68 protein-coding genes, 1 tRNA gene, 1 other RNA gene and 1 pseudogene (1 of these 71 running past the window's edge) are annotated in these 55223 nt (G+C 37.7%); 13 read left to right on the plus strand and 58 right to left on the minus strand.

Translation table 11 applies throughout. The annotated features are described in order from the left end of the window. The coding region (locus QZU77_RS01470) for a sugar phosphate isomerase/epimerase family protein (RefSeq protein WP_295598943.1) at positions 1 to 584 on the plus strand (584 nt) is incomplete at its 5' end. A 115-nt stretch (positions 585 to 699) separates the two neighbouring features. Here QZU77_RS01470 and QZU77_RS01475 read toward each other — a convergent pair. From QZU77_RS01475 to QZU77_RS01580, 22 genes and pseudogenes are all read right to left on the minus strand, one after another. Beyond that, positions 700 to 1023: pseudogene (locus QZU77_RS01475) on the minus strand (50S ribosomal protein L19e); the annotation flags it as partial. A gap of 109 nt (positions 1024 to 1132) precedes the next feature. Continuing rightward, the gene (locus tag QZU77_RS01480) at positions 1133 to 1462 is read right to left on the minus strand and encodes a 50S ribosomal protein L32e (RefSeq protein WP_295598946.1); all 330 of its coding nucleotides are present in this window, start codon (positions 1460 to 1462) and stop codon (positions 1133 to 1135) included. Between the two features lie 13 nt (positions 1463 to 1475). Beyond that, positions 1476 to 2012 (minus strand): 50S ribosomal protein L6, encoded by a 537-nt coding sequence (locus QZU77_RS01485; protein WP_295598948.1) that lies wholly within the window; start codon positions 2010 to 2012, stop codon positions 1476 to 1478. An 8-nt stretch (positions 2013 to 2020) separates the two neighbouring features. After that, complete coding sequence (locus tag QZU77_RS01490) at positions 2021 to 2413, minus strand: 30S ribosomal protein S8 (protein ID WP_116591325.1); 393 nt, start codon at positions 2411 to 2413, stop codon at positions 2021 to 2023. A gap of 11 nt (positions 2414 to 2424) precedes the next feature. Then, positions 2425 to 2577, minus strand: a complete 153-nt coding sequence (locus QZU77_RS01495; protein ID WP_295598951.1) for a 30S ribosomal protein S14 — start codon at positions 2575 to 2577, stop codon at positions 2425 to 2427. A 1-nt stretch (position 2578) separates the two neighbouring features. Further along, positions 2579 to 3091, minus strand: coding sequence for a 50S ribosomal protein L5 (locus tag QZU77_RS01500; RefSeq protein ID WP_295598955.1), 513 nt, complete (start codon positions 3089 to 3091; stop codon positions 2579 to 2581). After that, on the minus strand, positions 3088 to 3816 hold the full coding sequence (locus QZU77_RS01505) for a 30S ribosomal protein S4e (RefSeq protein WP_295598958.1): 729 nt from the start codon (positions 3814 to 3816) through the stop codon (positions 3088 to 3090). Before QZU77_RS01505 ends, QZU77_RS01500 begins: the two co-directional genes overlap by 4 nt. A gap of 1 nt (position 3817) precedes the next feature. Next, positions 3818 to 4168 (minus strand): 50S ribosomal protein L24, encoded by a 351-nt coding sequence (gene rplX / locus QZU77_RS01510; RefSeq protein WP_295598961.1) that lies wholly within the window; start codon positions 4166 to 4168, stop codon positions 3818 to 3820. Between the two features lie 9 nt (positions 4169 to 4177). After that, positions 4178 to 4576: a 50S ribosomal protein L14 gene (locus QZU77_RS01515; RefSeq protein WP_116591330.1), complete on the minus strand. Its 399-nt coding sequence runs from the start codon at positions 4574 to 4576 to the stop codon at positions 4178 to 4180. 5 nt (positions 4577 to 4581) lie between these two features. Then, positions 4582 to 4899, minus strand: coding sequence for a 30S ribosomal protein S17 (locus QZU77_RS01520; RefSeq protein WP_295598965.1), 318 nt, complete (start codon positions 4897 to 4899; stop codon positions 4582 to 4584). An 11-nt stretch (positions 4900 to 4910) separates the two neighbouring features. Beyond that, positions 4911 to 5189, minus strand: a complete 279-nt coding sequence (locus QZU77_RS01525; RefSeq protein ID WP_295598968.1) for a ribonuclease P protein subunit — start codon at positions 5187 to 5189, stop codon at positions 4911 to 4913. 85 nt (positions 5190 to 5274) lie between these two features. Beyond that, the gene (gene yciH, locus QZU77_RS01530; RefSeq protein ID WP_295598971.1) at positions 5275 to 5613 is read right to left on the minus strand and encodes a stress response translation initiation inhibitor YciH; all 339 of its coding nucleotides are present in this window, start codon (positions 5611 to 5613) and stop codon (positions 5275 to 5277) included. After that, positions 5614 to 5820 carry a 50S ribosomal protein L29 gene (rpmC, locus tag QZU77_RS01535; RefSeq protein WP_292746881.1) on the minus strand — a complete coding sequence of 69 codons (207 nt, stop codon included), beginning with the start codon at positions 5818 to 5820 and terminating at the stop codon, positions 5614 to 5616. It abuts the gene before it with no gap. Positions 5821 to 5853: 33 nt separating this feature from the next. Further along, a complete protein-coding gene (locus tag QZU77_RS01540; protein ID WP_295598974.1) occupies positions 5854 to 6612 on the minus strand; it encodes a 30S ribosomal protein S3 in 759 nt (252 codons plus the stop codon). Continuing rightward, positions 6612 to 7076, minus strand: coding sequence for a 50S ribosomal protein L22 (locus QZU77_RS01545; RefSeq protein WP_295598978.1), 465 nt, complete (start codon positions 7074 to 7076; stop codon positions 6612 to 6614). Before QZU77_RS01545 ends, QZU77_RS01540 begins: the two co-directional genes overlap by 1 nt. Before the next feature lie 12 nt (positions 7077 to 7088). Then, complete coding sequence (gene rpsS, locus QZU77_RS01550; RefSeq protein WP_295598981.1) at positions 7089 to 7499, minus strand: 30S ribosomal protein S19; 411 nt, start codon at positions 7497 to 7499, stop codon at positions 7089 to 7091. A gap of 15 nt (positions 7500 to 7514) precedes the next feature. Then, positions 7515 to 8240, minus strand: a complete 726-nt coding sequence (locus QZU77_RS01555) for a 50S ribosomal protein L2 (RefSeq protein WP_295598984.1) — start codon at positions 8238 to 8240, stop codon at positions 7515 to 7517. A 13-nt stretch (positions 8241 to 8253) separates the two neighbouring features. Then, positions 8254 to 8514: a 50S ribosomal protein L23 gene (locus QZU77_RS01560; RefSeq protein ID WP_295598987.1), complete on the minus strand. Its 261-nt coding sequence runs from the start codon at positions 8512 to 8514 to the stop codon at positions 8254 to 8256. Between the two features lie 23 nt (positions 8515 to 8537). Then, positions 8538 to 9302, minus strand: coding sequence for a 50S ribosomal protein L4 (gene rpl4p / locus QZU77_RS01565; RefSeq protein ID WP_295598990.1), 765 nt, complete (start codon positions 9300 to 9302; stop codon positions 8538 to 8540). Positions 9303 to 9304: 2 nt separating this feature from the next. Beyond that, a complete protein-coding gene (gene rpl3p, locus QZU77_RS01570) occupies positions 9305 to 10315 on the minus strand; it encodes a 50S ribosomal protein L3 (protein WP_295598993.1) in 1011 nt (336 codons plus the stop codon). Between the two features lie 331 nt (positions 10316 to 10646). Continuing rightward, positions 10647 to 11474 (minus strand): putative RNA uridine N3 methyltransferase, encoded by an 828-nt coding sequence (locus QZU77_RS01575; protein ID WP_295598996.1) that lies wholly within the window; start codon positions 11472 to 11474, stop codon positions 10647 to 10649. A gap of 229 nt (positions 11475 to 11703) precedes the next feature. Continuing rightward, entirely contained in the window at positions 11704 to 12336 is a 633-nt protein-coding gene (locus QZU77_RS01580; RefSeq protein ID WP_295598999.1) for an METTL5 family protein, read from the minus strand. Between the two features lie 247 nt (positions 12337 to 12583). On the opposite strand from QZU77_RS01580, the gene QZU77_RS01585 reads away from it, so the two are divergent. Then, positions 12584 to 14077, plus strand: coding sequence for an acetyl-CoA carboxylase biotin carboxylase subunit (locus tag QZU77_RS01585; protein WP_295599003.1), 1494 nt, complete (start codon positions 12584 to 12586; stop codon positions 14075 to 14077). An 18-nt stretch (positions 14078 to 14095) separates the two neighbouring features. Next, the gene (locus QZU77_RS01590; protein WP_295599006.1) at positions 14096 to 15013 is read left to right on the plus strand and encodes a biotin--[acetyl-CoA-carboxylase] ligase; all 918 of its coding nucleotides are present in this window, start codon (positions 14096 to 14098) and stop codon (positions 15011 to 15013) included. A gap of 107 nt (positions 15014 to 15120) precedes the next feature. Here the strand turns inward: QZU77_RS01590 and QZU77_RS01595 are convergent, their stop codons facing one another. The 3 genes from QZU77_RS01595 to QZU77_RS01605 all read right to left on the minus strand — a co-directional run bounded on the left by QZU77_RS01595 (position 15121) and on the right by QZU77_RS01605 (position 17206). Continuing rightward, positions 15121 to 16269 carry a TIGR03576 family pyridoxal phosphate-dependent enzyme gene (locus tag QZU77_RS01595; protein WP_295599009.1) on the minus strand — a complete coding sequence of 383 codons (1149 nt, stop codon included), beginning with the start codon at positions 16267 to 16269 and terminating at the stop codon, positions 15121 to 15123. Then, a complete protein-coding gene (locus tag QZU77_RS01600) occupies positions 16270 to 16599 on the minus strand; it encodes a hypothetical protein (protein WP_295599012.1) in 330 nt (109 codons plus the stop codon). 85 nt (positions 16600 to 16684) lie between these two features. Next, a complete protein-coding gene (locus QZU77_RS01605; RefSeq protein ID WP_295599015.1) occupies positions 16685 to 17206 on the minus strand; it encodes a FumA C-terminus/TtdB family hydratase beta subunit in 522 nt (173 codons plus the stop codon). Between the two features lie 111 nt (positions 17207 to 17317). On the opposite strand from QZU77_RS01605, the gene QZU77_RS01610 reads away from it, so the two are divergent. Next, positions 17318 to 19138, plus strand: coding sequence for a DUF2070 family protein (locus QZU77_RS01610; protein ID WP_295599018.1), 1821 nt, complete (start codon positions 17318 to 17320; stop codon positions 19136 to 19138). Here QZU77_RS01610 and QZU77_RS01615 read toward each other — a convergent pair. Next, a complete protein-coding gene (locus QZU77_RS01615; protein WP_295599021.1) occupies positions 19133 to 19405 on the minus strand; it encodes a hypothetical protein in 273 nt (90 codons plus the stop codon). The two genes, QZU77_RS01610 and QZU77_RS01615, sit on opposite strands and share 6 nt — an antisense overlap. 84 nt (positions 19406 to 19489) lie before the next feature. On the opposite strand from QZU77_RS01615, the gene rqcH reads away from it, so the two are divergent. After that, positions 19490 to 21487, plus strand: a complete 1998-nt coding sequence (gene rqcH / locus QZU77_RS01620) for a ribosome rescue protein RqcH (RefSeq protein WP_295599024.1) — start codon at positions 19490 to 19492, stop codon at positions 21485 to 21487. Positions 21488 to 21493: 6 nt separating this feature from the next. On the opposite strand, the gene QZU77_RS01625 is transcribed toward rqcH, so the two are convergent. Both QZU77_RS01625 and QZU77_RS01630 read right to left on the minus strand, forming a co-directional pair. After that, positions 21494 to 22213: a metal-dependent hydrolase gene (locus tag QZU77_RS01625; RefSeq protein WP_295599027.1), complete on the minus strand. Its 720-nt coding sequence runs from the start codon at positions 22211 to 22213 to the stop codon at positions 21494 to 21496. Beyond that, positions 22213 to 23382 carry a hypothetical protein gene (locus QZU77_RS01630; RefSeq protein ID WP_295599030.1) on the minus strand — a complete coding sequence of 390 codons (1170 nt, stop codon included), beginning with the start codon at positions 23380 to 23382 and terminating at the stop codon, positions 22213 to 22215. Before QZU77_RS01630 ends, QZU77_RS01625 begins: the two co-directional genes overlap by 1 nt. A gap of 183 nt (positions 23383 to 23565) precedes the next feature. On the opposite strand from QZU77_RS01630, the gene QZU77_RS01635 reads away from it, so the two are divergent. Then, positions 23566 to 23772 carry a Flp family type IVb pilin gene (locus tag QZU77_RS01635; protein ID WP_295599033.1) on the plus strand — a complete coding sequence of 69 codons (207 nt, stop codon included), beginning with the start codon at positions 23566 to 23568 and terminating at the stop codon, positions 23770 to 23772. After that, positions 23765 to 23947, plus strand: a complete 183-nt coding sequence (locus QZU77_RS01640) for a class III signal peptide-containing protein (RefSeq protein WP_295599036.1) — start codon at positions 23765 to 23767, stop codon at positions 23945 to 23947. The genes QZU77_RS01635 and QZU77_RS01640 overlap by 8 nt, the downstream gene beginning before the upstream one ends. Positions 23948 to 23966: 19 nt before the next feature. On the opposite strand, the gene fwdF is transcribed toward QZU77_RS01640, so the two are convergent. The 4 genes from fwdF to QZU77_RS01660 form a co-directional block, all read right to left on the minus strand. Next, entirely contained in the window at positions 23967 to 24977 is a 1011-nt protein-coding gene (gene fwdF / locus QZU77_RS01645) for a tungsten-dependent formylmethanofuran dehydrogenase subunit FwdF (protein WP_295599038.1), read from the minus strand. An 8-nt stretch (positions 24978 to 24985) separates the two neighbouring features. Beyond that, positions 24986 to 25177, minus strand: coding sequence for a 4Fe-4S binding protein (locus QZU77_RS01650; RefSeq protein ID WP_295599042.1), 192 nt, complete (start codon positions 25175 to 25177; stop codon positions 24986 to 24988). A 94-nt stretch (positions 25178 to 25271) separates the two neighbouring features. After that, positions 25272 to 25730, minus strand: coding sequence for a phosphopantetheine adenylyltransferase (locus tag QZU77_RS01655; RefSeq protein ID WP_295599045.1), 459 nt, complete (start codon positions 25728 to 25730; stop codon positions 25272 to 25274). 116 nt (positions 25731 to 25846) lie between these two features. Next, positions 25847 to 28780 carry an Ig-like domain repeat protein gene (locus tag QZU77_RS01660; RefSeq protein WP_295599048.1) on the minus strand — a complete coding sequence of 978 codons (2934 nt, stop codon included), beginning with the start codon at positions 28778 to 28780 and terminating at the stop codon, positions 25847 to 25849. 506 nt (positions 28781 to 29286) lie between these two features. Between QZU77_RS01660 and QZU77_RS01665 the strand changes: the two genes are divergently transcribed. The 3 genes from QZU77_RS01665 to QZU77_RS01675 all read left to right on the plus strand — a co-directional run bounded on the left by QZU77_RS01665 (position 29287) and on the right by QZU77_RS01675 (position 32921). Beyond that, complete coding sequence (locus tag QZU77_RS01665) at positions 29287 to 30837, plus strand: radical SAM protein (protein ID WP_295599051.1); 1551 nt, start codon at positions 29287 to 29289, stop codon at positions 30835 to 30837. Between the two features lie 67 nt (positions 30838 to 30904). Next, positions 30905 to 32023, plus strand: a complete 1119-nt coding sequence (locus QZU77_RS01670) for a pyridoxal phosphate-dependent aminotransferase (protein ID WP_295599054.1) — start codon at positions 30905 to 30907, stop codon at positions 32021 to 32023. After that, on the plus strand, positions 32016 to 32921 hold the full coding sequence (locus QZU77_RS01675) for a cation diffusion facilitator family transporter (RefSeq protein WP_295599057.1): 906 nt from the start codon (positions 32016 to 32018) through the stop codon (positions 32919 to 32921). Before QZU77_RS01670 ends, QZU77_RS01675 begins: the two co-directional genes overlap by 8 nt. A 9-nt stretch (positions 32922 to 32930) precedes the next feature. Here the strand turns inward: QZU77_RS01675 and QZU77_RS01680 are convergent. From QZU77_RS01680 to hdrC, 9 genes are all read right to left on the minus strand, one after another. Beyond that, positions 32931 to 33014: transfer RNA gene (locus QZU77_RS01680), tRNA-Ser, on the minus strand. Between the two features lie 62 nt (positions 33015 to 33076). Beyond that, an RNA gene (gene ffs, locus QZU77_RS01685) (signal recognition particle sRNA) lies at positions 33077 to 33391 on the minus strand. Between the two features lie 166 nt (positions 33392 to 33557). Next, positions 33558 to 33950, minus strand: coding sequence for a CBS domain-containing protein (locus QZU77_RS01690; protein ID WP_295599060.1), 393 nt, complete (start codon positions 33948 to 33950; stop codon positions 33558 to 33560). Beyond that, positions 33937 to 34839, minus strand: a complete 903-nt coding sequence (locus tag QZU77_RS01695; protein ID WP_295599063.1) for a 2-phosphoglycerate kinase — start codon at positions 34837 to 34839, stop codon at positions 33937 to 33939. The genes QZU77_RS01690 and QZU77_RS01695 overlap by 14 nt, the downstream gene beginning before the upstream one ends. 113 nt (positions 34840 to 34952) lie before the next feature. Then, positions 34953 to 35645: a metallophosphoesterase gene (locus QZU77_RS01700; RefSeq protein ID WP_295599066.1), complete on the minus strand. Its 693-nt coding sequence runs from the start codon at positions 35643 to 35645 to the stop codon at positions 34953 to 34955. 19 nt (positions 35646 to 35664) lie between these two features. Further along, positions 35665 to 36195, minus strand: coding sequence for a DUF2096 domain-containing protein (locus QZU77_RS01705; RefSeq protein ID WP_295599069.1), 531 nt, complete (start codon positions 36193 to 36195; stop codon positions 35665 to 35667). Next, complete coding sequence (locus QZU77_RS01710; protein WP_295599072.1) at positions 36192 to 36458, minus strand: DUF749 domain-containing protein; 267 nt, start codon at positions 36456 to 36458, stop codon at positions 36192 to 36194. The genes QZU77_RS01705 and QZU77_RS01710 overlap by 4 nt, the downstream gene beginning before the upstream one ends. A gap of 193 nt (positions 36459 to 36651) precedes the next feature. Then, positions 36652 to 37539, minus strand: a complete 888-nt coding sequence (gene hdrB, locus QZU77_RS01715) for a CoB--CoM heterodisulfide reductase subunit B (RefSeq protein ID WP_295599074.1) — start codon at positions 37537 to 37539, stop codon at positions 36652 to 36654. Between the two features lie 21 nt (positions 37540 to 37560). Continuing rightward, on the minus strand, positions 37561 to 38550 hold the full coding sequence (gene hdrC / locus QZU77_RS01720) for a CoB--CoM heterodisulfide reductase subunit C (RefSeq protein WP_295599077.1): 990 nt from the start codon (positions 38548 to 38550) through the stop codon (positions 37561 to 37563). 182 nt (positions 38551 to 38732) lie between these two features. Here hdrC and QZU77_RS01725 point away from each other — a divergent pair, with 182 nt between their 5' ends. Next, positions 38733 to 39476, plus strand: coding sequence for an archaeosine tRNA-ribosyltransferase (locus tag QZU77_RS01725; protein ID WP_295599080.1), 744 nt, complete (start codon positions 38733 to 38735; stop codon positions 39474 to 39476). On the opposite strand, the gene QZU77_RS01730 is transcribed toward QZU77_RS01725, so the two are convergent. The 5 genes from QZU77_RS01730 to QZU77_RS01750 all read right to left on the minus strand — a co-directional run bounded on the left by QZU77_RS01730 (position 39468) and on the right by QZU77_RS01750 (position 42215). Continuing rightward, positions 39468 to 39890 carry a hypothetical protein gene (locus QZU77_RS01730; RefSeq protein ID WP_295599083.1) on the minus strand — a complete coding sequence of 141 codons (423 nt, stop codon included), beginning with the start codon at positions 39888 to 39890 and terminating at the stop codon, positions 39468 to 39470. The two genes, QZU77_RS01725 and QZU77_RS01730, sit on opposite strands and share 9 nt — an antisense overlap. A gap of 3 nt (positions 39891 to 39893) precedes the next feature. Beyond that, a complete protein-coding gene (locus QZU77_RS01735) occupies positions 39894 to 40817 on the minus strand; it encodes a hypothetical protein (protein ID WP_295599085.1) in 924 nt (307 codons plus the stop codon). 88 nt (positions 40818 to 40905) lie between these two features. After that, complete coding sequence (locus QZU77_RS01740) at positions 40906 to 41061, minus strand: hypothetical protein (RefSeq protein ID WP_295599088.1); 156 nt, start codon at positions 41059 to 41061, stop codon at positions 40906 to 40908. Positions 41062 to 41267: 206 nt separating this feature from the next. Beyond that, the gene (locus QZU77_RS01745; RefSeq protein WP_295599091.1) at positions 41268 to 41711 is read right to left on the minus strand and encodes a GNAT family N-acetyltransferase; all 444 of its coding nucleotides are present in this window, start codon (positions 41709 to 41711) and stop codon (positions 41268 to 41270) included. Between the two features lie 12 nt (positions 41712 to 41723). Further along, positions 41724 to 42215: a hypothetical protein gene (locus QZU77_RS01750; RefSeq protein ID WP_295599094.1), complete on the minus strand. Its 492-nt coding sequence runs from the start codon at positions 42213 to 42215 to the stop codon at positions 41724 to 41726. A 110-nt stretch (positions 42216 to 42325) separates the two neighbouring features. Between QZU77_RS01750 and QZU77_RS01755 the strand changes: the two genes are divergently transcribed. After that, the gene (locus QZU77_RS01755) at positions 42326 to 43261 is read left to right on the plus strand and encodes a 3-hydroxyacyl-CoA dehydrogenase (RefSeq protein WP_295599097.1); all 936 of its coding nucleotides are present in this window, start codon (positions 42326 to 42328) and stop codon (positions 43259 to 43261) included. Positions 43262 to 43270: 9 nt separating this feature from the next. On the opposite strand, the gene QZU77_RS01760 is transcribed toward QZU77_RS01755, so the two are convergent. Both QZU77_RS01760 and dph5 read right to left on the minus strand, forming a co-directional pair. Next, on the minus strand, positions 43271 to 43726 hold the full coding sequence (locus QZU77_RS01760) for a MarR family winged helix-turn-helix transcriptional regulator (RefSeq protein ID WP_295599100.1): 456 nt from the start codon (positions 43724 to 43726) through the stop codon (positions 43271 to 43273). A 548-nt stretch (positions 43727 to 44274) separates the two neighbouring features. Then, positions 44275 to 45066 carry a diphthine synthase gene (dph5, locus tag QZU77_RS01765; RefSeq protein WP_295599103.1) on the minus strand — a complete coding sequence of 264 codons (792 nt, stop codon included), beginning with the start codon at positions 45064 to 45066 and terminating at the stop codon, positions 44275 to 44277. Between the two features lie 36 nt (positions 45067 to 45102). Between dph5 and QZU77_RS01770 the strand changes: the two genes are divergently transcribed. Next, positions 45103 to 46107, plus strand: coding sequence for a class I SAM-dependent methyltransferase family protein (locus QZU77_RS01770; protein ID WP_295599106.1), 1005 nt, complete (start codon positions 45103 to 45105; stop codon positions 46105 to 46107). Here the strand turns inward: QZU77_RS01770 and QZU77_RS01775 are convergent. The 10 genes from QZU77_RS01775 to QZU77_RS01820 form a co-directional block, all read right to left on the minus strand. Beyond that, positions 46104 to 47369, minus strand: a complete 1266-nt coding sequence (locus QZU77_RS01775; RefSeq protein WP_295599110.1) for a TIGR02710 family CRISPR-associated CARF protein — start codon at positions 47367 to 47369, stop codon at positions 46104 to 46106. The two genes, QZU77_RS01770 and QZU77_RS01775, sit on opposite strands and share 4 nt — an antisense overlap. Positions 47370 to 47522: 153 nt before the next feature. Beyond that, positions 47523 to 47849: a hypothetical protein gene (locus QZU77_RS01780; protein ID WP_295599113.1), complete on the minus strand. Its 327-nt coding sequence runs from the start codon at positions 47847 to 47849 to the stop codon at positions 47523 to 47525. 173 nt (positions 47850 to 48022) lie between these two features. Beyond that, on the minus strand, positions 48023 to 48952 hold the full coding sequence (gene mtnA / locus QZU77_RS01785) for an S-methyl-5-thioribose-1-phosphate isomerase (protein ID WP_295599115.1): 930 nt from the start codon (positions 48950 to 48952) through the stop codon (positions 48023 to 48025). 251 nt (positions 48953 to 49203) lie between these two features. Continuing rightward, complete coding sequence (locus QZU77_RS01790) at positions 49204 to 50124, minus strand: manganese-dependent inorganic pyrophosphatase (protein WP_295599118.1); 921 nt, start codon at positions 50122 to 50124, stop codon at positions 49204 to 49206. A gap of 113 nt (positions 50125 to 50237) precedes the next feature. Beyond that, positions 50238 to 51104: a radical SAM protein gene (locus QZU77_RS01795; RefSeq protein WP_295599120.1), complete on the minus strand. Its 867-nt coding sequence runs from the start codon at positions 51102 to 51104 to the stop codon at positions 50238 to 50240. 66 nt (positions 51105 to 51170) lie between these two features. Next, the gene (locus tag QZU77_RS01800) at positions 51171 to 51731 is read right to left on the minus strand and encodes a methanogenesis marker 17 protein (protein ID WP_295599123.1); all 561 of its coding nucleotides are present in this window, start codon (positions 51729 to 51731) and stop codon (positions 51171 to 51173) included. 22 nt (positions 51732 to 51753) lie between these two features. Beyond that, positions 51754 to 52995: a methanogenesis marker 15 protein gene (locus tag QZU77_RS01805; RefSeq protein ID WP_295599126.1), complete on the minus strand. Its 1242-nt coding sequence runs from the start codon at positions 52993 to 52995 to the stop codon at positions 51754 to 51756. Next, complete coding sequence (locus tag QZU77_RS01810; protein ID WP_295599129.1) at positions 52995 to 53450, minus strand: methanogenesis marker 5 protein; 456 nt, start codon at positions 53448 to 53450, stop codon at positions 52995 to 52997. Before QZU77_RS01810 ends, QZU77_RS01805 begins: the two co-directional genes overlap by 1 nt. Positions 53451 to 53458: 8 nt before the next feature. Further along, entirely contained in the window at positions 53459 to 53929 is a 471-nt protein-coding gene (locus tag QZU77_RS01815; protein ID WP_295599132.1) for a methanogenesis marker 6 protein, read from the minus strand. Beyond that, a protein-coding gene (locus QZU77_RS01820) for a methanogenesis marker 3 protein (protein ID WP_295599134.1) crosses the window boundary here: on the minus strand, positions 53901 to 55223 show its 3' portion. Its footprint extends 225 nt past the window's final position; 1323 of the gene's 1548 nt are visible here — the last part of the coding sequence; its start codon lies off the right edge, out of view; it ends in the stop codon at positions 53901 to 53903. Before QZU77_RS01820 ends, QZU77_RS01815 begins: the two co-directional genes overlap by 29 nt.

The raw sequence follows: 55223 nt of genomic DNA on the forward strand, positions 1-55223 counted from the left end.
ATCTTTTGGGTGCAAAACAAATCGGTGGTATTATTTACGCCTACTGGCCTGTGGATTACAGCCAGCCCGTAAAAAAAGAAACCGTTCGGGCCATCAGCATCCAAAGCGTCCGGGAATTGGCTGATTACGCAGAACCGAAAGGCATTCTTCTAACTCTGGAAACGGTCAACCGTTTTGAACAGTTCCTCATCAACGATGCAGCGGAAGCCACCCAGTTGGTAAAGGATATTGCCCGGGATAATGTAAAAGTCATGCTGGATTCCTTTCATATGAATATTGAAGAAGACAGCTTCTACGATGCCATCGTTTCCACCGGTTCTTATCTGGGACATTTTCATATCGGTGAAGCCAACCGCAAAGTACCTGGCAAAGGCCGTATTCCCTGGGATGAAATCGGCCGCGCCCTTCGCGATATCGGCTATGATGGAACCGTGGTTATGGAACCTTTTGTTCGTCCCGGCGGCGGTGTGGGTTCTGATATCAAGGTATGGCGTGACCTCTCCGATCAGGCCAGCCCAGAGCAGTTAGACGCCGATATTGCAGAATCCTGCCAGTTCGTAAGAAAGGTTTTCTGTGGGAAATAACAGAAAAAGAGCCTGAGTTCCACTCACGCGTGGCAGCTCAGGCTCCGTTTTTTATTCAGGCAGTCATGTTCTCCCGAAAGATCAGGATCTCAGCTCGATGCCCAGTTTCTTATTCAATTTCTTTAAGATCTTTTCTTAAAGCCCTGATGGTAGTCATCCAAGCTTTTTTCTTAGGAGTACGTGCTTTTTTAGCCCCTTTAACACTACCTCTACCTTTTCTTTTTCCTTTTGCTTTTTGTTCTTTAATTTTTTTAGACCTGTAGCTACTAATACCTTTTTGAGGTTTTGCTTTAATAGCTCCATCGTTAATTAACTGCTTTACTCCTTCTCTAGTAATCGCCATAGAAACTTCTTCTAATCTTTCTGGATCAATCCATACACGATTAAGCCCTACTTTGAGTATACTAGCAGCTAATCTTTTTTGAGTTGTAAGATTCATGTATATAATCCTCCATTTAGATAAATAATCTAAATTCCCTTTTATAATTTAACTAGCCAAATCAATTCAAATATAAAGCCCCGGAATTGATTCGACTTATAAATATGATTTATTTGTTTAAAACTTTAATTCCGAGCTCAGATGCTTTTTCTAACATCATAGCTTTTTTCCTTTTACCGATAGAAGCGCTTATTCTTGCAGCATCGCATGCTGGGTCTAAGTCTTCTAACTCTTGCATATTGTGAACAAGAACGTCATTATACCCTGAAGGGTGTAAGTCCCTTATTGCTCTAGGGGTCCTGTAACCGATAGCTGGCATGTCAGGTTTGCCTGCTTCATATCTTCTCATTTTACTGGTTTTACCTCTAGGGCGTCTCCATTTGATTCCAAGTTTTTTATAACGAGCATATTCTTGTCTTTTAAATCTTTTATTAGCCATTCAAATCACCAATTTATTCTTTGCTAGTTAAGTATATTCCGTCTTGGAATACTCTAGGATCTCTTCCTTTAATCTTAGTTGCTTGTTCTAAGTTAGCCATGGTTTGACCAACATGTTCCTTGTTAATACCGGTAATTGTTACCTCATCACCTTTAACTGCCACTTTAGCAGAGCCTACTATTTTAGCAGTCCTTGGGTGTCTTTCCCCGAGGAAGTTGTCAATTACCACTGTATCATTTTGAACTTTCACAGTCATTGGAAAGTGAGCAAATACAATTTTCATATGATATTCGAAACCGTCAGTGACACCGATTAACATATTGTTGATGTGTGCTTTTGTGGTTCCAATCATTGCTTTGTCTTTCTTTTTAGGAAATGCTGTTTCTAAAACAACAACATCATCTTCTTCTTTAATACTTACATTAGGATAAGTAAATTTTCTGGAGTCTTCTCCATTAGGTCCTTTTACAGAAACCTCATTATTTTCAATTATAACTTCAACGCCTTCAGGGATTTCAATTTCTTCCCTTATAGCTGCAGCTACTACCATTATATCACCTAATACATGTAAGCCAACAAACGTCCGCCAATTCCTCTTTCCTTAGCCTCATAGTGAGTCATAATTCCTTCAGGAGTTGTGACGATTAATATACCAAAGTTTTTTGCTGGCAAATATCTTTTTTCAAATTTCTCAAATTCATCTTTCTTAACAGCATGACGAGGTTTGATAACACCACATTTGTTAATGTTACCTTCTAATTCCACTATGAATTTACCTGCCCTGTTGTCATCAACATATTCAAAATTACCAATATAATTCTCTTTTTGCATAGTGCTTAAAACTTGTCCAATCAATTTGGAAGCAGGAGAAATAACACAAGAGTCATTCACTTGTAATTCGTTATTTCTAATGTTAGTTAAAGCATCAGCAAGAGGATCCATAAGACTCATATATATAACCTCTAATTATATTTTTTAAAACCCATTTTAGGAGCTACTTCCCTAAAACATTGTCTGCATAAGTTTATACCATATCTGCTTACCATAGCAGAGTGGTCTCCACAACGACTACATTTTTTTGCAGCTTTTCCGTATTTTCTTGGCAAAACAATCACCTTATTCAGTTACATAATTTACTTTGAAATTTTCTTCCATGAATTTCATAGTTTCTTCTTTTGAAATTCTATGTTTTTGAGGAACTTTCTTTTGTTGGATTTTTCTTTTAGCGATTCTGTAACCTGGTTTTTCAAAGGTAACGGAAACGTTCATACCGAAAATACCAATGTCAGGATTATATCTCATTCCTGGAATGTCGATATGTTCTCTAATACCGAAAGAAAGGTTTCCTTGAGCATCAAATTGAGTAGGTCTAATATTTCTATTAATACCTTCCAATACCATTTCAATAGCCTTGTCAGCTTTTTCTCCACGTAAAGTTAATTTACATGCGATTGGTTGTCTTTTCCTGATACCCCATTCTGGGTTGGTTACTTTGGAAAAGGTTTTTACTGGGGTTTGATCGAACATTTCTTCTAAAAGAGTGATTGCACGAGATAATTTTTCCCCTGCTTCTCCAACACCGATGCTGACTGTAGCTTTTTCGATACGTACTTCGTTCATTGGGTTCATTTATTAACCTCCAATAAAGATATTGCTGGCGCATCAGTACCAACTACAAATGCATAATCTTTTAAAGTTAAGAATTCATCTTTAGCACTATTTTCAATGATAATAGTGTTAGGGTTAGAAGATTTGTTTTCAATAATTTCAGATATGGTACCTAATTCACCAGTGTGTTTACCACCGGTAACAAGCACGGTAGCTCCTTCTTGTAAAGGATATACTTCAACGATTTCTTGTTCAGGTACTTTTAAACAAATAACATCTCCAACGGAGTATGCATCTTCATCAATGATAACGTTTTTACCATCGTGAAGGTTTAATTGAGTTTTACCACCTTTGATAGTGGATTTATTAACAATTTTAGATAATTTAGCACTAGAATCATCAATTAAGTCTAATTGTAATCTGCCTTTTCTATCTAAAAGAACTCTATAAGATTCGCCAGTTTTTGGAATTTCAATAACATCCATGAATCCGACTGGGAATTTATAATCTTTAACAACTCTTCCGTCAACTAAAATATTACCTGAGTTGATGATCCTTTTAGCTTCCCTTGAATTGTCAGCTAATTTCAATACGTCTCTGATAACTAAAGTTAATGGAATTGAATCGTCAATGGAATGAGAACCTGCAGAAGGTTTTACAGTCCAGGTATCTTCTTTAGGATGAATAGGCCAGGATTTTGGTGCTTTATATCTTTTAAGATGTTTTCTAGATCCCATTTTAGCCATATTAATTATCTCCTTTATTTTTAATTCTTCTATCGTCTTTTAAATCTGCTTCAATAATCATTACATTTGATGGATCGACAGGAAGGAAAGTAGCAGTTCCGTCAGGTTTGGATAATGTAACATCTTCAATAGTAATTTTGTAAGAACTGTAATCTACAGTGAGAACTTCTCCTTCATGTTCTTTGAAATCTCCACGAAGCACTTTTACTTTGTCTCCAGCTCTGATTGGTAAAGATCTTTTGCCGATTTGGTCTCTTAAATCTTTACTTAAAGAAGCACTTAAGTATTTACCACGTGCATGAGCAGGAGCAGTGTAACGAGCTTTTCTTTGTTTTCTTGGTTGAATTGACATCATATCACCTTATACTAAAATACTTGCTGCACTACCTACACTAGGCCATCTGTCAGCTGCTTCTTTAGCAACAGGACCCCTGATTTCTGATCCTTTTAAAATTCCTTCAGGAGTAATAATAACTGCAGCATTATCTTCAAATTTAACACGAAGACCATCAGCACGTCTATATTCCTTTTTTTGTCTTACTACAACTGCGTTGACAACTTCTCTTCTCATGTCAGCAGTTCCTTTTTTAACAGATGCAACAACTAAATCGCCAACACCAGCAACGTCGATTCTCCTTCTTACACCTTTGAATCCTTTTACGGAAATGATTTCGATTTCACGTGCACCGGTATTGTCAACACATTGAAGTCTTGCTCCAATAGGTAATGCTTTAGTCATGCTTGAGGTTAATGGTTTCATAATAATTACTCTCCTTTAACTTCAACTAAAACAAAATGTTTAGTTTTACTTAATGGTCTACATTCTGCAACTTTTACAGAATCACCAACATTCACATTTAAGCAATCAGGTTTGTGAACATTGATTTTGGATTTTCTTTTTTCGTATCTTTCATATTTTTTAATGAATTTATAGTAACTACGTTCAACAGTAATAGTCCTTTCTGCTTTGTTACTGACAACAATTCCTTCGAGAACTTGACCTCTTACAGGTAAGGTACCGTGGAAAGGGCAGTTAGGATCATCACATGTAGTTTCTGGTTCTTGAACGTTAAGCCCAACCATATTATCACCATTTATATTTTTTTAAACCTTTTTTTTATTCTATCTTCAGGACGAATGGACAAAATGTTACCATCAATTTCAATTTTTTCCCCGTTAGGAATTTCAAAGATAAATATAGAATCCTTTTTAGGAACAATCCTTTCTATATTATCCATTCCCTCAATCTTAATGGTATTTTTTGTCTCATCAATTATAGTTCCTTTTAAATTAAGAGATTTGTTCTTCTTACTTATCGCATGAACATTCAAACCAATGAACTCATGATGAACTAAGTTTTTTGAAGTGATCATATTCCCAATCTCTTAATGTAACATTTACAATAAATTATGCAGAAAAATTACAAAATTTTATTGAAAAACATATCGAATAGATGAATTATCTCCTTTTCTTATTATTCTTTTTAGATTCACGGATTTCAATTGTATCAGATGAGAATCCCATTTCAGATAAAACCTCTTTAACTCTGACCTTGTGGTCACCTTGAAGTTCTATTTGACCGTTCTTAGCGGTTCCTCCACAAGCACATTTTGCTTTGAGAGTTTTGGTGAGCTCTTTGATATCAATATCATGTTCATCTATACCTTCGATAATAGTCATGAGTTTTCCGAATCTTCTTCTAACTGTAAATACCTTTAGAGTCTGAACTTCACGTGCTATTTCTTCGCAGACACAAAGTTCTTCAGGAAGCCCACATACATCACAGATTTTTGACATTTAATTCTCCTTTTGTTTTTCATTTAAAATTGTAAGAACACGAGCAATTGTTCTTTTTAATTCTCTAATTTTTCCAGGATTTTCAACAACCCCGGCAGCTGCACTTTTAGAAACATTTTTGGATAATTCAGTTCTGAGTTCAACTAATTTTTCTTGAATCTCATCAACTTCCATGTCCCAGATTTCTTTACTTCTTAAAATCGCCATTGTTCCAACTCTTTAGGATAATTAAATTTATATTTAACTATCATCTTCTTCTACTTCTTCAGTAGCTTCTTCTTCAACAACTTCTTCTAATTCGTCGAGATCTTCTACTTCCTCAATGATTTCTTCTTCTTCGATGATTTCTTCGGTTTCAACATCGATTTCTTCTTCAATGACATCTCCGTCTTCTTCGATGATCATTTTTGGAGGAAGGATTTCAACGGAATCAGGCAATACAGTTTCTGGAGGCATAATTCTTACATAAATACCTAATACACCAGGTTTTAATTCAGCGGTAGCGAAACCTTCTTCAACTAATCTGATGGAAGGTTCTCCACATTTTTTAATGTATCCTTCAACGAATTTAGCTACAGCAGATCTTGAACCTCTGATTTTACCAGAAATAGTGACTTCCACACCTTGAGCTCCAGCACCCATGATTCTGCGAATGGTAGAGTAAGCTACTCTTCTGAAGTGCATACCTCTTTGTAACATGTTAGAAATCTTGTAAGCCATGATTTTAGGGTTGAGTTCTGGAACGTCAACTTCTTTAACTTCAATTTGTGGATTGTCTAAACCGTATTCGGTTTTTAAAACGTTGGTAATAGTCCTTACGTTTTTACCACCTCTACCGATTACCATACCAGGTCTTTCTGCGTAAACAATTACCATGGTACCTAAAGGTGTAATTTGAACTTCCATACCACCGTATCCAGCTCTTTCTAATTCTTTTTCTAAGTATTCATCGATTCTGGTTCTTCTAAGGCCTTCTTTAACGAAATCTTTTTCTATCATTAGTTAGCCTCCTGTAAAACAATTTGAATATGAGTAGTTGGAGTATTGAATGGAGTCATCCTACCGAATGCTCTTGGGATGTAACCAGGAATAACAACTCCCCTGTGACTGGAAATATGTTCAATGAATAATTTTTCAGTGTCCATACCTTTGTATTCTGCGTTAGCTTCAGCATTTTCTAAAACTTTTAAAATTTGCTCTGCAGCTTTTACAGGATATCTACCAGCAGCCCATCCTTCTTGTCCTTTTCTGTGACCAACTTTCTTGTTGTGTCTTTTGAAAGGAACAGATTTTTTCATTTCAATAACATCTTCTAAGTAAGCTTTAGCTTTAGCTACTTCCATTCCTCTGATTGCACTGCAAATCTCAACACTGTGTTTTGGAGAAATCTTAAGAGATTTTGCCATAGCACGTGCAGTTTTTGCTTCATCAACATCTTTATTATAAGCATATTTGTTAGCCATGTTCTAATCTCCTTATTTAAGTGGTACAAACATGGATGATCTAGTAGCACCCATACCTGGGTCTCCGTGTTGAACTCTTTTCCTGGTTGGTGCATATTCACCGAAGTAATGACCAATCATTTCAGGTTCAATAGTGACTTCTACAAAATTTTGACCATCATAAATACCGAAAGTGGTTCCAACCATTTCAGGTATAACAATCATGTCTCTACAGTGGGTCCTAATTACAACAGGACGACCGTCTTTAGTTCCTTCTTTATTCAATTTTCTCATTTTATCCAAAACAATTTGTTGTCTTGGTAAGAATCCTCTTTTCAAAGATCTTCTTTGTCTTGCAGGGAGTAATTCCATAACTTCCTCTAAAGACATGTCTTGAAGTTCTTCAAGAGTATAACCTTTATATTTAAATACTTTTCTTGCCAATGAAACACCCTCTATCTATCTTTTTAAACCTGTTCTCTTAGCTGCAATTGAACCAACTTTTCTTCCTGGTGGTGCATGTCTTGAAACAGTGGTTGGACGACCAGGATGTTGTCTGTTACCTCCCCCGTGAGGGTGATCTACAGCGTTCATTGCTACTCCTCTTACAGTCATGAACTTCTTACCTTTAGCTTTGTAAGCATGCCATCTTTTACCAGCTTTAAGGAATGGTTTATCTTTTCTACCTCCGCCAGCTACTACACCGATACTAGCACGGCAGTTAGGATTTAAGTATTTTAATTCCCCTGATGGTAATTCAACAACGGTTTGGTTAGCATCATGAGTGACAACATTAGCATAAGTTCCGGAAGACCTTACGAAACGACCTCCATCTCCAGGAGTGTTTTCGATATCATAAACTGGAGTACCTTCAGGAATTTCAGCAAGCGGTAATGTGTTACCGAATTTGATAGGTGCAGAAATACCACATTCAATCTCATCATCGATTTGAATAGTTTCAGGTGCTAAGATAAATTTCTTTTCGCCGTTTTCGAATTTTACTTCTGCAATAGGAGCGGTTCTTGCTGGATCGTGAACGATGTCAATAACTTTTCCTTTGATACTACCTTCTTTTTCTAATGCATCGTAAGACCTGTATCTGATTTTATCTTTAAAACGATGAGAAGCAACACGGTGAGCAGGAGTTCCTCTTCCTCTTCTTTGGTGGATTAATCGTTTACCCATTTTTCATTCCTCCTTAGAATACTCCTAATCTGACAGCAAGTTCTTCTGCCATTTCTTCTTCAACAAGTTTGATGTATGCTACTTTAACACCTTTAGTAGTAATGTGAGTATTAACTTTTGCTACTTTTTCTTCGTATAACTCTTCAAAAGCATGCTTGATTTGTTTTTTGTTAGCTCTACGATCTACTACGAATGTAATTTCATTGTTTAAATCAATTAAATTCATGGTTTTTTCAGTAACATGAGGTTTAATAATAACTGAATATGAATCCATAATATCACCTTATTTATCCAATATTATTGGAATAAACCTCCTAACTTTTCAACAGCTGACTTGGTGTATACAGTGAGTCTTCCAGCATGGGTACCTGGTGCTAATAACTCAGCGTTTAAGTTTTCGACAACCACAACATCTACACCAGCGTGGTTTCTTGCACCTAAGGAAATACCTTTGTCTTCACCGACAACAACGAGAGGTCCTTTTACTTTTTTGTATTTTCTTCCTCTTGTTTTACCTCTACCAGCTCTTATCCTTTTACCTTCTTTTGCACGAATGATATCGTCGTAAACTCCTAATTTTTCAAAGATTTCACGGGTTTGTTTGGTGGTTTTTACTTCTTCAATATCATCTTCAACAATAATAGGAACTTGTTCTAAGTCTTCCACCTTGTGGCCTCTGTTTTCAACAAGTTCTTTGTTAACAGTTGCTGCAACAGCAGATCTGATAGCGAATCTTCTTTCTTTTATGTTGATTTTTTCATGATGATTTTTTTCTGCTCTTGTTGGGTGAGCTTGTCTACCACCAATAGCCATTGGTACAAAAGCTGCTTTGGAACCATTTTTAATCCTTGGTACTCTTGCGGTACCTCTACCTGAACCCCATCCTTTAGCGGAAGTTCTTTTACCTGCCATTGGGTCATTACCCCATGGTTGTACCCTAGCGGATTGTGCGGAGAGTACTGCTCTTTTGATTAAATCTGGTCTGTATACTTCATCAAAAATAGCTGGAAGTTCCATTTCTTCTTTTACTTCCCCATTAATAGAATAAACATTAACTTTCATGATTATACCCCTTGTTTAGATTTTGTACTTATGTAGTTTATTTGAGGTATATCCTCAGCTTTATTATTAGGTCTAATAGGCTGTCTTAAGATTACTAATCTTTTGGAAGGACCTGGTAAGGAACCTTTAACTAAGACATAATCGTTTTTGACAAGTCCGTATTTTACAAATCCACCATCTGGGTTGATTTGGTCAACTTCATCAGCTGATGCGATTTTTAAAATCCTTTTGTTGAATTCAGTTCTTTTGTGGTATCCCATTTGACCTGCTTGAGCTACAGTCCACATGGTTCTTCTTGGTGTCCAAGGACCAATGGAACCGACGTGTCTTCCTTTACCTGCTCTTACAGCTTTACCGTATTGAATTCTAATTCCCCATCTTTTTACTACACCTTGGAATCCTTTTCCTTTTGTGGTTGCAATTGCATCAACAAATTCTCCTTCATTGAAGATTTCGCTAGCTTTTACTTCATTGCCTAATAATTCTAATGCGGTGTTTAATTTTTCTTCTGGATTTGCTCCACCTATACCACATTCAAATATGTCTGGTTTTTTCTTAGGCACGCTAGTTACTTTTGGATTTGTGTGTACTAAGACTCTAATTTCTTCTGTGTTTTCTAATGCACCTTGTATTTTTGCAATAGCTTCAGATTTGTTGTATTCTTTAGGAAGAGAAATTTTCCTTGAAAGTTCTTGATCTAAATTGTCTGCAAGTACTTCGGTGATTACTTTTAAACCACGAGAAGTTTTTTCATAAGCTCTAATTCCCATTACTACGACCGGAGGTACTTCCAATACGGTTACTGGAGTGAAAACATCCATACCTTGGGTTGGAGAGTTTTTATCAGTGTCAGTGACTAAAGCGTGAGTCATACCGACTTTATAACCTGCGAGGCCGAGTAATTTTGGTTCATCTGATTTTGGCCAAGATTTTATTCTTGGGGTTTCTTTTGCTGCTCTTTTTCTTGGACTAAAAGCAACAGACCCTTTTCTTGGCTGATGATGTCTAACCATTTAATTTAACCTCCTTAATTATAGTTTTCCTTTATTTTCAATTATTTTAAATTTTTTGGATTAACAGCTTCAAAGAAAGCCGCTAAACAATTTTTGATGAAATAAATTCATCGAAATGATAAATAGCTACAAACAAGTCTGTAACTAGATAAACATTAAATTGCAATATATTCCATTGAGTTTAATGTGATTGAAGCACAATTAAGAATATATTTAATGTATAAATCATTCTGTGCTAAGCATATTTCTAGGGAGTCCTAAAAATATAATCTGTATAAAAAGTTGAGCAAGTTATCTATTAGCGTGTAAAACTAATAATTTATAAAGAGAATTAAAATCTCATAAAGTTAAATAAAGAAAGCGTAGCGACAACTGCCTCTTCAGTTCTTACAGTTTCAGTCCCTTGTCCCGGAAGGGTATTTACCTTATATAAATCCCAGTTAGGATTTGAAACGTCTTCTGCAATTGAAGAATAAGGGCCACCAAATAAAATAGCAATACTTTTACATTCATCTACTTTATGATTTAATTCGTCAAAAATAGAATCAATATAATCTCCGTACCTTGTAGTTTCCACCACAAGATCAGGTTTAATTAATTTTAAGCTATTTTTAAGACTCTTATTAGAGGAGATAACATTGTATCCCCAGTAAACGTCATCTGGTTTATCAGGTGTGACTATTACTTCTTTCTTAGCAATTTTAGTAATCTTAAAGTCAAATATTTTTTTGACTGTAAGTTGCTCTTTACAGAATGCAAGTTTATCCATACCTATGTCAACGAAAGTTCCCTTCTTATTTCTCTTAACAGTGAAACCTTGTCTATAATCGCCCACGTCTGGTTGACTATTAACAGGATGATGCGGAGTTCTAAGTGGCGGAAGGATGCCCACGTGCTTGAGTTCTGATTTTATAGGAATAGCTTGCTTCCTCAAGTATTGAGGAGTATTCATATAATTTAAAACTTCAGCAATGAAAGCCCCATCCTCTTCCCCATCAGCATTCTTCTCATGATTATCATTGTAGATAACCACATTATCTGCTTGAAAAATAGCCAAAGCTCTTGCTATAATCCCCACTTTATAAGTGCGGATTTTAAGATCTTTAGACTCAGAAAGAAATGAGTTTGGAATAAATATAGATAGCTCATCTTTATACATTAGTATACTATATATAAAACAAACTATATAAAGATTACCCTACATTTATATAGCTATCACTAAATAGACTTACACATTTACAAAATATTATATCAATTATAATATCTGTAGCTTCTTATATGCTACCAACTTTTATACTCAGAGAATATATTAATATAAAATATGTAATATCCACTATATAAAGGTATTGTTTTTTAGGTAAAAAAATGAGAATTTATGAAAAAATAAATTATTTTAATTTAGCTCTCATCACAATAACATCAACGTCGGCTTTTTCTTTTGTATGAAACTCATAGATTTTAGGAATTGGAAATTTATACCTGAAAATATGAGTTATTTCCAAGTTATTGTCACTGTAAAATTTTATTAAAAACTCTTCGGTTGAGGCCATGTGAAAGGAATATAAAACTTCAGGGTTCAGCTCGACGGCACTTTTCACAAACTTCAAGTCCTGACCCGAATCGGCATTTCTTTGCGATCCGAAAGGGGGATTTTGAAACACGGTATCTGCATCAAACGATCCATTAAACCGGCAGATGTCACTGACAATGAAATCCAGATTGTCGACATTCAGCTTATCCCTGACATCAATCGCCAGACGGATGGAATCCTCATCTATATCCACACCGAGCGAGGAATTTGCGCCCATCAATGCAGAGCCTATCGCAAAGACTCCTGTGCCGCAGCCCAAATCCACAATGTTTTTACCCTCAACGTCACCCAGGGAATAAGCGTTCCAAATCAAGTCGGACGCGATAATCGATGGAGTGGTATACTGCTCAAGGCCAACCTTCGGCCTGGGATGAGCGGGCACTGACTGAAGCCTCATTTCCAAATGTTTCTTGCGGGTAATTTTTTTCATCTATTGAACCTCCCCATCCCATCAGCGAATGGGATTTGAAAACCAAAAAAAAACTTTTCTTTTTGCCATTTATTATTTTAGGCACTATTGGTATTTAAGAATTAATCGGACAGCATCCGACACCAACCTCCGGTGCAATTCATCCCCAACTTTCCGGAAGTTGAGGCATTTGAATTGTCAAGATAAAATATTTAAATTATTTAATATATAATTATATAACGATAAAAAAATTACTTTGAGGTTTCAAATGTTTGAAAAAGTATTAATTGCAAATAGAGGAGAAATCGCAATCAGGGTTATGCGAGCATGTCGTGAACTTGACATTAAAAGCGTGGCAATATACTCTGATGCAGATAAAACATCCCTTTACACAAATTATGCAGATGAAAGCTATCCGCTTGGAAACCCTTCACCATCAAAATCCTACTTAAACATCGAAAAAATCATCGATATAGCATTGGAATCTGGTGCAGATGCAATACATCCAGGATACGGATTTTTAGCTGAAAATGCTAAATTTGGTGAAGAATGTGAAAAGCATGGAATTAAACTTATCGGACCGACCGGCGATGTAATCAACAAGATGGGTGACAAGATCACATCAAAAGCCCTCATGAAAAAGGCAGGAGTGCCAGTCATCGAAGGAACACCTGAAGGAGTTACCGACATTGAAGAGGCAAAGGAAATTGCCCGCCAAATCGGATACCCTGTAATCGTTAAAGCATCAGCAGGTGGTGGAGGAATCGGTATGCGTGCGGTTTATGAGGAAGACGAACTCGTGCGTGCAATCGAATCCACACAATCCGTGGCATCCACTAACTTCGGCGACTCAACAGTGTTCATTGAAAAATACCTTGAAAAACCAAGGCACATTGAATTCCAACTGCTAGCAGACGAACACGGAAACGTCATACATGTTGCAGACAGGGAATGCTCAATCCAGAGAAGACACCAGAAGCTCCTTGAGGAAGCGCCTTCCCCAATCATGACCGAAGAGCTGAGGGAAGAAATGGGTGGAAGCGCAGTTAAGGCTGCAGAATACATCGGATATAAAAGTGCAGGAACCGTGGAATTCCTATATGACAATGGAGAATACTACTTCCTTGAAATGAACACCCGTATCCAAGTGGAACACCCAATCACCGAACTGGTCACCAACACCGACTTGATCAAGGAGCAAATCAAAATCGCAAACGGTGACGAGTTAAGCTACGAGCAGAAAGACATTCAAGTGACCGGTCATGCAATCGAATGCCGTATCAATGCAGAAGACCCATTAAACGATTTCGCACCGAACCCTGGTAAAATCACAGGTTACAGGTCCCCAGGAGGACCTGGTGTGCGTTTGGACAGCGGAGTCTACATGAACTATACAATTCCAACATTTTACGATTCAATGATTTCAAAACTGATCACCTATGGAAGAAACAGGAACGATGCAATCAACAGGATGAAAAGGGCATTGAGCGAATACATCATACTAGGTGTTAAAACCACAATCCCATTCCACAAGGCGGTTTTAAGAAACCCTAACTTCATTTCAGGGGACTTGAACACTCACTTCATCGACACATACAAGAAAGGAATCGAGGAAGAGATGAACAATGTGATTGCGGAAGACCTGGAACTTGTAAACAAGATGAAATCCACATTCATGCCGGGTAAAAAAATCGCTGCAATCTCTGCTGCAGTGGGATCATACCAGAACATGGCTAAAAACCAGCAACTGCAAAAGAAATAAATTTTTGGAGATTATCTAATGAGAGATGAAATAATTAAATTGTTAAAAAAGAAAGATAAGCTTTCCGATGAAGCAATCAGCGAACTTCAAAACATCAATATCAATGATTTTTCAAAGATGGTGGAAGAAATTGGAAAACAACCTACAGAGCACATCAAGGCATCTGAAATCTCCAAGGATTTGGATACCGAATGGGTTGGTAAAAACATATACGTCTTCGACGAGGTAAGTTCCACCAACACCGTCGCCAGATTCCTGGCAATGAACGATGTTGCAAACGGAAGCATAGTGCTTTCCGAAAAGCAAACCGACGCAAGGGGAAGATCAGGCAAGGCATGGGAATCCCCAATGGGAGGAATATGGTTGTCAATGATCCTGCAGCCTAATGTGGATTACTCAAAACTACCACTCATCACAATAGCGACAGGGGTTGCCGTTGCAAAGGCAATAGAAAGAACCGGAATCACCACCGCCGAAATCAAGTGGCCTAACGACATCATGATTCATGGCAAAAAGGTCTGCGGAATCCTGACTGAAGCCGTGACCAAATTCAACACCATCGAGAATGTGATCATCGGTGTGGGAATAGATGCAAACATTGACATTTCAGATTTCCCTGAAGAATTGCAGGATGGAACAACCACCATCGCAGATGAACTTGGAAGAAAAGAGGATGAGAACGTTCTAATCAGGTACTTCCTTGAAGAATTTGAAAAAATCGCTGACGAATTCACTCATGAAGGCTATGAGAACATTCTCAAAGAATGGAGAAAACGCTCATACAGTATCGGTAAAATCGTTGAAGTCAGAGAGCCATTCAACAAAAACTATGATGCTTATGTTGTAGGCATCGGCAAGGAAGGGGCATTGATTGTTGAAAAGATTGATGGAACCTTAAACAAAGTAATTTCCGGAGAATGTATTATCAAAAAGTAAAAACACGAGAATGTTATGCCTAACCGCATAACATCAATACATCTCTATCCGTCACCAAAAAAAATATTTTAACTGACTACAAGCCGTAGCCATTAGAAAAAAAGAAGTTATAATAAAATTTCCCTGCATTTATCCTCATCACCAACCACATTCAGCAACTCATCAAATGAGGACACAATTTTTTGAGCCAAATCATTTAAATCAAGATTGAATGCATCATTGGTTGACAGGTCAAACCTGATTGTTGCAGATGCACCAGGCATGCCCACTGCAGGAATGGTGATTATGCCGTGTTGCTTCAATAATATGAATGATAATAGGAATGCCAAATCATTATTGGACAAGTCATGAGGGACATTGACTTCCCTGGATAATCCTTCAGGTGAAATCATCACCCCATTAGGTGTTTTCTCGAAGTTAGAGAATCTTTCATTTAAAATATCTGAAAACTCATCCTTTCTCTCAAAGCTCCTAAGCAGGTTCTCGCCATTGAAGTTCTTTATCCCATTTAGCATTGCAAGCACAACCGGCGGCTGGGCTTCAAGGCCGAACTGGTTGACCTTAACCTTAATCCTGTCAATCAGCTCTTCACGACCGGCCATCAATCCTCCGCGAGGACCCGGCATTAACTTGTCAGTGCTTGTAATTGAAATGTCCGCTCCCAAATCACATGCCCTGGCCTGATTAAACACCACTGTCCTAAGCCTTGCTCCTGAAGCGTCATCAACCATGACAGGAATGTTTCTTTCATGAGCCATATCAATTACTTTTCGGAATTCATCCTCATCAATGACCTCAAGGTCCATTGTGGATCCGGTGATGACCACTAGTGAAGTGTTGTCGGGAATGGAGAACTCCTCAAAAACATCAGTCTCAAAATAATTGGCTCCAACTAACTTGCAGCTGCGAGGAATTGACGGATGAGCCGGCAGCTTCTCTAGATAATGAACCACATTAGTATCCTTTTCCACCAATGTGAGAATTGTTGCAAGAATCCCCGAGGAAGTCCTGTTTACCGGAAGGACTTTCTCACCACCCATATGCTCGACTCCAACATCCTGAAGGGCATCCTCAAAGATGGCCGGGCCGACATAGGTTTCAAGCAAACTCAACTCATCATCTGATGCTATGAATCCGCCGGACAATCCAGTTAAGTCAAATAGAAATTCCCTTCCATTATTTTCAACAATGCTTTTTATGATTGAAAGGGCCTTTTCTCTTTTCTTAACTTCATCCAAAGAATCGTTAATTATCATTTACTCAGAATCATCCAATTGTAACTTGAATCCTTCAAAGAATTCAATGATTGATTTCAATTGCTTATCGGTAATAGGCACTCTTGCGAATTCATCCTCTTCGGGAATCTCATAAATATAATCAGCGAACAATATTTTACCGTCAGGACTGGTGATCATGCTTATGCTGTCGGTTAGCTTGTCCGGGTTTTTGTTATAGAAACCTATTTCAAAAGAAGTACCGAATTTTTCTGAAAATTTGATTTTCTCTTCCGGTTCCCTGTTGCATTTCCTGATTTTAGTCATTCTTGATTTTAACTTTTTCTCTGCTGCCTCTTCGATACTAGCCATAACTTTCACTTCCCTCTATTTCATAAATAATAATAATGTAAAATATACTATAATATTAATTCATATATAAGTATTGTTATCTTTTTCAGTCATATAAACTATTGCCTTGAGCATCCATTGCCACGATGAGCGGTCCGAAATCCTTGACTTTAAGATTCCACATTGCTTCGGGCATTCCAAGGTCTAGCCAATCAACGCTTTCTATCTCTTCAACAGCATCAACATATAATGCTGCACATCCTCCTGTTGCAACCACATACAATGCCTCATTGCGAATCAGGGCTTCGCGCACGGTGTCATCCATTCCGCCCTTGCCTATGACAATCTTGGGACCCATGTCCAGCACGTCGCTTTGGTAAGGGTTCATCCTCATTGAGGTTGTCGGCCCGATGGCCACCATCTTATAGTTTCCATCCTCTTCAGTTATGATAGGCCCTGCATGGAAAAGAACAGCACCTTCAATGTCCAATGGAGCACCCTGTTCAATGAGACGCTTATGAGCCTGGTCACGAGCTGTTAGAATATTGCCTGTCAGATAAACGACATCACCGGCATTCAACTCTTTTAAATTTTCATCTTTAATAGGAACATTTAACTTTTTTTCCATTTACCACACCTTGTTCAAGTAAAAATTTATTTATTCTTAATACAAATCTATGATTATATAAAATTTTTTAATTTAATAAATTTAATGGCAAATATTTATTCTGGGGAAAAAATGTCAAGTATGAGCAGCGTGGCGGGACTATCAAAATACATTAAAACCCTGCCGAAAACTAGATTTACAATAATTGGAATAGTGATATTGAGTTTTTTAATTGGAAGCGTTTATTATCTAATCGATTTCATACCTAACCAGGGACTAATCCTTGATTTCATTTATGGAGGATTATTCGGTTTTATGGTATTGGGCGTATCATCCATCATGAGCGGTGCCCTGAACCAGCAGGTCATCAAGTCACTTCATGGAATCAACATGAAAATAAAGCATTCAATGTTCTTATCATGCATCTCCATGTTTATCCTAGGCGTTTTCATCATTTTAGGATGCATAATTTCCAGAATAATAAACATTGACATATTCATAAACTCCGCACTGTTCGGCTGCGTCATAATATACGGATTCAACACCCTGGTTTTCTGGGCAACATCCAAGGTCAGGTTCACTGCAGCCGCAATAACCGGTTTTATCCAGCCTATCCTGATTTTAGCAATGTATGTGCTGATATCATTCCTATTCGTGGACACCAGTTTCATGGGGCCTGTGCTCCTTCAGGTCATGCTGAAGGCATTGATAGCCTCAATAATATTTGTCCTAGCGATATATGCATTCATCACAATCATCGCATCCCCATTCAAAAAGAATCTGGGAATCGGAGTGCTGGACCTGTTAAGCCTATTTATTGCACACATGAATGAGGGATCAAATTCCCTTGAGGGATTGTTTGAAAACATGAGCGAAGCAATCGACACCATCGTCACTTTTGTCAGCTTCAAAACCGAAAACGGAATCAAAGCATTATTCATATCCCCCTCCGTTCATCCAGGGCCATTAGGAGACCTTGGAGGTTCAAACATGCCTACACTGCTTGCAAATAAGTTCGACCATTTCACAATGGTTGCCCATGGACCATCCACCCATGACTTCAACCCGATTGCGGTTTCAGAAATCGACAAGGTGGAAGATGCCATCAAGAACGGATTGGCCAAGGTGGAATACTCCCAGGACGCAAGCAGGTTCATCAGGTACAATTCAGAAAAGGCAAACATTGGAGTGCAGTTCTTCAATGAGGGAATGGTCATACTGTCCACATTCGCCCCAGAAGCGGTTGACGACATTGAGTTCGGAGTGGGATTGACCATGATGGCCCAAAGCAGAAACAAATGCCATGTTAAGGATTCCATAATTGTTGACTGCCACAATTCATTCACCCCTGAAAGCGGAGAGGTCCTTCCCGGAAACGCTGAAGTGTTCCAGCTGATAGACGTTATCGATAAAATCGACCCTGACCAGACCAAGCATGAAATCAAGGTCGGATGCCATGCCAATAACCTCAATGACATGGACAAGCAGGAAGGAATCGGGGAAAGCGGACTGAAAATCATAGTCATTGAAGTGGACAATCAAAGAACAGCATATGTCCTTTTTGACTCAAACAATATGGAGCGCGGATTCAGACAGGAGATCATGGATGCAGTGAGCGATTTGGAGATAGATGAGATTGAAGTCATGACCACTGACACCCACACCGTAAACACCCTCTCAAGAGGATACAATCCAGTGGGAATATCTAAAAGGGAAGAACTCATCGAACATGTTAAAATCAGCATAAAAGAAGCGATAGAAGATTTGGAAAAAGTAGAGGTTGGAACTGGAACTGAAAAAATTAGAAACCTCAACACTTTCGGCCCAAAGAATTCAACAGAATTGATTTCAACAATCAGTTCAGTGGTGGCCGTCAGTAAAATTATAGCTCCAGTCTTGCTTATTACAGCATTATTGATAGTATTTATATGGATTTTCTTCGGGGGACTATAAGTACATTGTGAATAATGTATAAGCGATTACCCAAACGAAGTAAAATGGTGCAATACCATCCCATAGCCATTGGGTGAATCCTGAAATTTCATCCCCTGCCATTCTTTGACAGGCTTGACCAACAAAATACAGGATAATAAGTGCAATAAAGAATGCAAATATATCATTTTTGAATCCGAACCAACCTAAGGTCAGTGCGGTTGAAATGAACGCTGCTATGAGTGCCGCAATAATGTGAATACTAGTAACTTTTATAGTTGTGTCCATTCATATCCTCCTAAAATTAAATAGATTAATATAATTTTAGTTATTATAATATATTAAAGTATTGATTGAACAAGGTGTTAAACAATGAAGTCCATGTCTAACGTTGACATTTATACAGTAAGTAATGAACTGAATAATTTATTAAGCGGAGCTAGAGTCGACAAATCATTCCAGCCAACGAAGGATATTGTCGTGATGAGATTCCACGTTCCCGGAACCGGCAGAATCGATTTGGTTATGCAATGCGGTTCAAGGATACATACCAGCCAGTACCCTCTGGAAAACCCTACCACCCCGCCGACATTCCCCATGCTTTTGAGGAAAAGAATCAAGGGCGCGCATGTCGAAAGCGTAAAGCAGCATAACTTTGACCGCGTGGTTGAGATAAGAGTTAAGAAGGACAAATATTACACAATCATCGTGGAATTGTTCGACAAGGGAAACATTATCCTTCTGGATGATGAGAACAACATTATCCTGCCGCTTAAGCGCAAGCATTGGAGCAGCCGTGACATCAGTTCCAAAAAGGAGTACGTTTTCCCTGAAGAGCGCGGAATAAATCCTATCAGCGTTACTGAAGAGGAATTCAAGGACCTGTTTAAGGACGCTGAAAGCGATGCTGTAAGGACACTTGCAAAGAATGGTCTTGGAAGCCTGTATGCAGAAGAGATCATCAAACGTGCAAATGAAAGCGTCGAAATCGATAAGAACACTCCAAACAGTGAAATAACCGATGAGCAGTTAGCCGGACTTTATAATGGATTTAAGGACCTGTTCGATAATTTAACCGATGACAATGTCAAGCCACAAATTGTTAAAAAGGATTCCAAGGAAGATGTTGTCGCATTGGACTTGAAAAAATATGAGGATTTTGAAAAGACATATTATGAATCATTCAATGAGGCCTGCGATGAGTTTTACTCCAAAAAGGTCAACGCCGACATAAAGAGTGTCAAGGAGTCAGCCTGGAACAAGAAGGTAAACAAGTTTGAAAAAAGGTTACGTTTACAAGAAGAAACACTTGATAATTTTTACAAGACCATCGAAGATAGTCAACATAAGGGAGAGGTTATTTATTCTAATTACCCGACAATCGAAAACATCATTAATGTTGTAAACCAGGCAAGGAGTAAAGATTACAGTTTCAAAGAAATTGGCAAAACATTGAAAAAAGCCAAGAAGGACGGAATGCCAGAAGCCCAAATCTACGAATCAATAGACAAGCTGGGAGTATTGACACTAAACATTGATGAGACATCATTGATCATCGATCCAAAATTGACAATACCTGAAAATGCTGAAAACTATTATGAAAAAGCTAAAAAAGCAAAAAGAAAAACCAAAGGTGCCCTAATAGCTATTGAAAATACCAAAAAACAATTGGAAAACATCAAGGCCAAAAAGGACATTGCAATGGAGAAAATCGACGTTCCCCGCAAAAGGGTTAAGAAGAACCTCAAATGGTATGAGAAATTGAGATGGTTCATAAGCTCAGACAACATACTGGTCGTTGGAGGGCGCGATGCAAACAGCAACGAGAACGTGGTTAAAAAATATCTCGACCCGAACGACATATACCTGCACGCAGACATACATGGTGCGTCATCAACTGCCATAAAATTAAACGGGGCCAAGTTAAATGACAATATCCTTAAAGAATCCGGAGAGTTTGCGGCATCATTTTCATCTGCTTGGTCGTTGGGCTTCTCATCACAGGACGTGTTCTGGGTTCATCCCGACCAGGTTTCAAAAACCCCCGAAGCAGGGGAGTTTCTGGCGAAAGGATCATTTGTAATAAGGGGCCACCGCAACTACATCAGGGGAGCCAGGGTGAAACTGGCCGTCGGTATCGTTGATTATGAAGGAAAAAGAATCATGGCCGGCCCAATAGAAGCTGTTGAAGCACACTGTGACAATTACGTTGTAATAAAACCAGGATTTACAAAAAAAGAAGCCATAGCTAAAAAAATCATCAGTAAAATAAACGAGGACGACCTATTGACATTGGATGACATCATACGTGTCCTGCCGTCCGGAAAATGCGACATTGATGAGGAATATCATCAAAGAAAAAAAATATGAAAAAAGTTAATCCTGATAATCTTCAGGATTATACTCATAATATTCGTCAGGATTCATGACCACTACATCAATATTAGGGTTGAACTGACTTACGAAATTAGCGAAAATCGCAGGGTCTTGTTCTATTGGCGGGAAGGTATTGTAATGCATTGGAATGACCACCTTAGGGTTCATCCACATTGTACCGAGAGCCGCTTCAAAAGGACCCATTGTGAACTTGTCACCAATAGGAACCATCACGATGTCAGGCTTATAAATCGCGCCGACAATGTCCTTCATGTCACCGAACAATCCGGTATCACCGCAATGATAGATCTTGGTTCCGTCTTCAAAGGTTATTAAAAAGCTTGCAGCGACACCGCCGGGAACTATCTCCTCAACCATGTCAATGTCTGATGAGTGTTTAGCTTCAAGCATTGTGAATTTAATATTTCTGAATATGAAGGAACCGCCTATATTAACACTAATGTTTCTTATACCTTGTTTTGCCAAAAAGAGTGAAATTTCATGGATACATGCTATAGGCGCATTGGTGCTGTTTGAAATTTCCAATGCATCACCAAAGTGGTCTGAGTGTCCATGAGTGAGCAAAATAATGTCAGGATTCAATTCCTCCACTGGAACCTGACAGGTGGGATTATTGCTAATGAACGGGTCAATCAGTATTTTCACGTCATCATCGGTGATTATCTCGAAGGCTGAATGGCCTAACCATCTTATATCCATTATGCAGCACCACCATTTGCATTAGCGAGAAGAATCTTATCGTCCAGGGCGGATGCAATACTCCAGGTCTTTTCAAAGTCTGCCCTGATGTTTGAAATGGACATCCTGTCGTTATAGATTGCTCCGTATTCCATATCATCCTTTCCTTCGGAGATGATCATCGCATATGAATCATCTGTTATCAGGTTGATTGTGTGCACCTTAGGCACGGTCCTAATGTGAACCCCTTGTTTTAAAAGAGAGGATATTAGGAACATGTAGGACATGTCTGATACGTCAAATTCGTTTATGATCACTCTTGAGTAGATTGTCGGAACATGTGATAGGAACCTGTCTGACAGGTCATTCAATGATGGAATTTCAAGCATTATCTCCTTGGTGACATTGACCGCCAAGTTGTCGAATGCTTCCTGGGATGTCAAGACTCCTGTGTCTGAAAGAACATAGCTGTTCAATGATTTTGGAACAGGCAAGCTTTCAGGATGATTAACATCTATTTTTATGTCTCTTGGAACAGCGTCAGGAGCAACTTGAGTTTGAGTATCTATGACTGGCTCAATTACCGGTTCTTCCTGGGCCAATGCCCTTTGAATTTCTTCAGTCTTATTGACTGGCTCTACAATGAATTCCGGAATCTCTTCGGCCACATGTTCGGCAGAACGCCTTTTAGGAGACCTTGTAACCTTCAACGGCTTTCCGTAGTGAGGAGTGAACTTGAGCTGTTCATACTCCATTTCATTCTCTTCCTGCTGTGGAGCAACATTCAGCACAGCCTTTGGATTTTCCTCCAATGATGATCCCAAAAAGTCACGGGTGGATAGGTTTTCATATTCATCCACGTTTAATTCAGCATAATCTTCTTCATCATATTCATTGTAATCTCTGCGAATTTTTAATGGACCTTCATTTTCATTTGATTTTCTTTCAAATCCTTTAAATGAATGAGAATTGTTTTCTCGAGATTCAATGAATTCTTTAATCATATTAGTTGTTCTTGTAGCATTTGAATCGACAAAATAGCTAACCAGTATTATTATTCCCACAATTGCAATAATAATACCCACTATTATAAGAAGGTCTAAAAGGTTATAGACACTGGATTCATAAGCTATGAGAACACCAATAACAAATAAAATAAAACCTGAAACTAATTTTATTGTATTTCCCACGTTTTCACCCTTATCAATTATTATCACTCTATTATTTAACTATTATTTTATTTATTTAACACAGTTTATAAAGTTAATGGAAAAAATAATAATTCTAAATAAAAAAAAGAAATCAAGTAATACTTTTTAATAAAATAGTAATATTAATATACTAAGAAAACAAACATTTATATGGTGGAAAAAATGTCAAAACTAAAAAAATTTTTCAAAGAAAATTCCGGCCAAGGAGCCGCAGAGTACATACTCCTCTTCGGAGGAGTGATAGTTATTGCATTGCTTGCTTTAACCATCTACAGATCATACATGAACACCAGCGATGTCAGTTTAAAGGCAAAAGACGACATCATAGATGTTCGAAACACCATACTTGACAACAGAACCCATGTCTAAGAAAAAGCTAGACAACAAAGGCCAAGGAAGCGCCGAACTAATCCTCATCATAGGAGGGCTAATAGTCATTGTGCTTCTGGTCGGAGGTTACATGTCAAACATAACAGAAAAAACACAAAACAACCTTCAAAACCTAATAAAACAAGAAAGAGATTTTATAATAAATAAAATATGAAAAATGAGAGTATCACTCTCTATTTTCCAACCAATAAATTACTTAAAATTTCATTCCATGATTCAGAATTAATATTGTTCAATTTCATTGCTGTTCTGGACAATACCCTGATATCCTGAGGGCATGCAGTCACACAGGCGCCGCACAGGTTACAGAAGTCCAGGTTAGTAACAGATTTTCCATCAACAATACTCACCGCATTACATGGACACACATCAAGACATGCATGACATGAATCACCCTTACATACCTTTTCATCGCTTTCACTTAATTCCAAAGTACCCTCGAATGGTTTTGTAATTGTGATTGCATCGACAGGGCAAATTTCAGAACACCAAGAGCAGTTAACGCATGAACTTTCTGAAATGAATGTTTCACCGGTTATCTCAGGAACTTCAATTTCATCCCTCAGCATGCAAGTGGAACAGATTTGCTTGATTGCATCTTCCGGACATACTCTCTTACAAACTCCACAGAAGATACATTTATCCAGGTCCACTTCGATTGAATTGTTCAACACATCAACACTGGATGTGGGAATATTGTCAATAGCAATTGCTTCGGCAGGACACATGTCCGCACAGAAAGAACAATAGATGCATTTATCCCTATTGATTTCAATTTCTCCCCTAACCAGGTCTACAGGATTAGGAAGTCTTCTTTCAAACAGTATGGAATCCCTTGGGCACACTTCATGACATCTTCCACAGTATATGCATTCTCCATCATGCACACTTGATTCAACCTCCCAAACAGGATAAGCCTTAATATCTTTAACGTCAGTTCCATCAATGGTTAAAGATAGTGAATCAAATGGACAGGCTACAGAGCATAATCCACATAACACGCATGAATCAGCATTAATGGAAACCAAATCCATTTCTATCAATCCACGTGCTATAGGTACAATGGGCCCTAATCTTAATGAATCTGTTGGACACACGCCAACACATATTCCACAACCTACACAATTCTTATCTTTGTAAGATAATTTACGGTGTTCTTCACCCTCTCTTTCAATATTAAACATATTATCCCTCATGCTTTAGATATGGCTTGATTTGGACAATTTTGTATACAAAGATCGCAATCGTCACAGTTTTCAGGGACGATTTTCACATCGCCGTCTTCCTCTATGATTGCTCCTTGTTCACAAAGTTTAATACATAATCCTTGCACTGGACAATCTTGGATGTGTCCGCAAGCATCAGCGTCAATTTTTACTGCCATATAACCACCTCAATTTTACATAAAAACCGGAGTTTCTATGTCAATTATATTATTTATCGAAATGCACATATAAACATATCGATTAATTTTTAGATTATTCGATGAAATTCCCATTCTGATTAATTTCCCCACGCCTAATCCGTGTTGATGAAATAGGATTTCCATCATAGGCTAACACAAAACTAACAACAACAATATCAAGAGGTTTCATGCCTTTAGAAACTCTAATCTCATTAATCTTAACTGCAGTAGGTTCAGTCTCCTCACTGACAACAATAGCATCAAAATCAGGATCATAAATTGTAGTGCCGTAAGGATCCTCTAAGGGAATGACAATGAAATTGGACTTATCTGAAAAAAACGATTTAAGATTACTCATTCTCTCCTTACATGAATCAATATCGCCCTTCAAACCCCCGAAGGCATCTGAAGTAACGCCAATTTCAATTTCGCTACCAATCTCAAAAGCAGTCGATAACAATTTCTTATGACCGTCATGGAACTTGTCAAAGGTCCCGCCAACAGCCACCTTAGAATATTTTTTAGAAGTCATGATATTGTCCTAATTAGCTTAGTAATTAAATCTTTATTAAAACTTCTATAAATCATTAGCTATAAAAAAAAGAAAATTTGAAAAATTTTAAAAAAAAAAATAATAAAAGTAGTTAATTAGAATGAAATACTTGCAGAGATACTCTGAAGCTTATAAGAGTTCGTATTCCAATTAGCCACTTTTCCTAACGAGTTTCTAGAACTTGTCGCATCAGCCACAGTCCAAGTGTTACCGATTAACACCTGGGACCATACATGCCCATATGTGCTTCCGCTTGTGAAGGTACATTTACCGTGGACATATCTGGCAGCCAATCCTGAAGCTCTAAACATTGCTACGAGCAAATGTGTGTGATCTACACAATTTCCAGTTTTAGCCTTCAATGTGCCAACTGAACCGTATTTAGTGTCATAGTAGAAACTATATGAAATGGTGTCCCTTACATAAGTATAGATTGCATTAGCCTTTTCCTTATCGGTTTTACTATTTTTAGTCAACTTAGAAACTAACTCTTTAATTAAAGCATTGTTAACATCGCAGTTAGTAGAAGCTGCCAAGTACGCAGCCAAATCACCAATAGTGTTTAAAGGGTTTAGTTTGCTAGATGAAGATGAACCTGAGAAGGATTTGACCTGCACATAAGACGGCATCTTATTCTTGCTGCCGTAAGATGTGAGAACATCCGCTAAACTGTAAACTACACCTTTATAACCAATAGTTCCAATTTTTGAACTGACAGAATTAGGCATTACACCCTTGGATTCCGCAGTTTTCACAACACTTTTAGCCACTGACTTATAATCCTTTAAGATTCCCAAATTAGCAGCAGCTTTAGGTTTAGTTGGGTTTTCCACATTCTTGACGCTAATTGCATTTTTGTTACCTGCCTTCAAATTCACGATTGCCTTGGAAGCCAAGTACAGGTATTCGGCGGTTGGAAATGTGACATCCCCTATTTTAACACTAGAAGGTAACTTTTTATTCTTGGAAATGTACTTCTTAACGGTTTTAGAAGCCTTTACAATATCCTTTACAGCCACCTTGTTTACAACAAATACCTTTGATGATCCAGAGTATGAATCATGCGAATACTTGATTGCATATTTTCCTTTAGACATCTTGTCCAAAGTGATTTTAGCGATACCTTTTGAACTGGTCTTGACGGTAGATGTTTTACCGTTCAAAGTGAACTTGACTGAAACCTTCTTGAGAGGGTTGCTGTGACCGTCCACAAGCTTGATTGAGTATGTGTCACTGGCGCCGGTGGAAAGGTACATGTCTTCAGCGACGAATTTGGTACCGTCAACTAAAAGATGTTTTGACACCTGTTTAGATTTATAGCATGGATCGGCAACTGTTGATTTGATTGAATAGTAACCAACACCCTTAGTGATCTTCAACTTTGCAACACCATTTGAATCGGTCTGGTAAATGTATGACTTGCTGCCGATTTTGGATTTTACAAATACGTTTTTAAGAGCCTTGCCGGAATTATCCTTAACGGTCACCTTATAGTATGAGCCGTCGTTTTTCTTCATCACCAAATTCTTTGCCTTGATAACAGCATGTGCCTTTACAATGATAAGCTTGCTGGAACCGTGACTATAGTCTCTTGAACCCTTTTCGGAATAGTAGTATTTAACCTTGTACAAACCAGGGTTAATGTCCTTTATAGTCAACTTGGCAACTCCCTTGGAGTTTGTGGTTTTAGTGTAAGTCTTACCATTGACCTTGATTTTGACTTTTTCCTTGTCTAATGCTTCACCCTTGGATGTGGTTAGCTTGACCTTAAATTTGGATCCGTCATTGTAGTCCATTGCTAAAGTGGAAGCGGTTATTTTTGTTGCCGCACCCTTGACAATGACTTTGCCTGAACCTGAATCGGAGCGATAATTCTTATCGCCGGAATACTTGAATGATATTTTATGAGTACCTTTAGAAAGAACAGGAATAGTCAATGTCGCTTTCCCATCCTTATTGGTCTTTACGGTTACTTTTTTCTTATCTAAAGTAAACTTGATTTTAGCGTTCTTGATTAAGACATTGTGCTTTGATTTTAAGGTTACGGTGAACTTGCCCTTTTCCTTTAAAATAACATAGACCTTGGCGGATTTTGCATTTAATGAAGTCTTGTCCTTTTCAACCACAATATTATGTGAAACCTTCTCTTTGGAGTATGGGTTGGTTGCGGTTACAACATATTTTCCCACACCCAACTTAACCTTAAGGGTGGCGACACCCTTGCTGTTAGTTGTTTCAGTGTAAGTTTTACCATTTAACTTGAAGGCAACATTTGTATTAGCCAATACTGAGTTACCTTTCCAAAAGGTCATTTTATAATTGGATGTGTATCCATAGTATTTTTTCAAATCACTTCCGCTTATTGATGACAACACCTTAACCTTTTTTGAAAGGGATGATGAAGAGTAACTGCCGTCCCCTGCATAAGTGAGTGCAACGTCATAGGTTCCGACTGCCAATGCAGCAGTCTTTATTGAAGCTATGCCTTTTGCATTTGTTTTTGCAGAGTATGTTTTACCGTTCACCTTTAATGAAACCTTCTGATTGGCTAATGTCTTGCCTGAGTTATCCTTCAATGTCACATCGAAGTAGGTTGCAGATTTAGCATAGTGAGCATTTGATATGCTCAGGCTTGTGGACACTTTTTTGGTAACGCTTTTGTTGGCAGTGCTAGCAGCGCCAACCTGATCATTGCTTGAAGAGTCAGCAACGACTTCATTGGAACTTGAACTAGATGTGCCTAAAGTGTTATCAATGGTCCCTGAACCATTTTGGGAAGTTGATTTTTCCTGACTATTATCCCCATAATATGAATCAGTGCTGTTGACAGCATATTCACTAGGATAATTTCCCAAATTATCATCATGAGAATTAACTATATTAGTTTCTGAGATAGAATCCTCGCTAGAAATTTCTAATTTATCTTGTGTAGACAATGACGAGTCATCGTCTTCTAAATTTGAATCTTCTGTATCTGAAACATTGATTGATTCAGTTGCACTAACCGCCCCTACCGCTAGGAACAGCATTAACACAAGAGATATCAACAATGTCCTTTTCTTTATCGAAATTTTTCCACCTCTTGGTTCTCATTACGAAAATTTTTATAGTAAAATATGATTATACTAACAAATAGTATTTCATAATGAGTGGATAAAGATTATTTTCCTTATCTTATATAAATGTTTTTAAAACTTTAAAATGTGAAAAACAAATTAAAATTGCTTAAATCAATGAAAAAAGATTAAAACTTCATATATACACCTAATGAAGCAATAAAAAGGATAAAATTAAATATGGTATAATCATATTTCTTAAATTTTAAATAAAAATTTTACAATTCCACGAAAAATGAATAGATTATGTGATGTCCATTCATAATTAAATTTAATATTCATGAGAAAATTATTATTAAATTGAAAAGATAACTTTTGGAAAATGAAAAATTGATTGGTAAATAAATTTTTAAATTGAAAATAACTTATTTAATTGAAAAAAATAAAAATACTAATGTAAGGCGAAAGCGGATGATTTTATGTTGAGTGAAAAAAACACATTCCAAAAAAACTACAAGCGGGTGGACCTGCGGTTCGGATTATGCTATCCGAACGTTTATAGAACTGCAATGTCTTCATTAGGTTATAATATCCTGTACAACAGCATCAATGAACGTGAAGACACTTGGTGTGAAAGGATAATTTTTCCAGGCATAAAATCATTAGAATCAAATACTCCCAGCAAATATTTTGACATTCTAAGCTTCACGCTTCAGTTTGAAGAAGATTATTTCAATGTTTTGAAAATGTTAAAAGACGCTGAAATACCATTGAAAAGAAGCGAACGAGGAGCCGACGACCCTTTGATAATTGCTGGCGGACCCTGTGCCACTGCAAATCCCATGCCCCTATCCGATTATATTGATGTTTTCATAATTGGCGAGGGAGAAAATGTCATGAATGATTTTATAGACTCATACCTTGACAATCCCAACAGGAGCCTTCAGAAGTATTTGGATGTCGATGGAGTTTACATTCCCGAGTATGACAATGAAACCAGAATCGCAATCGTCAATGACATGGATGATGCATACCACATCACCAACCCGATAATCAGCCAGGGGGATGATGAAACCCATAGCGTGTTCAACAACACCATAATGCTGAACGTGTCACGGGGCTGCACCAGGGGATGCAGGTTCTGCATGGCAGGGTACCTGTACCGTCCGATGAGGCAAACCAATTATGAGAAGCTCATCGACATTGCAGTTGAAACCAGAAAAAACACTGGATTCAATAAGATAACATTGATCGGTGCGGCGGTTTCAGACTATCATGACTTGGACATGCTGATCGATGGGCTTGAAAAAGAGGGCTTTCAAATTTCAACGCCATCGCTTAGGATCGAATCCATCACACTGGACACCTTGAAAACATTGAAAAAAAGTGGACTTAAAACCATTACTCTTGCTCCGGAAAGCATTGAAAAATTAAGAAAAGTTATGAATAAGGACATACTGGAAAAACAAATTTTTACAGTAATAAAAAATGCTGTTGATTTGGATTTCAATATCAAATTATATTTCCTGATAGGGATTCCTGGCGAGACCCATGATGATGTAAAAGAGCTGTGCGAGTATATGAAGAAAATTGCGGATATGCACACAAACATTAAACGGGTGAAATTCAGCATCAATCCAGTAATTCCAAAACCCCATACACCATTACAATGGGAAGGTTATGATTTTAAAGACATTAAAAAGAAAACCCGGTTTATACAAAAGGAAATGAAAAATTATAATATAAAGTGCGAAAGTCCTAAAAAAGGACTAGTCCAATATATATTGTCTTGTGCAAATAGGCAAGTTGGTGCGATTATTGAAAAGTCCTTGACAAAAAATATCACAATGAAAGAATGGAGAGAAAACACACCCAAATATGATATAGACGACACTCTGCCATGGAACAAAATCGATACTGGCGTAAGCGAAAGATTTCTGAAAATAGAGCATAAACGATTGAGAAACTTAAAACAGACCCCATGGTGCGAAAAATCCCCCTGCTACAATTGCGGATCCTGTGAAAAATAATTACTAGAAAAAATTAAATTTACTATAATAATATATAATATATAATATAATACGCGAGGTAAAAAATATGATAAATCCTGCAAGCAGAACAAAACCAATAGAATTGTCACAGATAAGAAAAATGTTTGAAGCAACAAAGCCAGGTGCAATAAACCTTGGAATTGGAGAACCAGATTTCGATGTGCCCCAAAACATCAAGGATGCAATGAAAAAATCCATTGACGACAATGACACACATTACAGTCCAAACCTCGGATACCTTGAACTGAGAGAGGAAATCGTTAAAAAATTCAAAAACGACAATGGAATAAGCACCACTCCTGAAAACGTCATAGTAACTGTTGGAGCAAGCGAAGCATTATATGCAAGTACACAAGCATTCATCGAATCAGGCGATGAAGTGCTCCTGCCAAATCCTAGTTTCCTACTATACGAATCAGTGATTAACCTTGCAGGCGGAAGCATCATCCCAGTTGACTGCAAGATGGAAAACGAATTCAAACTAAAAGCAGAGGATGTGCAAGAAAAAATCACAAATAAAACAAAAGCCATAATACTGAACTCCCCATCCAATCCAACAGGAGCAGTAATGGAAAAAGAAGACATCAAAGCAATAGCAGATTTATCAATGGACCATGACTTCTTAATAATATCAGATGAAATCTATGAAAAAATCATTTACGACAAGAAGCATTACTCCCCAGCAAAATACAGCGACAATGTAATTACAATAAACGGATTTTCAAAAACATACGCAATGACCGGATTAAGAGTGGGGTACTTAACCGCCAATGAAAACTACTCCGAAGAAATATTCAAAATACATCAAAACAGCATTGCATGCGCCAACTCCACTGCCCAAAAAGGAGCAATAGAAGCCCTGGCAGGTCCACAGGATGAAGTGAATAAGATGGTGGATGAATTTAAAAAGAGAAGAAACCTCATCGTTTCAAGGCTGAATGAAATGGGATGTGAAACAGTGAATGCCGAAGGTGCATTTTATGTTTTCCCGAAAATTGAGGATGAAGACTTCGTTAAAAAAGCAGCCGATGCAGGAGTAATCACAGTTAACGGTGCAGCATTCGGATCAAATGGTGAAGGCCATGTTAGAATGTCTTACGCCAACTCATATGAGAATATCGAAAAAGCAATGAATATTTTAGAAGAGCGTGTAGTTAATGGATGAATTAAGAAGTGAAGGCGGGAAAAAAGCTGCAAAAATAGCAATAATCGCCAATTGTATCCTAACCATTCTGAATATTGCCGTTGGAATATTTTCAGGCAGTTATGCATTAATATCCGAGGGAGCACATACCCTTTCAGATGTTGCAACCTCAATCATTGCATATCTGGGATTTGTAGTGGGTCAAAAGCCTGCTGACGAAAACCATCCAATAGGCCATGGGCGCGCAGAAGCAATAAGCGGATTGGTGATTGTAGTATTCTTGGCCCTGATAAGCTATGAAATCATCACCGGAGCAATTGATAAAATACTGCATCCTTCATTAATCACCATTCCAGACACTTACGCAGCAATAATGGCAGTTGTCGGAATCCTTGTTAATTTAAAGATAAGCGATTACATAATATCCATCGGAAAAGAGATAAACAGTCCAGCAATAGTGGCTGATGGCAAACACCAGAAAACAGATATTTTCTCCTCAGTAGCCGTGCTGGTCGGTGTAGGGGTTTCCAATATGGGATACCCGATACTAGACCCAATTATAGGGTTAGTGATAGGATGCCTAATCATCAAAACAGGCTATGAGATTGCAAAAGAAAACATTGACAATATCATGGGCAAGCTTCCATCAGAAGAATTGATAACTGAAATCAGGGACATCGCCAATGAAGCGGCAAAAACAAACACTGCACATGACATTAAAATAGATTACCTTGGATCATATGCCCTCGTTACATTGCACATTGAACTTGATGGAAACATGAGTTTAAATGAATCGCATAAAATAGCACATGCTGTTCAAGAAAGCATTGTTGATGAGATACCTATAGTCAAATCGGCAGTTGTGCATACTTGCCCTATAGGATTAAAGTATGATCATAAACAAGAAATAGATAAATAATAATAAAAGCGCCGGGACGGGGATTTGAACCCCGGAGGTCGTGAGACCATCGGATTAGCAGTCCGACGCCGTACCAGGCTGGGCCATCCCGACATATGAAAAACAAGTATAATAAGATATATGTAAAAACTTATTAATAAACTTAATCATTTATTTAAATGGCATGTTCAGAAGTGGACTAATCTCAAAAATATAAGTGATCTAAAAATCCAACTCCACCCCGGGATTCTACAAGCATTGAAATGTTAATAGTAGAGCTGCTCCCTTCCGGGCCTGACCCATTCCCATATCGAAGATGACTAATTTTTACCCTCCAGTAAAAACTTCATCACCACCAATCCTGCAGGACGAGGTTTCTATATTGTTTTTCTAGGCTTATACTCTCTTAAAAAGCCGCCTTCTGAACTTCAACCGCACCAAAGGGGGTGTGTGCTTACAGAGGACCCCTAACCCTCCAGTCTAGCCAATAATAATATATGATGTTACTATTATATAAATGTTATCAAAAATCTAATTACTAGAATAAAAAATAATTACTAGAAATTTAATGAAAACTTATTCCAAGAAAAAAATATTTTTACAGTAACTAATTAAAAATGATTAAAATTAAATAAAATAAAATAAAAATAAGGGAAATTAAAAAATTTCCTGAATAATATCTCCATCAGAAATAATACCAACTAATTTTCCCTCTTCAACAACCGGAAGTTGATTTAAAATACCTGAAGAAGAAACACCTTCTTTCATAATCGTAATTGCATTTTCAAGAGTATCCTCTGGAGAAACTGTAACCACTGAAGTAATCATGATTTCTTCAACACTAGTGCCCAACTCATACTTATCCAATATGAGATTATGGCCAACATCAGTCGCAGTTATTATGCCAATCAACTTATCGCCCTCAACAACTGGAAGAGAACTGATCCTATATTTCATCAATTTTTCAAATGCATACACCACATCAATGTCGGATGTGGTTGTAATTACATCTTCTGTCATTATGTCTTTAACTTTCTTATTCAACATCATCATCAACACCAAATTTCTCTAGGATATCACCCACCATCGTATCAATGGTTTCATTAATATCCACATTGTCAATTATATGTGTATCATGAATTTTAGCCTGCTGCACTAAAAAGTTTTGTGTCTTACGGATTGTTTCAAAATTATCCATATATCTCTCAAGAGACCTTTTAACCCAAGGTTGCCTGCATCTTGAATAGAATCTTTGCTTATGAGCCTCCTCATCCCCAACAATCAATGTAAATATGATAATATTATTATTTTCAAGCAAATCTTTCCTGATAAATCCAGGAACAACATGAACTCCCTCAATAATGGTACTTATCCCTTCCTTAACTGAACGTTCGATGATTGCCTCAATACCTACATTAACAACATCAACATGACTTACGAACCCTTCAATCACTGAATCTATCCTAATGGAAGGAGTTCTGATAGCCTCATAAGCATCAAAACTTGACTTATGAATTACTGGACTCAACTCCTTGGATACGATTTTCCTCATTACCTCACGAATCATATCAGTACTTATTAAATTCTTTAACCTCAACCTGTTTGCCAGCTCAAAAGCCATTGAAGAGGTTCCAACACCGGAAGCCCCACCAATCAATATGATCAATGGTTTTTTAGATGTTCTGAGAGATCTCCAATGCTTGTATCTGATAGCAATCTTAGGGTCAATTTTTTCCAAATGGTTCAAAACAACATCCGCCAAATCAGCGCTGGAAATTTCAGAAATATCATTTTTTATTAAAAAAGCCTCAATATCACTTGCTATATCATGCGCCCGTTCAATTCCAATATCTGCAACATTGAGAGATCGAGACATTATTCCTTTGGAAAAAGGTTCCTTATACAATTTGCCGTCAACATCTCCAGTAACCCAAATCATCATAATCACTCATAAATTATATGATTTTATATATAAAATTAATGTTAAATAAAATTTTTCATTTGATTTTAATAGAAATTGAACAAAAAAAGAAAAAAAGAAAATAGAGATATTCATTCATCTAATGAAATGATATCTATATCATAATTGGAGCCATCTTTAATGTCAATTAAAACTGCCCCGTTGTCCTTGAGCATGCCTGGATTTGCCACGTCTGTAGTATTACCTATTTTACTTAAGGACCTTGCTTCGTGAATATGTCCACAAAGATTTATTTCAGGCTCGAATTCATGAATGGACTTTTGAATTCCAGAACTGCCCACATGTTCCCCATTTTCAACCCTATCAGCTGCAGTATTGAATGGTGGGGCATGGGTAACTAATATCCTTACTTTAGGAACATCTGAATTGTAAACATAATCATAATTAGCCAATAAGTCATAGACTTGCCTGTAGATTTTGTCGTCGTCCATTTCTCCAGGAGTGTCGAATGGAGTTGGATTTGATCCTCCAAATCCGAAAAGTATTGCATCACCATAAGCGATAATGTTGTTATGGAGACAGAAAGAAACTTCATTAATGGCATTGCATATTCCATTAGGGTCACAATTTCCAGGAATAGCAATGACATCCACGCCACAATCTGCCACTTTATTTATGAATGTTTCAACGAAATCCAAAGGTCCGAAGTCAGTAATATCCCCTAGAATCAAAACTAATTCAATATCTTCATTGTTTTTCAGGTAAGTGTAGAGGTTTTCGTTTTCTTCACCATGAACATCACTAACTGCTAAGATTTTAGTCATTTAATCACCTTATTTTATTTTATTGTTCTAAAAAGAATGACCCCATTTCCTGTACGCCTGCTTTGAGGTCTTCCTTATCACCATGTAATTCGACAGTCACATCATCCTCAAATTCTATGATGAGACCATTCCATTCTGCAATTTCTTGAACTCTTTCCTCGGCTAAAGGAACTTTTAAGTTAATTCTGCCTGTTGTCAAACCCGGAGGAGTGTTGGCTAAGAATTTTGACCTTGATTTTGCAAATTGAAATACTTCTTTTCCTTGCATTGCCTGCTTTAACAAGTCAAGCCAATGGTCAACATATTCTTCATCTTCATGTTCTTCAGCCAATGTTATGAGTGTCGCTTGAATATTGTTTAAGGACATTTCAGCCTTAGCTAAACCATTGATCAAATCAGGATGGGTTGGATCTCTTTTATATGAACTGACAGATGATCTTATCAATCCCATCTCAGGGTTAATTCCACTTGGAATTTCATATCCTTTTCTGGTCAGGTCGGATATTAAATGCTGGAGAACTAACCAAGTTTGTTCAGATGGTAAGTTCATAAATGTCCACCTATAATCTTTAAGGTTGTGTGATTGATTTTAGCGTCAGCGTCTTTTAGTTCAGCTTCGATTTCACTTATGCTGCTGTATGAATCAAGGAATAATACGTGATGTGTTGAAGTTCCAGCAATGTTTAGAATTGCAATTTCATCACTATCTTTTATTTCTCTTTTATCTATTGTTGCTTTGAATTGTACGTAAGGTTCGTATTCTTCAGGAAGGTCTGAATATTTGAATATTCCGTCTAATGTTGCTACAAACATAATTACACCTCTTTTTTATATTAGTTTATTTTATTTAACTTCTAGTATATAAACATGATTACGAATTATTCGTAATGATACAAACAAAAAAAATTTTTGATAAAAAAAATAGTTATCAAGAGTAGATAACTATCCAAAATGTGTTTTCAATGCCTAAAAAAATAAAAAAGTAAGGATTGAAAAATCCTTAGATCTATTCACCTAATGCTTTTTTGATAGCAGGGGTTGCATCAATTTTTTGAGCATCGAAGGTTAATTCTTCAGCAGATAATCCCATAGCTAATCCGTATAATTGAGCTAAGTGGAATACTGGTAATGCGAAGTCAGTTCCGTATCTTTCGTTCACTTCAGTTTGACCTTGGTCAAATTGCATGTGACAGAAAGGACATACGTTAACGATAGCGTCAACGCCTGCTTCGGTCATGTGGTCGAGTTTTTCTTTAGTGAAACTGGTAGTTACATCTAAATCTCTTGCTCTTAAACCTCCACCTGCACCACAGCACATCATTTTGTCTTTGTAGTCTACAGATTTAGCACCGGTAATTTCTACGAGGTCATCTAAGATTGATGGGTTTTCAGCTTGATCTTCGATACCGATTTCATCGGTAGGTTTTAAGAAGTGGCAACCGTAGTGTACAGCAACATTTAAGTCTAAAGGTTTTTCGATTAATGATGCTAATTTTTCAAAACCAACGTCATCTCTTAAGATTTGAGCAAAGTGTTTTACGTTAGTGGTTCCTTTGAATTCTCTGCCGATTTCAGCTAAGTTAGCGTTGACTTTTTCTCTTTTTTCATCATTTTCTTTTAACATGTGGTTACATTCGAATAATGAACCGAAACATCCATTACATTCGGTCATGATGTCTGCACCCATGTCTTCAGCAATAGTTAAGTTACGAGCTGCGATAGTAGCCCAGGTTTCTTCATCGAAAGAACCGAATACACCAGGAGCAGGACAACAGGATGCTCCTTCCATGTCAGTTAATTTGATATCTAATGCTTCGAATAATTTTCTGGTTGCTTTTTCTACACCAGGATAACGGTTGTTCATGATACAACCTAAGAAATATGCAATTTCCATATTATAACTCTCCTCATAAATCTATTCTTTTAATCCGCCGGTTGCTTCATCGTAACCGATTAATTCATCAAATGCGGTAAGTTTACATAATTTTTGTACTTCTTCTAATGCTTCTGGATAACTGTGAGTTGTTGGTGGCAATTCAGAAAGTCCAATTTTAGCTCTTAAAGCTTTAGCAGCATCGTTAATAGGTACTGCGTGACCGGTGTTGATTACGTATACTCCAGTCATTTTGTGAGGTTTTGCCATGTAACCTGCGTGAGCTGCGATGTTACGTGCTTTTTTGATGATTTCTACAATTTTAACACTTCTGAGACATCTTTCTTGGCAGGTGTAACAGGTAGTACACATCCATAAAGCGTCGTCAGTGATAACTTCTTCTTTTAATCCAAGTAAACATTTTCTGACGATTTGTCTTACTTTGTATGGAGTTCTTCTTCCAGAAGGACAACTTCCACTACAGGTACCACATTGGAAACAGTGTTTTACAGTTTCGATTCCAGCATCAATGAACTCAGCAGTGAAATCTGGATCACGATTACTATCATTTAATAATTCTTTATCAGTCAATAAAGTCATTTTATCTCTCTCTTTATTATTTGTTTTTTCTTCAACTTCCTCGACATCTTCTTCAGGAGCGTCTTCATCTTCTTCAACAGTTTCAGTTTCTTCGACGATTTCTTCAGCTTCAACAGGAGCTTCAGTTTCCTCGACAACTTCAACTTCTTCCACAATTTCTTCGGATGAATCTTGAACTGTATCTTCAACAGTCTCATCTTCTATAGGTTTGATGTCTTTTTTGAAAGTTAAATCAACATTCCTATCTCCAGATTCGGTTACAGTTTCTTGTTTGGTTATAGAAACTTCTTTTTCCTCATCGGAAATAGTAACTTTTATGTTTTTTGAAGATGCAACTTTGACATCATTAGATGTGTTTGATACATCAGTATTGATGTCAGTTACTTCATTGTCTCCTTTAAACAAGGATTTTAGACGATTTATTATAGACATTGAAAACACACCTTGGATTCTCATAGGTTATTCCCTCAAATCCATACTAATACTCTTTAAAATAATATATATAAAGCTTACTAAAATTTTGAGCAGTGTAACCTAAAAGATTACACAAAATGAAAAATTTATTTAAACCTAAAAAATCAAATAATACTATAATACAAAAAAGGAAGAATCAAATGATAAGAAAATTTGAAATAAAATCACATGACGGACCTGGAAGAATCGGCAAAATCGAGGGTGAACTGACACCGAAACTATTCTCAAAAAAAGATTTGAAAATAGCTCCAAACGAAGGTTCAGCATACAACATTGACCGTGAAATTGCCGAGTTTAACGTTAAGGAAACATTGAGACTTGCCAAGGAGAACGTGGACGAATGCGACATTGCAGTAATCCAGGGATCAAAATATTTGGATTTGAGAGTCAAATGCCTAAAAGAACTTGAAGAAATAGGATACAACGGTTTCATCATAGCCAACGCTGACAGCCTGCTCACCAATCCAAGAGACCTTGTCGAGCTAGTCGTCAACCTTAAAAAGCAAGCCAAAAAAACAAGCTACTTCATATTCCCATTCACTGAAGTTTCATTCATGCCCATACTAACCTACATGGGCATCGACGGGTTCATGGTTGATTCCGCAAACTACTACAGCCACCTGAATGTGCTTCAAACCCCAACCAAGGCCTATGACTTGAACGCATACCCCATTTATGATGAGATAAGTCAGGAAGAATTAGAAAAGAAAAACATTGAATACATGGAATTCACAATCCGTGAAATCCATGCGCACATGAAAAACAGGTCATTGAGAAATCTTGTGGAGGAACGTTCCGGAACAACACCCCAGAACATCTCAACCCTGAAAATACTTGACAGGACACAAATGGATTACCTTCTGGAATACACCCAATTATTCTAGTATCCTGAATGATTCAATCATGTTTTTGAATTCGCCTTCGGACTCGCCTGAAACATCAAGGGTCCTCAATTCAAAAATATATATTATCTTATTTTCAATGAACACATAAGTGTGCATGTCAAAGTTTATTTCGGGAGTGTCCATGTTTGCATGAAGCTTGATGGCATCCATGCCTGCAATCTGGACAAAATCACATGCAAAAATTTGCCCGCCATCATCTGAAATTGCATTTTCCATGAAAACCTTATAGTCGTCCAGGTTAGTTGCAGTCGGAAACATCACTGCATTGACCAGGTTGCCCTCTCCCTTGGACAGTGTTGCGATGCAATCGGGATTGGAAATGATATCCGCCTTCTCCACTTCCCACACGTCAGGATACTCGAAGCTGACCTTGCCTGTGTTGAACGTCCTCATAGGTCATTCCTCTTTTTTTGATGAAATCTCAATGGTTTCGGGAGCGTCATCATCCTCATCTAGAGTGTCAATATATTTGGAGAATGGTTCTGGAAGTTTAGGCATGACCTCCTTTAATATTTCAGCCGCATCGAGCTCCAATGCCTGGCCTGAAAGGAATTGCTGAACGTCAAAGTCAAAGTCAAATGGCTTGAGCAGATCATCGGTAGGCACTCTTAAATTGATCTTATTCTTATTCAACAACATCTTAATGGTGCTTGTGTTCCTGATTTGATCGTTCATGTCCTCAACAGTGCTTTTTATATCATATGCTATGGCCTTGTTCTTCTCGTTGACCTCATGCTTGGTTTTTTCAATTGACTTTTCCAAATCCTTAACTAGCAATGCGTTTCTCCTGTTGATGTTGTCCCTTGCCTCATCAATAACAACATTAATTGCATTTAAAATGGACTTGTTCAGCTCGACATTGTATGCCAGAATCATCTTGTTCTTGTAGTCAAGCTCCTTAAAAATAGCGACTCTTTCGTCATTGATTACTTTAATTTCCTTATTCAACTCATGAATTTCATCCTTGGCCTTGACAAGCTCCTCCTTGTCAGTCAGTTGGTCCTTAAGTGAATCCACATCATCGAAAAATGACCCCTTAAGGGTTTGTATCTGATTTTTAAGCTGCTCTATCTCGGCATCCTTGCCTTCAATGATATGGTAAAACTCGTCAAGCCTTTCATCTGAAAACTGATTGTCCAATAATTTTTCATAATCCTTTTGGGACAATACTTTTACTAAGTCGTCATCTTCAAAAGGATCCTCTTTTTTAAGACTGACCTGTTTCTGTTTTGATTCCTTTTCAACAGTATTGCCATCCTTATCCTTACTAGTATATTTTTTAGTATATACCCGTACAGTTCTAAATTCATCACTTTCCATTATTGACACCACTCTATATTAATAAATTAGATAAGTATTAATTTAAATAGTTAATGCAAAAAAAGAAAAAAAAGAAAAAAAAATTTTTTCACTTATCCTCTTTTTCCATCCATAATAACATCGCTTCCTCGATTGCCTTGGAATACCAACCGGTTTTAAACAGCATCTTGGTGGAAGCCACTCTCCTGAAATTCAAGTCAATGTCATTATTGATGCTGATTGTAACACGTCTGTTTCGAGTCATACAATTAAATTGCATACACTAGTTTATAAATGTAATAGGTTTTTCTCAAAGCATTTTGACACGAAAAAGTTAATATTGTTCTTTTACAGTAAATTTAATAATTACATGGGATTGTTATGAAAACAGCCACCACTCCAATTTCACAAACAGGCAGCGTTAAAAAAAGTTTGTCTTGATAAAAGATGTTGGCTGTTGGAATCCTAATTTCAAGCCTCATATAGGAATTCATAGTGTTTTATGCCATCTTCCAAATATTCCTCAGAAACTTTTTTAAACCCCAAGCCAATGTAGAAATCTGTCAAATATGCCTGGCCGGACAACCTGATTTTATCCTTGCCCAAATCATCAGTTATGAATTCAATTGCCTTTTCCATCATTGCTTTTGCTATTTTTTGTCCACGATATACCTCTTTAACGATGAGCCGTCCGATAGCCGTTTCATCATATGCCACGTTTTCGGGAAGAACTCTTAAAGCGGCCACGATTACATCATTGTCTTTTAAGAACAAATGATATGCGCTCTGGTCTTTACCGTCCAGGTCCTGGTAAGGGCAATTCTGTTCAACTACAAAGACTTCCAATCTCAATTGCACAATCCCATAAAGCTCATCCAATGACAGTTGATTGAACTGCTTTAAAACCCATTCCATTCCATCACCCATTTAATCCAAAGGCAAATGTTTATTCCTTACCTTGTCTTTTAGAGTTTCCAAATCATTTGAAATGATGAATATCTTCTCACCGTCAACGAATGTCTTATAGCTCCAGCCGTCGCCGTATTGGGATATCATATAGTCGCCGTCGATATGATTATCGCCTGAGTCCTCCTGAGTTTCCACATTGGAATCATTGGAGCTGTTCTGTTCAATCAATACTCCATTGAGATTGTCGATGGATTTGGAAAATTCATTAAATACTGGATTATCCATCTTTCCTTGAACATACCAGTTTATGACCACCCCGTAATCAATGCCTACATTTAGAGATGCCTTATAGAATGATCCGTGTTTGCGATATTCCTCCAGTATCATTGAGGAGTACTTTTGAAAATATTCAAATGGATAGTTGTCATATCTAATCTGTTCGTGCAGTAATATTGATTTCAAGGAATTATTCCTTTGCTGTAAATTATTTAATACATCTATTCGGTTCATTAAGATTATTTTGGATTTTGAAGCATATAAATCTAGTAAGTTATTTAAGGATTGAAATGCAAATATAAGTATACAAGTAAACTAATTTGTTTATTTTGAGGTGTATAAAAATGAGCATAAAAAAAGTAGTTGTCGCCGGTGGAGGCGTACTTGGAAGCCAAATCGCTCTTCAAACCGCTTACTGTGGATTTGATGTAACAATCTGGCTTAGAAGTGAAGGATCAATTGAAAGAGCCAAACCTAAGCTTGAAAGATTCAAAAACATATATATTGAAACCCTAGAAGCAATGAAAACCGACCCAAGCGAGTATTGCAGAGGATTGGCAGCAAAAACCGACTTGAGCGAAGGCGAACTTGACGAGTTAAAGCAAAAGGCACAGGATGCATACGACAGCCTGACATTGACAACCAGCTATGAGGAAGCAGCCAAGGATGCTGATTTGATCATCGAGGCCATTGCTGAAAATCCAGAACAGAAAATTGCCTTCTACACAGAGCTTGCAAAATACATGGAAGAGAAAACAATTCTGGTGACAAATTCCTCAACATTGCTGCCGTCAATGTTTGCAGAACACACCGGAAGACCTGAAAAGTACCTTTCACTGCATTTTGCAAATACAATCTGGAAAAACAATACCGCCGAAGTGATGGGCCATCCTGGAACCGAACAGGAATACTATGATGAAGTGGTCAAGTTTGCCGAAGACATCAACATGATCCCGTTGCAGCTTAAAAAAGAGCAACCGGGCTACATCCTGAACTCCCTCTTGGTTCCGTTCCTAAGTGCCGCAGAAGCATTGCTTGCAAATGATGTTGCGGACCATGAAACCATCGATAAAACATGGATTTTAGCCACAGGAGCTCCTGCAGGACCATTCCATATCCTGGACATTGTGGGCTTAACCACAGCATACAACATCGTCATAATGAACCCTGAGGCACAGGACCCTGAAACCACTCCTGGAAAAATTGCTAAAATGCTTAAGGAAAAAATAGATGCCGGTGAAACAGGCATTAATGCTGGAAAAGGATTTTACGAATACTAAAATCCTTTTTTATTCTTTTTTTAAATTCAATTCGATTGATTTTAAGGTCAATTCATTGAATGTCTTCATGAAGTTCGCATCCAACTCATGCAAGCCCATTTTACTTTCCCATCCCTCATTGATTTCATAAAAGGTTGGAATGAATTTTTCCGCCTTCGGAGTTAACCTTAAAACATTGTGGCGCTTGTCCCTATCCGATTTCTCGCGGAAAACCCATCCATCGTTTTCAAGTTTTTTAATTGCCTTTGTGATCGCTCCCTTTGTCAAGTACAATCCATCAGACAAATCCTTTTGGTTTAGATTGCCGCTTTCATGTATCATTAAAATACATAATGCCTGGATTAGGCTTAAATCATATTTTGCAAGCTCATCGTTTAAGTATTTCTTATGATTCTTGTGAAAAATGAATAATATGTCCCCCAAACGGTTGGAATCATAGAAACCCATTGTCTTTTCAAATTTCATTATTCATATTTTGGTTTTACAGATATTTAATAGTTTTTTAGAAAAAATCAAATGAAAATATTTATATACCAAATATTACATATATAAAAAACGATATGAAATAAATTTCATTTCTTTCATTCATAATTTCAAGCATTTTATAATCTCCAAAATGTTTAAAAACATATTAAACTGGAAGTAAAAACACCATTACTTCCACAACCGCCATTTTTTAAAGATATTCCCCCAAACCTCATGGTTTTTAACAGAATTTGTTTACTAATTTTTACTTTTTTTATGCGACTATAATCTAAAAAGTTATTTTCAATAATTAATTTCAAGCATTATGCAAACAAAGAATGAACATTATAATAATAAATGCCCCAAATAATAAAAATGAAAATAAAAAGATTTATATAACATTAAAATATAACTAATAAACGATATGAAGTAATTTTCATATCTTACGATGAACATCAGTCAACCATTTAAAATCTCCAAAATGATTAATACATGTTCAAAAGGAAGTAGTAATGACAACTACTTCCAAACTCCCCCTATTTTTAAAATCAGACATCATCAAGAATGCTAGAATCTGCACCCGCAATCTCAACAAGATACTCCGCCTCGACAATATGCAACTTAGATGGAATCACAATGCAATGGAGAGGACCTCCAAAATCAAAATCAATCAGCTCGGAAATCTTGCCCGCCCGAACGACAACATCCTTTGAACCCACACGAGCAATACCCATAGCCAAGGTATCCTCACAAATCAATCCATCACGATCCAGGTCATCCTTAATATTCATAAGGTATTCCAAGCCTTGATTGACGGTCATGTAACGGTCCTTGTGAGCCTGAATGTCAAGCAACACCAAGGTATGCAAATCCATCCTAAGATTCTCCTCAATGGCCTCATAAGGAGATTTCGGATAGAAATTATAATCAGGAAACGGTATGGTAGTCACCTTACCGAACTTATACCCCTGAAGCCCTGAAATGGCCGGAGCCGATGACAAAATGGAAGACCCGTGAATGACCTCGAAATCAATCCCCTTTTTAGAGCACTGAACCAGAAAATCACTGTGAGTGGTTGCAATCAAAGGATCGCCTCCAGTAATCAATGCAACATCGCCATCTCGAGCCTCATCAATGAACTTATGTTCCTCCTCCACTTCACCTCGCACCAGAACTTCAATTTCCTGGCCAATCAATTCCTCAATGGCCTCAAAACTTGAACCAAATAATCTTGATGTGAAAAATTCGGCATAAATCTTATCCGCATTTCTTAAACATTCCAATCCCTTAAGAGAAATATCCTTCTCGTCAAATAATCCTAAGCCAACTAAATAAAACATAATACTATTTATAATAATTTAAACATAAAAAACTTTATGAAATGTGTAAAAGTTCCATTAAAAGAATTGAATGACACACGCATCAAGTTAATGGAAAAAGGATTAATGAATATGGAATATAGGATAAAGGCCAGTGACGATTATGGCTATATTCCAATCAATGATGACATTGACGATTATGAAATTGCAGACATTGACCTGGAGCCAATGAAGAAGGTTCCACACAATTTTTCAGAACTGCTCGAGGATGAACTAACAAGCACGGAGATTGAAAACCTCAGAACCTCATTCGACACCATCGGAGACATTGTCATTCTGGAAATCCCAGATGACCTGCAGGATAAAAAATTGCTGATAGGCGATGCTGCCCTCAAGTTCACAAAGAGAAAATCAATATACATGAAAAAAAGCGCAATCAAGGGAACAACCAGAGTCCGTGACCTGGAATTCCTAGCCGGAGAGGACGATTCGGTGACAATCCATAAGGAGCATGGCGCCAGATTGAAGCTGGATGTTCGTGAAGTCTACTTTTCCCCAAGACTTGCAACCGAACGCAAACGCGTGATGGAAAGCGTTAAAGAGGGTGAAAAAATCCTTGACATGTTTTGCGGCATTGGACCGTTCCCAATCGTCATTGCAAGAAACAAAAATGTGGAGATTGCCGCTGTGGACATTAACGAGTCCGCCATCAGGTACCTGGATGAGAACATTCGGATGAACAAGTTGAAAGGTTCCATCAAAACCTACTGCGGAGATGTTCGTGAAGTCAGCAAATCATTTAACTCAAAATTCGACCGCATAATAATGAATCTTCCAGGACTTGCATACACTTTCCTTGATGTTGCTGTTGATTTAATTGAAGATGGTGGAACAATCAATTATTATGAGTTTTCCGATTCATATGAACAGGGAATAAAACGATTGGAAAATGCATGCCATGAAGCCGGAAAGGAAGTTGAGATAATCAACACCCGCAAGGTGAAATCAACCAGCCCAGGAGAATGGCACGTGGCCATTGACGGAAAAATCAATATCCCCTAAGGCTTGTTCATATCCATCCTTAAATCAAACTTAGGAAAACGGGTTTGATTCAAGAACTTATTCATGTCCTTATCCAATTTCTTGGCCAAATCAATAACCAATTCCAGGAATTTCTCAAAATCCTCACTGGATTGACTTTCAAGACCATGAGCCAAAATGGAATTGTTCCGTTTAGAAGTCAAATTATTGATTTTGCTGCGATTCTCAACGAAAAACTTACCCAAATCATCATCCAACTCATTTAAAAGCAGATAATCCAATGCCAATCCAATCCGTATCTTGCCATCATCACGAGTTCGCTCCAAAAAGTCAATGAACCTTTCATCGACACCATGCTCGATTAGAATATTCAAATCAACATCGGATGACTTGATGTTATAATTGTACAATCTGATTTGTGCAATCAACTCGAATGCACGATACAAACGGGCTATGGCATCATCATACTTGTATTCCTCAGACCTTCTGATTGAATTGTTGATCAGGCTTGCAAGAATATAGCAGTTTTTCAGATTCTCAGATCTTGAATTGCAGATGTTGCCTAACGCCTTCAGGTTGAATTTAACATCCCTTTTTATTTCAGAAAGCTCAAAATGATTAAGGTCAACATTTCTCAAATAATCATAGGCCTTTTCAAATTCCATATTGTCCCATGAGGAATAAGCCTTGCACAGGTTTAACAATGAATCCTTATGGATATTCAAATCAACAATATAATTCAGGATATCAATGCAGGGCATGAAACGATTGGCATTGAAACTATTCCTAATCCTCAGCAAGGCAAACTTATCATATATCTTATAGAGATTCTGATAATTTATCAGTTCTGTGCCTGCAGACACTTCACCCTTGCTCCTGTCACCGCCAACGGAGATTAAAACCTTATTGTAGAACATTCCGCAACAGGCCATTGCAGCGGACATTGTCTTGGTTCCTGAAGTGTAATCCATTATGATTTTATTATTGCACTTTTTATCAAAATAGCCATATTCCCATATTTTGGACTCGAATACTTCAAAACATGCATTGAAGTTATCAATGGATTCGATCGGAACAATTTCATAATCCTCACCTTCAATGAACTCATCATTATCCATTTTAAAGAACTCTTCGACGAAAGGTATGGTGCGTCTTGATATTTCCGATGCAAAAAACACCACCTTATTCGGAAATATCTTATTGATGGTGGAATACAATTTCCGAGCGGAAATCCTTGACCCCTCATCAGGAGTGCCTGAGCTGACTCCAGTCCCAACTGTCATGAACAAAATTATCTCTTTTCTTTTCACAAAAATCACTTAATTAATGATTTGATTGAAATTCATTAAATAATTTTGATTATGAATGAAAAAAAGCACTGAAAAAAACTTTAAAATAAAAAAAAATAGTAATAAGAAACAGTATATGTTTCTTAACTAGAATTGGATTCTGTTTCCAGTCCAATCGTCATCATCATTGAATGCATTGAATTTCTTTTCGTCTTCAAGATACTGTTCCATGTCCCTATACAATTTAACCCTGAAGATATCCGGATAAGCAATGTACAGCATGTCTCCGTTAGCGCTGGTTTCCTTCATATAGGTTTCCTGGAAGTCAATGATGGAATCATCTTCCTTGTTGAAGTGATGAATCTCATTGGCACATAATATTTTGAAGTGTACGAAATCATCCTTTAATAACTCTTTAACCAAATCATCTATTAAAGGAGGAAAGTTTAATCCTTTATTTTCTTTAATCTCCATATATATCCACTCACATTATTATATTAACAATTTTTCAAATCCCTAAGTATTACAAGACTGTAACTTTTAATCAAAAATAGACTTTTGATTGAACTATATAGAAATTCTATTAAATGTTATATACTTATTTAAATTTTATTGCATAAATAGTTTTTACCACTAATCATCATTGCCTAAATCGGGTCAATTATGCCCTTTTCCGTAATGATTCCAGTGATCAAATCCTTTGGAGTTATGTCAAATGCAGGGTTTATTACTTCAGTTCCTTCAGGACAGATTCTGGCCCCTCCATAGTATCTCACTTCATCACCGTCTCTTTCTTCAATAACAGTGTCAAATATTGATATTTCATTGTCAAATGTGGAGTATGGTGCCGCCACGTAAAACGGTATGTCATGGCGTTTGGCCGCAAGAGCCACCATGAAAGATCCGACCTTGTTTACAACGCCTCCACGGGCAATCCTGTCTGCCCCAATAACCACCTTGTCGATTTTGCCCTGTGACATTAAAAATCCTGATGCGACATCGGGAATCAGCTTGACAGGAATGTTTTCCTGCTGCATTTCCCATACGCTCAAGCTTGCGCCCTGACCTCTTGGACGGGTTTCATCACATATGACATTGATGTTCTTGCCCGCATCCCTTGCGGCCCTGATCACTCCCAGTGCAGTTCCATAATCGACACATGCAAGAGCGCCGGCGTTACAATGGGTGAGTATTGTATCCCCGTCATCTATGACTTCCGCACCATATTTTCCGATGGCACGGTTTGTAGCCATGTCCTCTTCATACATCTTAAGAGCCTCTTTAAGTGCATCTTCACTGCCCAGTACCCTGTCAACTGCCCAGAACAAGTTGACTGCTGTTGGCCTTGCCGCTTTTATTTCCTCTGCAGCCAGGTTTAAGTCAACACCTTCAATATCCGCCAATGCCATTCCAAAAGCGGCAGACACTCCAATTGCCGGAGCGCCCCGTACGGTCATGTTCTTGATTGCTACGATAACATCCTGATAATTATCACAGTAAACGTAAGTCAATTCATCAGGAAGCTTTCTTTGATCAATGAGTTTTAATTTGTTGTCTTCCCATTCAAGTGTTTTCATCATGACACCTTGTTAAAAAAAAGTATAAAAAAATTTGAAAGCATAATTAAGCGTTAGTTTCTAATTTTTTTAATGTATAACAATACAATTAAAGGTTTAATAATTATGCTTCCCGTCTAATTTAATATCCAAAATTGGATTGATTAGAGATGTATCTTAAATACATCTAATTATTATTTTTTCAATTATCATTTATAAAGATTTATAAAAATATAAAAAATAAAGGTTTTTTTAGGCATGCCTAAAAATAATTATGCATTTTCAGTCATGATTGGCACAACCTGTTTTTTACGTGAAACCACACCTTCAAGCAAAACAGTGTTGTCAACCAATTCGACGCCGTAAGCCTTCTCAACAAGTCCTGCATCCTTACCGAGAGCAATGACCTGTGAATTGCTGTTTACGATGTCGGTGATTAAAAGCATGAAGAGATCCAATTCTTCATCTTCGATGATTTTGTTGATTCCAGCTTCCAAATCATCCTTCATGGCCATTACATCACTGATGTCTGCAGTGTTGACCTGATTCACAATGGATTTGACATCCTTGAAGTCAATCTGCTTTGCATCCAATGCCAAGATTTCATCGATAGTGAAACTGCTTAAATCAGTACCTGCCTTAAGCATTTCCAAACCATATTCTTCTGCATCAACCTCAGCGATTTTAGCGAGTTTTTCAACAGCCGCCTTATCGTCTTCAGTGGTGGTAGGGGATTTTAAAAGCAATGTATCTGATATGATTGCAGACAACATTAATGTAGCGATTTCTTTTGTGATTTCAACACCATTCTCCTCATACAATTTGCATAAAATGGTTTCAGTACATCCGACAGGTTCAAATCTTAAGAATAACGGATAGGAAGTCTCCAATGCTAGCTTATGATGGTCAACAACTTTTAGAATATTGGCATTTTCCAAATTATCAACTGATTCCGCTGGAGAGTTGTGGTCAACTAGAATAACATTTGCACCGTCTTCAACATCATCCAAAAGTTCCGGCGCATCGATGCCCAAATAATTTAAAATGAATTCAGTTTCCTTGTTGATGTTTCCTAATCTGTAAGCTTTTGCATCAGCATTGCCCAATTCGTTTTCCAAGTTTGCCATTACAATACTTGATGTTATTGTGTCACTATCAGGACTTTTATGTCCAAAAACATAAGTTTCTACCATATTATCTTTTTCCAAAAAATTTTTATAAAAATAACGATATTAAATATATCCTTTATGATATTTAATATTACTATTGAAAATATGAAATATGGCCAAAATTAAAAAAAAGTAATTTAGTAATGACTTTGTGGAGTCATTCCTAAATGATGATCTTCGCTTTTCTTACCAGGTATTCCGTAGGCATCCGCCCTGCATTGAGTGCATGCTCTAAATACCGGTATGATTTCTTCGACTTGCTCCCTGACGCTTTCCATCATTGAGCAGTCCGGACGTGAGTAATGTTTCATTTTTGCTAAAGGAATCAACGGCAACACGTTCATCAATGCAGCTCCGCGTTTCTTGACTTCCTTTGCAATTTCAACAATGTGCTCATCATTCAATCCTGGAATCAAGACGGAATTTACCTTGACAACCAATCCGTTGGCGGCTGCCTTTTCAACGCCGTCCAGCTGGTTTTGGATCAATATTTTTACAGCGTCATATCCCTTATATACTTTACCTTCGTATTTGATGAATGAATAAATGTCAACTGCAATGTCAGGGTCAATCGCATTGATTGTTACTGTAACGGAGTTCACTCCAAGCTCTGCCAGTTTATCTGCATATTTTGGAAGCAAAAGTCCATTTGTACTCATACATTTGATTAAGTCCGGCTGTTCGCCTGCAAGCTTTTCAAAGAACTCGAATGTTTCATCATTTGCAAGTGAATCCCCCGGTCCGGCAACACCAACTACTGAAATTGGACCTTCTGAGGTAACGTCGTTGATGTGGGTTATTGCATCATCAGGTTTCATGATGCATCCTGCAACACCTGGCCTGTCTTCCTCGTTGTTTATATCTCTTGTACAGAAGTTGCAAAAGATATTGCACTTTGGTGCTACTGGTACGTGTGCTCTTCCGACTTTATCATGCATTTTTTCATTGAAGCAAGGATGTGCTTTTGTTATGTGTGCAAATCTTGAACCGTTATGTTCGTTCATATACTACTCCTCCTTAAATATAACTCCTGTTAATTTGTATTAATACGAACAAATATATAAAGTTTTCTACATGCCCTTGTTCAACTCATCAATAAACTCATGAGCCTTTTCAATCCAAGCATCTTTAATTAACTCATCAGTAGCCACAACACAAACAATATCCTCAGTGGACAAATCTTTAATGTTCTTAAATCCTTCAGGCAATATTCTAAAGACTGCATCATAAATGCGCCTTTGCAAATTAGAATGAGGATCATCCACAACAACTGATTCCAATTCTGTGTAATCACCCTCGATTTCAAGCTGATACCTGTTAGGCTGATAGATTTCATCCCTTGAAAATTGCTTCCACAGCTGCTTCAAGATATTCGGAAGATAATTCTCATTATCAATCAAGATCATGGTTCTGCCATTAGCCTCATTATAAGTCAAGTCAGCAACATCCCCAAACAATACAACATTTGAAGTCTTTCTCATTTTAATAGATAAGACAAATACCGGATCATCAGGATTAACATAAGCCTTCAAATCATCCACAGAAGCTCCTAAAACCAAATCCTGAAAGATTTGCTTAATGATGATTTCATAAACTTCCGCACCACGCTCATCATAGCATTCAACTAACATCGAATCAATCCCTTCATAAATATTATTTATTATCCTGTCTGTGACCCATTCCTGACACTAAAAGAGCCGCACCCACAGCACCGATATGTTGTGAGTATTCAGGAACAATAACTTCAATTCCACCTAAAGTCTCACTTACCGCTTCAACAAGACCTGAAATCAAACTTGTTCCGCCCACCTGAATTAACGGTTCACGAATGTCAATTTCCTGAAGCTGCTGTTCATAAACCTGTTCAGACACGGAGTGACATGCCGCAGCAGCCACATCAGCCTTTGAACCTCCAGCAGCGAGTGTTGTAACAAGGTCCTGAATACCGAATACGATACAGTATGAGTTCAGCATTGCCCGTCTCCAGTCACCCTGCACAGCCAATGGACCAAGTTCAGTGATGTCCACATCCAAACGGCGGGAAGTCATGTCCAGGAATCTTCCGGATGCACCTGCACAGATACCACCCATAGTGAAGTTGTCAGGAATACCGTTGTTCACGGTAATGACCTTGTTGTCCATACCACCTATATCCAATACGGTAGCTTCTCCTTTCTGGCAATCCGCAAGATACACTGCGCCTTTAGCGTTAACGGACAATTCCTCTTGAATAAGTTCCGCACCGAATTCCTGACCCATGGTGAACCTACCGTAACCTGTGGTTCCGATACCGTCAAGGTCATCCCAATCATAATCGGTTTCGCCGAACGCTTCTGCAGCGGCGGTTTTTGCTGATTCGATAATGTCCTTGGTGGATGTCCAACCAGTTCCGATAACCTTATTGTTCTCCATCAGCACAGCCTTGGTAGTGGTTGAACCTGAGTCCAAACCAAGAGTGAGTCCTTCTTGTTTTTCACGAGCAAGAATGCTTCTACGTGTTACAGTAGTGGCCAACGCTTCCATACGGATGAACAGTTCATCCGCTTTTGTTCTTTCAGTGAATGAGTAGGTTACCACTGGAATACGAGTATTGTTTTGTATAAATCTTCTAACCTCGTTTCTGACCAGTGCCGCTTCAGCGCATCTGAAACATGTTGCGATGAACACTGCGTCAGGCTTGCATCTGCCTTCAACAATAGCCATGGCCCTTGCAATCATTAACTTTAAACTTGAACTTTGAGCTGAAAATCCAAATTTCTCATAAGATTCGTCAATGTAATCTAAATCAATTTCAGGAAGAATGATTTCAGCACCAAACTTGTTTGCTGCCTTTTCTATTTCTTTTTGAATTCCACTGTATTCTGTTCCGCATGAAACTAATGCAATCTTAACCATTATTCTTCCTCCTTAGTTTCTTCAAGTGAGTCTATAAAATCATTAATATCATTTACCATAACATAGGTTTCATCCTGATTTGTAGGGTATGTTACTTCCAGAACCGGAATATCCTTGTTTCTGAGCAAAAATATGGACAGTTCATTTGTTCTTGCACATCCGATACAACCGAAACCGTATGGGGCACCATCAACAACAATTGCAGCTTCAGCCTCATCTATAAGAGGGCCGATAATCGCCATCCTTCCACGAACACCGGATGGAACTTCAATAGCTGCGTATTTAAGACCCTTGATTGGGTCTTCTTCAGTAATGTTCATTGGCGGAGAATCAATCTCCGGGTCTTTGATTTTTTGTCTAATTTGTTTTTGTAAAACTAAAGGAGTGTGACCTTTCCTTTCAATTAAATCTGCCAAGATTAATGAGTTTGGAGGATAAATAGCTACTTTCACCATATTTTCACCTATTCTTTTTTATCTAAACATTCATTCATGATTTTTTCAAATTCATCAACATCAACCGGTTTTTTAGGCTCAATTTCAACGTCTTTGCGTTTTTCCAATGCATTAGCTACAAAACCAAGTATTCTGTACTCTTTTTCCATTTGATGGAAACCTTCCCTAGGACCGAATCTATGACCTCTGCATCTTCTAGGGTCACCTGGAGCGAATCCCCTTTCCTTTGTGAAAATGTGGTTCGGATCAAGCTTTCTGATTTCCTCAATTGCCTTGTATACATCCTCACTTTTTCCACTGACCATAGACCCATAGCATGTGTTCTTGATGGTGAGCGGCAAATCAAGCATGTGAAATGCGGTAACAATCTCCTGTTCGCTCACATGGGCTCCCGGCCCAATGAAAATCATACGAGTAATTACATCAGGGTCCCAATCTTCAGTACCTAAATCAGGACTCATGGTTAGATTCTGTGACATAGATTTCAACTCCCTCTTTTAATTCTTCAAGATACTCATAATCCGAAGTGATATCTCCAATTATATTTGTCGCTTCAAAACTTTCAGCGGTAGGTCCGTATTCCTCATTATCCTCAAATCTGATACCGATTAAACCTGCACTTTTTGAAGCCATGTTTGTGATACCTATTTGGCCTCTGATAACCTTATCGACAGGGTTATTTTCAGGAACCAATCCCTTGGCTAATTTTTTATCCCCCTCGAAAATTACAATATGCATGCCCGGCACGGAGAAATGGACTTTTATTTTACCGATAGGGTTTTCTAAAAGTCCTGAAAGATACTTGAAGTACCTTACAGATCTAGGAGCATTATCCACAAACTTAATTGTGCATAAATCCTCTTTCTTAACCGCCTTAGTGATTACTTGACCTTCTTTCAATATATCAATTGTATGTTTTGGAATTTGTTCGACAATAATTGCATCATCATCAATTAACCCATCAATCATGTGCTCTACGCCAGCTGCAGACAACATTTCTGTAGCTTCTTTTTGAGTCTTGTTCAATAGCATTAGCCTTTGCTGTTCCGCCTTCACGGTAATGAAATCGTTTTCCTTTGCAATGTCAATTATTTCCATACCGTTCACGATATGACCGACAGTAGTGTGATTAGGTGTTAAAACCCTGTTTTCACGGTATATGAATAATCTTCCAACACCCACACCATCGTTCCTGACGGTTATCGTACCCCTGTTCCTTAAGGTAGTGTTCTCTTTTGGCTTATCGATTCCGGCAAGGTCATAAAAACCAATGAATGATTCACTGTCATATGACACCTTGATCCTGCCATCCTTAATAAGGGAAAACAAGTGTTCGACGCAAGTCGGTGAGTCCTCGTCAATGTCAAAGGAAATGTAGGTGAACAGTTCATTGCCTTCCTCGAGAACAGTGCTTAAGTCTGACACTGAAGCACTATCTGTAGTGGTGCTTCTTTCGATGATTGGCTCAATACCGGTCACCCTATCATCGTCAGTCAATTCGTTCAATGTCTTTTTACCACCAATTATTCGGGCAAAGATACCCTTGTTATATGGAGGCACACTGTAAACGTTGGTAGTGTTCTCTTTAAGCATTATCATATGAGTTGACTCATTACTAAAACTAGATAAACTTAAAACAACATCACCCTCAAAATATTTATATTCATCGGATGTGGGCTCCAAATCAGTTACGATTGGACCGATCGCCACCTCTGTAGGTGTGGACCAGCGAATGTCCAAATCAACGAATTCCTCATGCTGATTTTTCCACAC

Source organism: uncultured Methanobrevibacter sp., from assembly GCF_902774605.1.
Taxonomy (GTDB): Archaea; Methanobacteriota; Methanobacteria; order Methanobacteriales; family Methanobacteriaceae; genus Methanocatella.

What these genes read in the sequence shown, in the direction of transcription:
- QZU77_RS01625 (WP_295599027.1), bottom strand. Translation starts at nt 22,213, where the DNA reads ATGGATATAAGATGGTTAGGCCATTCAGCCTTCGAGATAATCACCGAT.
- QZU77_RS01580 (WP_295598999.1), bottom strand. Translation starts at nt 12,336, where the DNA reads ATGAAAAAAATTACCCGCAAGAAACATTTGGAAATGAGGCTTCAGTCA.
- QZU77_RS01560 (WP_295598987.1), bottom strand. Translation starts at nt 8,514, where the DNA reads ATGGATTCATATTCAGTTATTATTAAACCTCATGTTACTGAAAAAACC.
- QZU77_RS01800 (WP_295599123.1), bottom strand. Translation starts at nt 51,731, where the DNA reads ATGTTAGTTGAATGCTATGATGAGCGTGGTGCGGAAGTTTATGAAATC.
- QZU77_RS01805 (WP_295599126.1), bottom strand. Translation starts at nt 52,995, where the DNA reads ATGGTTAAGATTGCATTAGTTTCATGCGGAACAGAATACAGTGGAATT.
- QZU77_RS01595 (WP_295599009.1), bottom strand. Translation starts at nt 16,269, where the DNA reads ATGATAATTAACGATTCTTTGGATGAAGTTAAGAAAAGAGAAAAGGCC.
- QZU77_RS01600 (WP_295599012.1), bottom strand. Translation starts at nt 16,599, where the DNA reads ATGGCTAGTATCGAAGAGGCAGCAGAGAAAAAGTTAAAATCAAGAATG.
- QZU77_RS01545 (WP_295598978.1), bottom strand. Translation starts at nt 7,076, where the DNA reads ATGGCTAACAAATATGCTTATAATAAAGATGTTGATGAAGCAAAAACT.
- QZU77_RS01810 (WP_295599129.1), bottom strand. Translation starts at nt 53,450, where the DNA reads ATGGTGAAAGTAGCTATTTATCCTCCAAACTCATTAATCTTGGCAGAT.
- hdrC (WP_295599077.1), bottom strand. Translation starts at nt 38,550, where the DNA reads ATGTCTATAATAAATCGTCTAAAATCCTTGTTTAAAGGAGACAATGAA.
- QZU77_RS01610 (WP_295599018.1), top strand. Translation starts at nt 17,318, where the DNA reads ATGTCAAGTATGAGCAGCGTGGCGGGACTATCAAAATACATTAAAACC.
- QZU77_RS01490 (WP_116591325.1), bottom strand. Translation starts at nt 2,413, where the DNA reads ATGAGTCTTATGGATCCTCTTGCTGATGCTTTAACTAACATTAGAAAT.
- QZU77_RS01710 (WP_295599072.1), bottom strand. Translation starts at nt 36,458, where the DNA reads ATGTTTGTAGCAACATTAGACGGAATATTCAAATATTCAGACCTTCCT.
- QZU77_RS01485 (WP_295598948.1), bottom strand. Translation starts at nt 2,012, where the DNA reads ATGGTAGTAGCTGCAGCTATAAGGGAAGAAATTGAAATCCCTGAAGGC.
- QZU77_RS01640 (WP_295599036.1), top strand. Translation starts at nt 23,765, where the DNA reads ATGTCTAAGAAAAAGCTAGACAACAAAGGCCAAGGAAGCGCCGAACTA.
- rpl4p (WP_295598990.1), bottom strand. Translation starts at nt 9,302, where the DNA reads ATGAAAGTTAATGTTTATTCTATTAATGGGGAAGTAAAAGAAGAAATG.
- QZU77_RS01795 (WP_295599120.1), bottom strand. Translation starts at nt 51,104, where the DNA reads ATGAACGAACATAACGGTTCAAGATTTGCACACATAACAAAAGCACAT.
- QZU77_RS01745 (WP_295599091.1), bottom strand. Translation starts at nt 41,711, where the DNA reads ATGGAATGGGTTTTAAAGCAGTTCAATCAACTGTCATTGGATGAGCTT.
- QZU77_RS01675 (WP_295599057.1), top strand. Translation starts at nt 32,016, where the DNA reads ATGGATGAATTAAGAAGTGAAGGCGGGAAAAAAGCTGCAAAAATAGCA.
- QZU77_RS01500 (WP_295598955.1), bottom strand. Translation starts at nt 3,091, where the DNA reads ATGAACCCAATGAACGAAGTACGTATCGAAAAAGCTACAGTCAGCATC.
- QZU77_RS01520 (WP_295598965.1), bottom strand. Translation starts at nt 4,899, where the DNA reads ATGGTTGGGCTTAACGTTCAAGAACCAGAAACTACATGTGATGATCCT.
- QZU77_RS01760 (WP_295599100.1), bottom strand. Translation starts at nt 43,726, where the DNA reads ATGAAATTTGAAAAGACAATGGGTTTCTATGATTCCAACCGTTTGGGG.
- QZU77_RS01540 (WP_295598974.1), bottom strand. Translation starts at nt 6,612, where the DNA reads ATGATAGAAAAAGATTTCGTTAAAGAAGGCCTTAGAAGAACCAGAATC.
- QZU77_RS01650 (WP_295599042.1), bottom strand. Translation starts at nt 25,177, where the DNA reads ATGGCAGTAAAAATTGACGCTGATGCTTGCGGACACATCCAAGATTGT.
- QZU77_RS01695 (WP_295599063.1), bottom strand. Translation starts at nt 34,839, where the DNA reads ATGATTTGGGTTACTGGAGATGTTGACGGCAAATTGTATAAGGAACCT.
- QZU77_RS01775 (WP_295599110.1), bottom strand. Translation starts at nt 47,369, where the DNA reads ATGACAGTTGGGACTGGAGTCAGCTCAGGCACTCCTGATGAGGGGTCA.
- rqcH (WP_295599024.1), top strand. Translation starts at nt 19,490, where the DNA reads ATGAAGTCCATGTCTAACGTTGACATTTATACAGTAAGTAATGAACTG.
- QZU77_RS01780 (WP_295599113.1), bottom strand. Translation starts at nt 47,849, where the DNA reads ATGGAGATTAAAGAAAATAAAGGATTAAACTTTCCTCCTTTAATAGAT.
- QZU77_RS01665 (WP_295599051.1), top strand. Translation starts at nt 29,287, where the DNA reads ATGTTGAGTGAAAAAAACACATTCCAAAAAAACTACAAGCGGGTGGAC.
- QZU77_RS01505 (WP_295598958.1), bottom strand. Translation starts at nt 3,816, where the DNA reads ATGGCTAAAATGGGATCTAGAAAACATCTTAAAAGATATAAAGCACCA.
- QZU77_RS01735 (WP_295599085.1), bottom strand. Translation starts at nt 40,817, where the DNA reads ATGGAAAGTGATGAATTTAGAACTGTACGGGTATATACTAAAAAATAT.
- QZU77_RS01750 (WP_295599094.1), bottom strand. Translation starts at nt 42,215, where the DNA reads ATGAACCGAATAGATGTATTAAATAATTTACAGCAAAGGAATAATTCC.
- QZU77_RS01730 (WP_295599083.1), bottom strand. Translation starts at nt 39,890, where the DNA reads ATGAGGACGTTCAACACAGGCAAGGTCAGCTTCGAGTATCCTGACGTG.
- QZU77_RS01660 (WP_295599048.1), bottom strand. Translation starts at nt 28,780, where the DNA reads ATGCTGTTCCTAGCGGTAGGGGCGGTTAGTGCAACTGAATCAATCAAT.
- QZU77_RS01740 (WP_295599088.1), bottom strand. Translation starts at nt 41,061, where the DNA reads ATGACTCGAAACAGACGTGTTACAATCAGCATCAATAATGACATTGAC.
- QZU77_RS01480 (WP_295598946.1), bottom strand. Translation starts at nt 1,462, where the DNA reads ATGGCTAATAAAAGATTTAAAAGACAAGAATATGCTCGTTATAAAAAA.
- dph5 (WP_295599103.1), bottom strand. Translation starts at nt 45,066, where the DNA reads ATGTTTTATTTAGTTGGCTTAGGATTATTTGACGAGAAGGATATTTCT.
- QZU77_RS01615 (WP_295599021.1), bottom strand. Translation starts at nt 19,405, where the DNA reads ATGGACACAACTATAAAAGTTACTAGTATTCACATTATTGCGGCACTC.
- QZU77_RS01755 (WP_295599097.1), top strand. Translation starts at nt 42,326, where the DNA reads ATGAGCATAAAAAAAGTAGTTGTCGCCGGTGGAGGCGTACTTGGAAGC.
- fwdF (WP_295599038.1), bottom strand. Translation starts at nt 24,977, where the DNA reads ATGTTTAATATTGAAAGAGAGGGTGAAGAACACCGTAAATTATCTTAC.
- rplX (WP_295598961.1), bottom strand. Translation starts at nt 4,168, where the DNA reads ATGTCAATTCAACCAAGAAAACAAAGAAAAGCTCGTTACACTGCTCCT.
- QZU77_RS01670 (WP_295599054.1), top strand. Translation starts at nt 30,905, where the DNA reads ATGATAAATCCTGCAAGCAGAACAAAACCAATAGAATTGTCACAGATA.
- yciH (WP_295598971.1), bottom strand. Translation starts at nt 5,613, where the DNA reads ATGTCAAAAATCTGTGATGTATGTGGGCTTCCTGAAGAACTTTGTGTC.
- QZU77_RS01725 (WP_295599080.1), top strand. Translation starts at nt 38,733, where the DNA reads ATGATAAGAAAATTTGAAATAAAATCACATGACGGACCTGGAAGAATC.
- mtnA (WP_295599115.1), bottom strand. Translation starts at nt 48,952, where the DNA reads ATGAAAACACTTGAATGGGAAGACAACAAATTAAAACTCATTGATCAA.
- rpl3p (WP_295598993.1), bottom strand. Translation starts at nt 10,315, where the DNA reads ATGGTTAGACATCATCAGCCAAGAAAAGGGTCTGTTGCTTTTAGTCCA.
- QZU77_RS01770 (WP_295599106.1), top strand. Translation starts at nt 45,103, where the DNA reads ATGAAATGTGTAAAAGTTCCATTAAAAGAATTGAATGACACACGCATC.
- QZU77_RS01815 (WP_295599132.1), bottom strand. Translation starts at nt 53,929, where the DNA reads ATGTCACAGAATCTAACCATGAGTCCTGATTTAGGTACTGAAGATTGG.
- QZU77_RS01605 (WP_295599015.1), bottom strand. Translation starts at nt 17,206, where the DNA reads ATGGAAAAAAAGTTAAATGTTCCTATTAAAGATGAAAATTTAAAAGAG.
- QZU77_RS01690 (WP_295599060.1), bottom strand. Translation starts at nt 33,950, where the DNA reads ATGATGTTGAATAAGAAAGTTAAAGACATAATGACAGAAGATGTAATT.
- QZU77_RS01790 (WP_295599118.1), bottom strand. Translation starts at nt 50,124, where the DNA reads ATGGTAGAAACTTATGTTTTTGGACATAAAAGTCCTGATAGTGACACA.
- QZU77_RS01705 (WP_295599069.1), bottom strand. Translation starts at nt 36,195, where the DNA reads ATGAACTTACCATCTGAACAAACTTGGTTAGTTCTCCAGCATTTAATA.
- QZU77_RS01575 (WP_295598996.1), bottom strand. Translation starts at nt 11,474, where the DNA reads ATGTATAAAGATGAGCTATCTATATTTATTCCAAACTCATTTCTTTCT.
- QZU77_RS01585 (WP_295599003.1), top strand. Translation starts at nt 12,584, where the DNA reads ATGTTTGAAAAAGTATTAATTGCAAATAGAGGAGAAATCGCAATCAGG.
- QZU77_RS01555 (WP_295598984.1), bottom strand. Translation starts at nt 8,240, where the DNA reads ATGGGTAAACGATTAATCCACCAAAGAAGAGGAAGAGGAACTCCTGCT.
- QZU77_RS01655 (WP_295599045.1), bottom strand. Translation starts at nt 25,730, where the DNA reads ATGACTTCTAAAAAATATTCTAAGGTGGCTGTTGGCGGGACCTTTGAC.
- QZU77_RS01515 (WP_116591330.1), bottom strand. Translation starts at nt 4,576, where the DNA reads ATGAAACCATTAACCTCAAGCATGACTAAAGCATTACCTATTGGAGCA.
- QZU77_RS01635 (WP_295599033.1), top strand. Translation starts at nt 23,566, where the DNA reads ATGTCAAAACTAAAAAAATTTTTCAAAGAAAATTCCGGCCAAGGAGCC.
- rpmC (WP_292746881.1), bottom strand. Translation starts at nt 5,820, where the DNA reads ATGGCGATTTTAAGAAGTAAAGAAATCTGGGACATGGAAGTTGATGAG.
- QZU77_RS01590 (WP_295599006.1), top strand. Translation starts at nt 14,096, where the DNA reads ATGAGAGATGAAATAATTAAATTGTTAAAAAAGAAAGATAAGCTTTCC.
- QZU77_RS01700 (WP_295599066.1), bottom strand. Translation starts at nt 35,645, where the DNA reads ATGACTAAAATCTTAGCAGTTAGTGATGTTCATGGTGAAGAAAACGAA.
- hdrB (WP_295599074.1), bottom strand. Translation starts at nt 37,539, where the DNA reads ATGGAAATTGCATATTTCTTAGGTTGTATCATGAACAACCGTTATCCT.
- QZU77_RS01525 (WP_295598968.1), bottom strand. Translation starts at nt 5,189, where the DNA reads ATGATCACTTCAAAAAACTTAGTTCATCATGAGTTCATTGGTTTGAAT.